Source organism: Micromonospora sp. NPDC049559, from assembly GCF_040676675.1.
In the GTDB taxonomy this organism is placed as follows: domain Bacteria; phylum Actinomycetota; class Actinomycetes; order Mycobacteriales; family Micromonosporaceae; genus JBFAPK01.
Map to the genome: position 1 here is coordinate 1 of NZ_JBFAPK010000022.1, position 55,236 is coordinate 55,236.

The following is a 55,236-nucleotide window of genomic DNA, read 5'->3' on the forward strand; positions in this document are numbered from 1 at the left end:
GTCGGGGGGGAGGTGGCCGGGCGCGTTCGGGGGGGTGTGGGGTTGTTTTTCTTTCTGCCCGGGGGCGGGGCCCCCGCCCGGGCCGTGGGGCCGGGCCGGCGCCCGGGCGCCGGCCCGGCTCAGGCCGGGAACGCGTTCAGGATCGGCACCAGCCGCTCCTCCTCGTGGTCGAGGTGGGCCTCCAGCTCCGCGACGAGCCGGTCCACCCCGGCCAGCAGCGCCTCCGGCGCCACGGCGTCGGCGGAGATCAGCTCGCTCAGCTCGTCCAGGAGACGCTTGACCCGCTCGTGCTCGGCGCGCAGCGCCGCCAGCGTCTCGTCGAGTTCGGGGTGGCGCTCGGCGAGGGCGGGGAACACCTGCCCGTCCTCAATGCCGTGGTGGTGCGCCAGCCCCTGACAGGCGGTCAGGCAGTTGATCCGCAGTTGCGCGCCGAGCCGCGGGCCCGACCGGGACAGCTCGGCGCGGATCAGGCGGAGTTCCCGGCGGAACGCGTCGTGCACCTGCCGGAGGAACTCTCCCGGCGGGACGCCGACCGCCGGGCCGCCACCGCCGGCCCGTTCGAGCGCGATCACCGGCAGCACCCGGCCGGCCCGCTCCTGGTAGGCGGCCCAGCCCGGGTCCAGCTCGACCGCGCGGGCGAAGAACGTGTCCCGCTCCTCGCCGTCGAGGATCACCGCCGTCGCCCGGTACGTGAAGATGCCGTCCTCCACCGTGACCCGCGGGTTCGCCCGCAGGTTGCGGTACCAGGTCGGGTGCCGGGGCGCGCCGCCGGCCGAGGCGATGACGATCTTCCGGAGCCCGTCGGGCAGGTAGCCGAGCGGGGTGGTGTGCGGGGTACCGGTACGGGCCCCGGTGGTGGTGAGCAGGAGCAGGCGTCCCCCCTCGAAGGGGCCGCCGACCAGTCCGCGGTTCGCGCGGAACTCCTCGATGACCTGCTGGTTGAAGTCGATGGGCATGCGTGCCATATCCAATCCGTGCTGCTACGGGTGACCGCGCGCGGACGCGCGGAGAAGGGCGAGGACCGCGCACGCGGGGCGCGGCGAGCCGCGCCGCACGCGGCGCGGCGGGTACTCCGCACGCCGACCCCGACGGCAGGTGGTGCCGGATGTGGGACGGGCAGGCAGGGGCCGGGAACACTCGATCGATCACCGGCTCCGCGTAGCACGGGAAACGGCGCCGAACGGTGCCGGACGGTGCCCGAGCCGGGCGACGCCCGACCGGACGATGCCTGACCCTGACGGTGCCCGAGCCGGGCGGTGCCTGGACGTGACGATCCCCGACCTGGCGGTGCCCGGACCTGGTGCTGCCGACGGTGTTTCCGGAGCTACGGCCGGAATCCGCGTCGCACGGCGATGCTCGGCACCGCCGGAGGCGGAAGTGGGCGCGCGGGATGCGGTGAGGTCAGGCGTCGCCTGTGAAGTGTGAGTTCACGACATCATCCCCTGCGGCCGGTGCGCCGCCCAACCGCCGGCCGTCCTCCCTGGCCGGGGCCACGCGACACGTACGTCATCCAAGCCGGCCCACGCACCGCCGTCAACCCGGCAGGATGGAGGGTGTGCGGGGCGGGCCCGTCCGGGACCGCTCAGTCGATCAGCGTACGGCCGGTGAGGTGCAGGAACACGTCCTCCAGACCGCTGCGGCGGACCAGTACGCTCGCCGGGTTCAGCGCCCGGTCCTGCACCTGCGCCACGGCCGCGTCGCCATCGCCGACGTAGAGCAGGACGCGGTCGGGCAGCACCTCGGTCCGCTCCCCGATGCCGGCGAGCTTGCCGGCGTACTCCTCCTGCGACTCGGCGGCGAAGCGCAGCTCGACCACCTCGCGGGTCGAGTACCGCTCGATCAGCGACCGGGGCGAGCCCTCGGCCACGATCCGCCCGCCGTCCATCACCACCAGCCGGTCGCAGAGCTGCTCGGCCTCGTCCATGTAGTGCGTGGTCAGCACGAGCGTGACGCCCTGCTGCTTGAGCCGGAACAGCCGCTCCCAGACGAGGTGCCGGGCCTGCGGGTCGAGTCCGGTCGTCGGCTCGTCCAGCAGGACGATCTCCGGCTCGTTCACCAGCGCGCGGGCGATCGTCAGCCGGCGCTTCATGCCGCCGGAGAGCGGCTCGACCTTGCTGTCGGCCCGGTCCGCGAGCTGCACGAAATCCAGCAGCTCGGCCGCGCGGGCCCGGGCCACCCGGCGCGGGATGCCGAAGAACCGGGCGTACGTGGTCAGGTTCTCCTGGACGGTGAGCTCCGGGTCGAGGTTGTCCAGCTGGGGGCAGACGCCGAGCCGGGACCGGATCGCCGGACCCTGCCGCCGGGGGTCCATGCCGAGGATGGTCAGCTCGCCACCGCTGGGCGGCGAGACACAGCCGATCATCCGCATGGTCGAACTCTTGCCCGCGCCGTTGGGACCGAGGAAGCCGAACGCCTCGCCCGCCGTCACGGCGACGTCGATGCCGTCGACGGCCGTGAAGTCGCCGAACCGCTTCACCAGCCCCCGCGCCTGGATGAGTGGTTGCGCTGTGCTCACCCGGCCGACCTTAGACGGACCCCCCGACATCCCCCACCGGGTTTCGCCGGCCCCGGCCTCCCCCGAAGCGGCCGGGCGGGGACGGTACCAGGGACGTCCGTCGATAGTGAGGACTATCTTTTCGATCAACGACTCGGTACGGTCCGGCTGGGGAGGACCGCGGAATCCCACCACCACGGTCGGTCCGACCACTTCGGCGATCGGCGCGCGCCGGCATGACCAGCACCCCGCCAGATCCGGAAGGAACCGCCATGGCACCCGACGCAACTCCCGTCCCCAACCCCGGTGGCCTGAGCCGCCGCGGCGTACTCGGGCTCTCCGCCTGCGCCGCCGCCAGCGCGATCTCGGTCGCCGGCCCGTTCACCGGCATGGCCCAGGCCGCCGACGGCGGCGCGGTACGCGACTCGCGCGGTACCCGGCTGCCGGTAGGCAAGATCGGCATCCAGCTGTACTCGATCCGCACCGACCCCGCGCCCTTCGCCGAGAAGCTGCCCAAGCTGGCCCAGCTCGGCTTCAAGGAGATCGAGTTCGCCGGGTACGGCACCGTCACCAGCGACGCCGACATCCTCGCGATCCGCAAGATCCTCGACGACAACGGGCTCAAGGCGGTCGGCTCGCACGTCGGCTTCGGCACGCTCTGGAGCGACCTGACCCGCCAGCTCGACATCGCCGAGATGCTGGGCATGCGCTTCATCGGTACCGCCGACGCGCCCACCGGCAGCCGGTACGCGGCCGACTGGCGGGCGGCGGCCGACCGGTACAACGCGGTCGGCGGCGCGGCCAAGGCCCGCGGGCTGAAGTTCTACCAGCACAACCACGACGGGGAGTACAACTTCCTGCTCGACCGCGGGCCGCTGGACGCGAACGGCAAGCCCACCCGCTCCAGCGGGCAGCGCGGCCTGGAGTACTTCTTCGGGCTGACCGAGCCCGAGCTGGTCTGGTTCGAGATGGACATCTACTGGGCCTACCAGGCCCAGGTGCGGTTCAAGACGTACGTCGACGAGATCGGGGCCACCCGGCGCGACGTGCTCGACCCGATCAAGACCATCGGCCGGCAGCAGGAGCGCTTCCCGCTCTTCCACGTCAAGGACGGCTACCTCAACGCCGAGGGCACCAGCCTCGTGATGACCAACTTCGGCGTACCGAACGGCTACGTCCCGTTCGAGCGCTTCTTCGCCAGCCTCAAGTCCCTCGACTACCACCACTACATCTGGGAGAACGACAACGCCGGCGACACCCCGCCCGAGGAGGGCGGCGTCTGGGGCGGCACCAAGACCAGCTACGACAACATGCGCGCGCTGCGCTTCTGACCCCGTCGATCTAGGGCAAATCGTGGTGATTGAAGATTAACTCACCATGATTTGCCCTAGATCGCGGCGGGTAGCGTGGCAACGCCGGGGCGGGCGGACTAAGCTATTAGCTAACCGAGGAGGCCGGGTCATGTCCGCAGAGGCGGTGCACTACAACATGCATGATGCGAAGACCCACCTGTCGCGCATCATCGAGCGGGTGGAACGCGGCGAGGAGATTATCATCGACCGGGCGGGCACCCCCGTGGCGAAGGTCGTGCCGCTGGTACGTCGAACCAACCGCACCGCGATCGGCTCGCTCGCCGGGCAGCTTGACCTGTCGGGTGACTGGGACTCGCCCGAGACCAACGCCGAGATCGCCGCCGAATTCGGTATCGGCGGATGAACCTGCTGCTCGACACCCACGTGGTGCTCTGGGCCATCACCGGCGACGCGACCCTCGGCGAGGATCTCCTCGATCGGCTACGGCACGACCCCGACATCTTCCTCTCGCCCGTCAGCCTCTGGGAGATCACCATCAAACAGGCCGAGGGAAAGCTCGGCGGGCCGCCCGATCTCGCCGAACGGGTACGGGACATGGGTTTCCGCGAGCTGCCCGTGACCCACGCCCACGCGATCGCCGCCGGCCGCCTACCGGCGCACCACCGTGACCCCTTCGACCGCATGCTCGTGGCACAAGCGGTCTCCGAAGGCTTGACGCTGGCCACCCGCGACGGGTCGATCGCGCTCTACGACGTGGATCTCCTCAAGGTGTGACCGGTCCGAGTAACCGCCGGCCCCGCGCCTAGGCGTGTCCCGCCGGTCAGGCGACGGGCGCGGTGGCGGCACGACGGGCCGCCGCGACCAGTTGGTCGGTCTGTGCCACCACGGCCGGGTCCGCCGCGGGGGTACCCGGGTCGTAGCGCACCGTCCAGCTCAGCCCGTCGGTACCGCTGACCCGCCGGGCCACCACCCGCACCGCGCCGCCCTCGACGCGGTGGTGCGCGGTGTACGCCACCGAGGCGGTGACCCGGGTCCGCACCTGATGCGGCACGTCACCCGGCTCCAGCAGCAGGTACGTCTCCACCGGCCGGTCCACCATCACCCGGTACCCGTCGCGCTCCTCGGCCGGCGCGGCCGGGGTGACCGCCAGCTCGCGCCCCGACCAGACCGCCTTGTGCACCTCGTGCCAGCCAAGCCGCTCCGCCCGTCCGGGCAGCCAGAGCCCCCGGTTGGTGACCGCGACCACCCCGCTCCCGGCCGCGACCGCGCCTCCGCCGCCGGCCGCGTCCTCACCGGCCGGGACCTCGGCCCAGGCGATCAGGCGCTCGTCCCGCTCGAACGGCGGTCGGCGCTCGGCCGGCAGCTTGCGCCTGCGGTTGAAGAGTCCCACCGTCACAACCCTCCCGCGGCCTGCTCGCGCAGGGCCCGTGCGTGCTGTTCCAGCGAGAGCAGCTCGCCGAAGAGCGCGAAGTACTCGTCCTTGTTGGCCACCGGGTTGATCCGCTGCACCTTCGATTTGAGATCGCGGATCCGGGCCGTGACCGACCCCCACTCCAACCGGGCGAGGGTGATCGAAACGTAGCGCGGGTCCGGGTCGCCGTCGATGCGCAGCGGCTCGACCGCCAGCTCACTGACGAGCGCCTGGCCGGCCAGATCCGTACAGGCGTCGCGGACCCGTTCGATCCAGACCGCGCCGCCGGTCGCGACCGCGGCGCCGCCGGCCGCGTCGACCGCGGCCCGCACGACCCGGTGTACCGGGTGGCGGTAGACCTCCGCGTCGAGCGCGTCGAACATCGGCCCGGCCAGCACCGGTACCTGCAACGCCAGCTTCAGCGCCTCCCGCTCCACCAGCGACTGCGGGTTGTCGATCACCGGTTCCACCGGGGCCGGGCGGGCCGGCGCCTCCTGCCCGGGCGCGCCCTTCGCGGGCGGCGCCGCGGCGGCGTTCAGCACCGCCCGCTGCACCGGCTCGATCTCCATGCCGAGGTCGCCGGCGAGCTTGCGGACGTACTCGGGGCGCTTCTCCCGGTCCTTGAGCTTGGCCACCAGCGGCGCCGCCCGGCGCATCGCCTCGACCCGGCCGTCGACGGTGTCCAGGTCGAAGCGGCTGATCACCTGGCGCAGCGCGAAGTCGACCAGCGGCTCCCGGCGGGCCACCAGGTCCCGCACGGCGACGTCGCCCTTGGCCAGCCGCAGCTCGCAGGGGTCCATGTTGTCCGGGCTCACCGCGATGAAGGTACGCCCGACGAAGCGCTGGTCGTCCTCGAAGGCCCGCAGCGCGGCCTTCTGGCCGGCGGCGTCGCCGTCGAAGGTGAAGATGATCTCACCGGCGACCGCGTCGGTGTCCATCAGCAGCCGCCGCAGCACTCCGATGTGGTCGGCGCCGAAGGCGGTGCCGCAGGTCGCCACGGCGGTCGGTACGCCCGCCAGGTGGCAGGCCATCACGTCGGTGTAGCCCTCCACGATGACCGCCCGCCCCTGCTTGGCGATCTCCCGCTTGGCCTGGTCGATGCCGTACAGCACGTGCGACTTCTTGTAGATCGGCGTCTCGGGCGTGTTCAGGTACTTCGGGCCGTCGTCGTCGTCGAAGAGCCGGCGCGCCCCGAAGCCGATCACGTCGCCGGTCAGGTCCCGGATCGGCCAGAGCAACCGGCGCCGGAACCGGTCGATCAGCGAGCCCGAGCGCGCCGGGCGGGACAGCCCGGCCGTGACCAGTTCCTGGGCGCTGAAGCCCTTCTGCCGCAGGTGCTTGGTGAGCAGGTCCCACGCGTCCGGCGCGAACCCGCAGCCGTACCGCTCGGCGGCGGCCTTGTCGAAGCCGCGCTGGGCGAGGAACTCCCGGGCCGGCCGCGCGGCGGCGGTACCGAGCTGGTCGGTGTAGAACTCGACGGCGGCGGCGTGCGCGGCGACCAGGCGCTGCCGCTGGCTCTGCTGCTGATGTCGCGCGGGCGCGGGACCGGATTCGAGGTAGCGCAGCTGGATGCCGGCCCGGTCGGCGAGCCGCTCGACCGACTCGACGAAGCTCAGGTGCTCGGCGTCCATCAGGAACTTGATCGCGTCGCCGCCTTGTCCACATCCATGGCAAAAGTACACGTTTCGGGCAGGCGCCACGGTGAAGGAGGGGGTCTTCTCGTCGTGGAACGGGCAGAGCCCCTTGAGGTTGCCGCCGCCGGCAGACTTGAGCGTCACCGTCTCGGAGATCACGTCAGCGATCGAGGTTCGCTCGCGGACCAGCGTGATGTCCTCGTCGCGGATCCGGCCAGCCATCCGTCACCCCCCTGTTCCGATACATCCTGCCCTGCCCCGGCGATCTCGCGGGCTCCGGGGAGGGCCCCAACAATGATCCACGCGCCGCCGCCCGCCCGGCCCGCGCACCACGATCCCGCGCCGTTCGCCCGGGTTCCGGCTTCCGCCCCGGGCGGCCGGTCGGAGCGCGATGATTACCGACTGTGAGCGAGGAAGGCGACCCGCGCCCGGTGCCGTTCCGGTCCGGCCGCCTCGTCGATCGGCTGCGGGTACCGCCCTCCGCGCTGCCCGGCGGGCGGGAGGAACGGCATGCGAGCTGGCTGGAGCTCTTCTTCGACCTGGCCTTCGCGCTGGCCCTGACCGTGGTGCTGGGGCGGCTCGACGACGACCCGTCGCCGCCGAACGCCGAGGTGGTCATCACCGTCGGTCTCTACGGCATCCTCTGGTGGTCGTGGGGAGGGCACGCCTTCTACGACACCCGCTTCGACCCCGACGACCTGCCGCATCGGCTCGGGGTGCTGCTCGCGATGCTGGGCGCCGGCGCGATGGCGCTCGGGGCGAGGGAGCCGGTGGAGAGCCGGCTGCTGCCCATCGGGTACCTGGCCGCGCGCGGGGTGCTGATCCTCCTCTACCTCCGGGTGCGCACCACCACCCCCGCGGCGAACCAGTTGACCCGCGTCTACCACATCGGCTTCACCGCCGGCTGGCTGCTCTGGCTCGCGTCGCTGGCGGTACCGGAACAGATGCGGCCGGTGCTCTGGATCGCCGGGTTCCTGGTCGAGTTCGCGACACCCTGGGTGGGACGCCACTGGTTGCTGCGCTTCCCGGTACATCCGTCGCACCTGCCCGAGCGGATCGGGCAGTTCACCATCATCCTGCTCGGGACCACCCTGGTCGACCTGCTCAACGCCGTACCGCGCGCCACCTCGGCCCGCATGCTCGTCTCCACCGCCCTCGCCTTCGCGGTGATCGCCTCGATCTGGTGGGTCTACACCACCTTCGTCTCGACCGGGATGGCGCTGCGCCGGCTCAGCGCCGGGCTGGCCTACGCGTACGTACACGCCGTGCACGGCGCGGCCCTGCTGTTCATCGGGTGGGCGCTCGGGCAGACCCTCCGGCAGATCGCCACCGGTTCGGCGCGGATGCCGGAGATGCTGCGACTGCTGCTGGGAGGCTCGCTCATCATCTGGATGCTCTGCGGCCTGGCGATGCAGCTGATCTACGCCCGCCGGCTGGACCGGGTCCGTTTCGCCATCGGCTGCGGCGGCGTCACCGGGCTCGCGCTCCTCGTCGGTACCATCCCCGACCCGCGGATCGTGCTGCCGCCGCTGGCTGCGCTGCTGGTCTGCTATTCGGTGCTGGTCAGCCGGCAGATCGCCCGCATCTCCGCCAGGCTCGCTCGGTAGCCGCCATACTTCGGGCAGTGGCGTCGGTAGGCGGGATGACGAGGATGGGCGGCATCGAACAGCCGGTGGACGGGCGCCGCGCGCGCCCGTACCGGGCCGAGCGCGGGGTGCGGGCCGTCCTGCGTACGGCCACCTGGGGCGCCACCGCCGCCGGGATGCTGCACGCCGCGCCGGCCGTCTCCACCCTGGCCCGGGTGCGGCGGCGCTTCCTGCCCGGCCTGACCGGCCTCGGGGCGCCCGAGCACGTGGCGCTGACCTTCGACGACGGGCCGGATCCGCGCTCCACGCCGGCCTTCCTGGCGGCCCTGGCGGCGCACCGGGTCACCGCCACGTTCTTCCTGCTCGGGCGGATGCTCGCCCGCGCGCCGGAACTGGGGCGGGAACTGGTCGCGGCCGGGCACGAGATCGCCCTGCACGGCTGGGGTCACCGCTGCCTGCTCGCCCGGGGGCCGCGCGCCACCCACGACGACCTGGTCCGCGGGTACGAGCTGGTCACCGAGGTCACCGGCGTCCCGCCGCGCTGGTACCGGCCCCCGTACGGGGTACTGACGACGCCGGCGATCCGTACCGCCCGGCAGCTCGGTCTCGCCCCGGTGCTCTGGAGCGCGTGGGGGCTCGACTGGACCGCCCGCGCCACGCCGGGTTCGGTGCTGGCTGCGGTGCGGCGGGACCTGGCCGGCGGCGGCACGGTGCTGCTGCACGACTCGGACTGCACCTCGGCGCCGGGCTCCTGGCGGGCCACGCTCGGGGCGCTGCCGGAGCTGATCGAGGGGATTCGGGCGGCCGGCCTGACGGTCGGCCCGCTGCGCGAGCACGCGGTGCGCGGCCGGGCCTGACGCGACCCCGAGCGCGGGCCGGCGACGAACGCCGCACCGCGGCGCTCGGACAATGGCGGCTCCGAGCGCGGTGCGCCGCCGAGAGCCCTCGTCGGCCCGGCGTGACGGGGCCCACATAGGCAACTTCGTCAGCAGTGGCTAACGTTAGCGATCCCTGACACACTTCGGGAGGTCCGATGGGCGCACCGATGGCATTCCTCGAGATCCTCAGCCGCGGCGAACACGAACGCGCGCGGCGGCCCTACTCCGACCTGTTCGGCCGGCGGATCGGCGCCGACCCCGACGGGAACCCGGTGGGGCTGTGGTCCTGAGCGGGCCGCCGGACCGGTTGGACGATGCCCTGCGGGCGCTGGCCGAACCGCGGCGGCGGGCGATCCTGCGCCTGGTGGCGGACCAGGAACTGCCGGCCGGACAGATCGCCGCCGCGTTCGAGGTCAGCCGCACCGCGGTGAGCCAGCACCTGACGGTGCTCAAGACCGTCGGGCTGCTCGACGAGCGGCGCGAGGGCACCCGCCGCCTCTACCGCACCCGCCCGGAAGGGCTCGCTGAGCTGCGAGAATTCCTCGACGACCTGTGGGGCTCGGCGCTCGACACGGCGCGCGGACTGGTCGAGGAGCAAGCGGGTCTCCCCGCCCGGGAGGAGGTACGAGATGCAGGCTGACCGGGACCGGACGGTGCCGCCGCGCCGGCCGCCGATCAACCAGTCCACGCTGGTCCGCAGCGGCGCCGCCCACACGTTCGAGGTGTTCGTGGCCACCATCGGCAGCTGGTGGCCGCTGCGCCCCTTCTCCGCCGGCCAGGACCGGGTGCGCGAGGTGGTGTTCGAGCGACACGTCGGCGGACGGCTCTACGAGACCTGGACCGACGGCACCACCGTCACCTGGGGCGACGTGCTGGCCTGGGAGCCGCCGCGCCGGTTCGTCATCACGTGGGAGATGACGCCGGCGACCACCGAGGTCGAGCTGCGGTTCAAGCCGCTCGGCCCCGCCCTGACCCGGGTCGAGGTCGAACACCGCGGCTGGGAGGCCCTCGCCGAGGCCGACCTGGGCGCCGACTGCGCGCTGCCCGGCGGCTACGCCAGCGGCAGCTACGCCGCCGGCTGGCGCACCATCCTGGCCGCCTTCGCCGGTCAAGAACTCTTCAAGGAGTCACCGTGACGAACGAAACGCAGCACTACGCCCTGCGGCTGATACCGCCCCGCCCGTCCTTCTCGCTCGATATGACGCAGACCGAGCGGGCAATCATGACCGAGCATGTCGACTACTGGCGCGGCCTGCTCGCGCGCGGGGTCGCCGTCGCGTTCGGACCGGTGCTCGACCCGGCCGGTCCGTACGGGCTGGGAATCGTCGCGGCGAGCGGCCCCGACGAGGTACGCGAGCTGGAGGTGGACGATCCGGCGATCGCGAGCGGGCTCTGCACGTACGAGTTCTTCCCCATGCCTGGCGCCTTCGTCCGGCCCGTCGCCGGAGGTGACGGTTCGTGAGCTGCGTCTTCATGGTGATCCACTATCCCGCACCGGGGCGGCGTGAGGCCCTGCTGCGGGCCATGGCGGAACGCGCCGAGCTGCTGGCCGCCGCGCCCGGCTGCGTCGAGGTGGGCGCCTGGCAGGAGCGGGGCGACCGGCTCGTCGGCATCTCGCGCTGGGAGTCGGAGGCGGCGTTTCGGGCGGCGGTACCGCCGGGGTTCGGCGAGCCCAGCGACGAGATCCCCGAGGGCGAGACGCGTCCCCGGGAGAAGTTCCTGCTCTTCCCGGGGTGACCGGTCGCCCGCTACCGCTACGCTCGCACCCATCGACGATCACGACGGGGAGGGTCCGTGGCCGAGGAGCCGGATGTCGGCCTGACGGTGGCGCTGGCGGAGTACGAGCACCTGCGCGAGGCGCGCCGGGGCAACAACGACGAGTCGAGCGCCCGGTTCAACTTCTTCCTGGTGCTGGCCACGGCGGCGACGGCGGTCGCGGGTGGGCTGATCACCGGGGGCGGCTCCGGCGCGGCGGCGGTCGCCGCCGTGATCGGCCTGGGCGGGCTGGTGCTGCTGCTCGGGCTGACCGTCTTCGTCCGCCTGGTCGAGTTCCGCGCCCGCAACCGGCTCTACGCGGTGGCAATCGACTCGGTCCGCACGTACCTGGCCCGGCGCGCCCCGGACGTGGCCCCGTACATGATCATGCCGACGCTCGACGCGCCCGGGGTCTACCAGGGGCGCCCGCCCGGCGGCGGCTGGGTCTACGGCACGATCAGCCTGGCCGGCACGGTCTGTCTGATCAACAGCGCGTTGATCGGGGTCGGCACCGGGGTGGCCGTACGCCACGCCGGCGCGGTGACCTGGGTGGCCCTGACGGCCGGTCTGCTCGCCCTGGCGGTGGCCGTGAGCCTGCAGGTGGGCTACCTGAACCTGCGGTCGAGGGCGGCGCGGCGGCGCATCCAGGCGGACCTGGACGCCCGGCCGCGGCCGGCGGACCCCGTCCCCGCGCCGCGGTCCGATCCGCGGCCCGGGGAAGCGGTCGACCGGTGAGGTCTCCGGCCCGGCGGTCGGGACGCCTCACGCGACGAGGCTGACCTCTTCCTCCTCGATCCGGCGGTTCCAGTCGGCCTTGATCGCGCGCCAGCCCTCGTCGTCGGTGCCGAGCCGCCAGTAACCCGAGATGGAGAGCTGCTCGCGTGCCACCCCCCGGTCGAAGCGCAGCAGGTGCCGCAGCTGCCTGACGAAGGCCGCCTCGCCGTGCACGAACGCCTGCACGGCGCCGGGCGGGAACTCCAGCGCCCGCACCGCCTCCACCAGGGCCGCGCCGACGGTACGCGGGCCGCGGTGCACCCAGACGATCTCGGCCGCCGCGGCGGTGGCGAGCGGCTGCTCCTCCTCGGGGCCCGCCACCTCGACGAAGACCTGGGCCGGCACGCCGGCGGGCAGCCGCTCCAGCGAGGCGGCGATGGCCGGCAGGGCGCTCTCGTCGCCGACCAGCAGGTGCCAGTCGGCCTCCCGGCCCGGGGCGTACGCGCCGCCGGGGCCGAGGAACATGATCTCGTCGCCGGGTCGCGCGGCGGCGGCCCAGGGGCCGGCCAGCCCCTCGTCCCCGTGGTACACGAAGTCGATCGTCAACTCGCGGCGCGCCGCGTCCCAGGCCCGGACCGTGTAGCTGCGCAGCCGGGGCCACTGCTCGCGGGGCAGCTCCCGCCGCACCGCCGCCATGTCCAGCGGTACCGGGTACTCGACCCCGGGCCGCGGGAAGATCAGCTTGACGTAGTGGTCGGTGAAGGCACCGGCGTGGAAGTCGGCCAGCCCCGCACCGCCGAGGACCACCCGGATCATGTGCGGGGTGAGCCGCTCGGTACGCAGTACGATCGCGTGGTTGACCCGCGCCTTGTCGCTCCGGTCCGTCATGGGAGGTAAGGCTACCCTAATCTGACCGGCGCGCAGCACGCGAGCCCAGTTCAGCGGCCCGGAGCCGGACCGGCGGCGCGACAGCCCGGGGTCAGATCAGCAGATAGCCCGGCGGTACGAGGTCGGTGAGCCAGACCCCGTTCTCGCTGCGGTAGAAGAGGTGCCCGTCCCGGGCCATCGCCGCCGCGTCCACCGGCACGACCACCACCTCGCCCCGGCGCCGGGCGCCCACCCGGCGCGCCGTCTCCACGTCCGTCGAGAGGTGTACGTGGTGACGCCGGCCACGGTCGAGCCCGGTGGCCCGGATGGCGGGCAGTACGGCGGCGCTCGTGCCGTGGTAGAGCCGCTCGGGCGGCGGCACCGGGGCCAGGCCGAGGTCGACCGGGACGCTGTGCCCCTGGCTCGCCCGAATCCGCTCCACCCCGTCGGGGCCCCGCGCGACGGCGAAGCGCCGCTTGTCGTTGCCCGCCACGATCTCGTCCAGCTCGGCGCGGTTCAGCCGCAGCGCGGCGAGCAGCTCGTCGACCGGTACCCAACCGGCGGGGTCGAGCGCGATGCCGGCGCCGTCGGGATCGTGCCGCAGCGCCTTCGACATCCGTTTGCTCAGCAGCACGAGGCGCCGCGGCTCCACGATCAGCTCCCCAACAGCGCGGCAAAACGGTCGCGGGCGTGCTCGGCCAGGTCGTCGAGCGCCTGCCACGCGGCCCGCGCGGCCGCCGGGTCGCGCTCGGTCAGGCCGCTGGCGAGGAACTCGTCCTCGTCGAGCCGGAGCAGGGTCCGGCCGTCCGCCGACAGCCACAGGTCGAGGTCCAGATCGTGCACCTCCAGCGTCCCGTCGTACAGCCGCGCCGGCCGGGTGACGTCGCAGTACCAGCCCTTGCGGACGCCGTCCGCGCCGCGCACCTCCTTCACGGAGTACCAGCGGCTGCGCCAGTAGTGCTCGGTGAAGAGGTCGCCCTCCTCGAAGCGGACGAATCCCATGTCGCGGGTCGGCGCCCCGGCCCACGGGGCGCGCACCACCACGTGATCGCCGTCGTCGGCGACCACCACCGCCGCGTAACGCACGTCCGGCCGGGGGTGCTTCACCAGCCGTACGCCCACCGCGTCGCCCGGGCGGGCCAGCGCGCCGCCGCTCGTCTCCGTCATCGCTTCCCCTCGGCCTCTTCCTCATCCATGCTGGCCCGCCAGCTCCAGGACGTACGGCGGGCGCGCCCGTCGAACTCGATCCGGCCGGTGCACCAGAGCAGCGCCCGGGCCGGATCGCCGGGCGGAGCGTCGGGAAAGAGCCGGGCGAGCGCGCGGGCGGCGAGCTCCTCCGGCGGCAACCAGTCGAGGGCCAGCCCGGCACCGATGTCGTACGTGTGCACCAGGATCTCGGTGACGCCCATCGCGGCGAACCCGCCCGGGTCGGTCGGCCCCCAGTGCCAGGCACGGGTGCCCGGATCGGCGCGGTCCAACGCGCCGCCGAGCAGGCCGGCGGCGGCCTCCACCACGGTGAGCACGGCGGCCGGCGACGCGTCCGGGCGGACGGTGAGGTCGAACGGCAGATACCCATCGGCGGCCCGGCCCGCCAGCTGTCCGGCGTAGGCGAGCAGGTCGTGCGCGACGTGGGCGGCCGTGGTCCAGCAGCTCCACTCCAGCGGGCCGGCCCGGACCCGCCAGTCCCGCTCGACGTGCGGCCCGAGCGTCCGGGTCATCGCCGCGACGGCCCGGTGGACGTCGGAACTGTCCATCGCGCGCACCGCGCCATGTTACGAGCGCCCCCGCCCGCCCGCACGGCAATAACCCGACCGAGCACGCCGACCGAGCACGCCGATCTTGGAGTCGTGGCGGCGACAAAGGCGGTGAATAACGGCATACCGCCGACCACAAGTCCATGATCGACGGCGGAGGGGCGGGCGGCGAGACCGGGCGGTCAGCCGGCGAGGCGGCGGTGCCAGGCGACGGCGGCCGGGTCGGTGAGGGAGGCGACCTGGTCGATCACCACCCGCAGCCGGGCGCCGTCGTCCGGGGCGGCCCGCCACAGCGGGGCGAAGACCGGGTCGAGGCCGCCGGGGGCCCGCATCGTCAGCGCGTGCACCAGTTCGGTGAGGATCTCCTGCTGCCGACCGTACCGCCGGTCCGCGCCGGCGCGGCGCATCACGTACCGCAGCGCGATGCCCTTGAGCAGCGCGCACTGGGCCCGGACCGCGCGCGGCACCACCAGGTCGGCGGCGTAGCGCCGCAGCGGCCCGGCACCCGCCCGGTGCCGGGTGGCGTCGACCGCCGCGGCGACGAACCGCCCGGTGAGCACGCTCGTGGTGCGCTTCAACGCCGCCTGCGCCGGATGGCTGCCGTCGTAGTCGGCCAGCGGCGCCAGCACCGGATCGGCCAGCAGCGCGACCAGGACCTCGGCCAGGTCGCCGGGCGACTCGGTGGAGTAGGTGGCGGCCACGTCGGCGCAGAGCGCGGCGCGCTCGTCCGCGTCGTCGAGCAGCGGGCGCAGCCGGACGTAGCCGCCGTGGATGCCGTCCTCGACGTCGTGCACCGAGTACGCCACGTCGTCGGCCCAGTCCATCACCTGCGCCTCAAGGCTGCGGACCTGGTCCGGCGCGCCGCGCCGCAGCCAGGCGAAGACCTCGGCGTCGTCGGCGTACACCCCGAACTTGCGCTGGCCCGGGCGGCGCGGCCAGGGGTACTTGCAGGTCGCGTCGAGCGAGGCCCGGGTGAGGTTCAGGCCGGCGGAGGTCCCGTCCGGCCCGAGCACCTTGGCCTCCAGCCGGACCAGTACGCGCAGCGTCTGCGCGTTGCCCTCGAAGCCGCCGCAGGGCTGGGCCAGTCGGTCCAGGGCGTCCTCGCCATTGTGCCCGAACGGCGGGTGCCCGAGGTCGTGGGCGAGTCCGGCGACGTCGACGACGTCGGGATCGCAACCGAGCCGGGCGCCCATCTCGCGGGCGATCTGGGCGACCTCCAGCGAGTGCGTCAGCCGGGTACGCAGGAAGTCGTCGGTACCGGCCGTGTGCACCTGGGTCTTCGCCGCCAGCCGGCGGAACGCCGCCGAGTGCAGCACCCGCGCCCGGTCCCGCTGGTACGGCGTACGCCCGTAGCCGGTGTCCTTCGGCGGCTCCGGTACCCGCCGCTCGGCGTCGGGGTTCGCGTCCCCGCCACCCGCCGGCGGCACCGGCTCCTCTGGCGTCACCTGAGGAAGGGTAGCGCCGCGGGGAACCGGCCCGCCGTACGGGCGTCGGGCCCGGCTACGCCCGGTTGGCGGCCGGGATCCGGCCCGGCGCGAAGGCCGCCTGGATCCAGTTCGGGTAGGCGACCGGCGGGCGGCTCACCTCGTCGAGTTCGGCGAGGTCCTGTTCGGTCAGGGTCAGCTCGGCGGCGGCGAGGTTGTCGGTGAGCTGGTCCATCCTGCGCGCGCCGACGATGACGCTGGTGACGGCGGGCCGGGTGAGCAGCCAGGCGATCGCGACCCGGGCCGGGCTCGCGTCGTGCCGGGCGGCGACGGTACGCAGCACGTCGACCACGTCGAAGCCGCGCGCCTCGTCGAACTGCACGAAGTCGAAGCCCACCTGGGACCGGCGGGACTCCACGTCGGCGACCGCCCCGCCGCGCTCGAACTTGCCGGAGAGGAAGCCGCCGGCGAGCGGGCTCCACACCGTGAGGCTCACCCCCTCGTCCTCGGCCATCGGCACGAGGTCGCGCTCCGCGTCCCGGGAGACCAGCGAGTAGTGGACCTGGTTGGCGACGAAGCGGGCCCGGTCGTACCGCGCCGAGATGCCCAGGGCCTTGCTGATCTGCCAGGCGGCGAGGTTGGCCGCGGCCACGTAGCGGACCTTGCCCTGCCGTACCGCGTCGTCGAGGGCGGCCAGCGTCTCCTCCATCGGCGTGAGCTGGTCGTAGTTGTGGATGTGATACAGGTCGATGTAGTCGGTCTTGAGCCGGCGCAGGCTGTCCTCCAGCGCCCGCATCACGTGCAGCCGACTGAGGCCCTGGTCGTTGGGGCCCGGCCCGACGGGGGCGCGGAACTTGGTGGCGAGCACGACGTCCCGCCGGCGGTGCTGGATCGCCCGGCCCACCAACTCCTCGCTCTCGCCGTCGGCGTACGCGTCGGCGGTGTCGACGAAGTTGACCCCGGCGTCGAGCGCGGTACCGACCATCCGGTCGACCTCGTCCTGCCCGAGCGCGCCCAGCTTGCCGTAGACCGCGTGTCCCTTGCCGCCGAACGTCATTGTCCCGAGCGAGATCTCGGAGACCCAGACGCCGGTACGTCCCAAAAGACGGTATTTCACCGTTGACTCCTCGTAGTCTTATTTCCCGGTTACACCGGAACCGCCGCCCATCCGGCCCGACCTTCCGGTCACTATGTCGGACACACTGTCCGGCGAAATGCTACACCCCCACGCCGTCCGCCCTCTGCCCCGACAAACCCTCCCGGACCTACGAAGACACCCGGGCCGCACCGGACGCCGGGCGTGGGAGGGGGCCGACCTAGGATCGGGAAATGCCCTCCATCACCCGCCGTCCCGCCCGCCCCGACCGGCGCGCCTCGGTCGAGGCGCAGGTCCTGGCCACGACCGGGCGCCTGCTACGGGAGGGGACGCCCTTCACCGAACTGGGCGTCCAGCGGATCGCGGCCGAGGCGGGGGTGGCCCGGTCGACCTTCTACAGCCACTTCCGCGACAAGACCGACCTGCTGCTCCGGCTCGCCGGCACCATGCAGCGGACCGCCCTCGACATCGGCGTCAGCTGGCGACCCGAGACCGGCCCGGAGGGGCTGGCGGAGGTCTTCCTCCAGGTCGTCCGCGTCTACCGCGAGTACGAGCCGGTGCTGACCGCGATCAACGAGGTCGCCGCGTACGACCGGACCGTGCGGGAGTTCTGGGTACGCGGACTCCGGCCGTTCACGGAGAACTCCAACTCACTGCTCCGCCGCGAGCAGGAGGCCGGCCGCATCCCCGCCGACCTCGACATCGACCACGCCAGCCGGGTGATCGTGGTGGGCGGCGAGCGGGCCATCGCCGACCACGTGGCGGCCAGCGGCGGCGACGAGAGCCAGGACGAGGCGTTCGCCCGCGAACTCGCGCTGATCTGGTGGCACGGCGCCTACCACCGCCCCCGCACCTGACCACCCGCCGATCTAGGGCAAATCCTCGCGATTGAATCTCCAATTACCGCGATTTGCCCTAGATCGACGAGGTGGGTGGGGCTAGTCGGCGCGCTGGCGCAGCACGCAGAACTCGTTGCCCTCCGGGTCGGCCAGCACGATCCAACCGTCCTCGTCGCTCTGTCCGACGTCGACGTGCCGGGCGCCCATGTTCACCAGCCGCTCGACCTCGGCCTCCTGGTCGGTCGGGCGCAGGTCGATGTGGAGCCGGTTCTTGACTTCCTTGGCCTCCGGCACCGGTACGAAGATCAGGCCGGGCAGTTCCTCCGGGGTACGGCGGATCTCCACCTCGTCGGGCCGCTCGTAGGTGATCTGGTAGTCGAGCGCCTCCGCCCACCAGCGGGCCAGACGCGCCGGGTCCGCGGCGTCGATGACCAGGTTCTCCCACCGGCTCGGCATCGGCGTACCTCCCTCGGATGGCGGGTGGTTAAGGTCGCGCGTCGCTCAGGTTACGCCCGGTTGCACCGTCGAGTGACCCGACGATCCGGCGCGCGCCCGCGGTTTCCACCCGCCCTCGGCAACGCGACCGAGCCTCGCATCATCTGATCAGTCGAGCGTCTCGAACCAATTGCCGACCGTTACGGCATTACAGCCGTCCATGTCCCGGTGTAGCGTGCCGAGAGCGGAAAGTCACCAGATGGGCGACGAGGACCGGTCGAACAGGATTCCCACCGGAACAGCGGTAAGGAGACACTCGTGGATTTCGACGCCGCCGTGGCGGCCGAGCTGCACCGGCTGCGCTGGCACCGGGACGACGTCTCGGGCACCGTCCTGTCCGGCCTCGACGGCATGCTGGTCGCCAGCGACCTGCCCGGCGTCGACGCGCACCACGTGGCGGCGCTCGCCGCGACCAGCTTCGGCCTCGGCCAGCGCTTCGCCGAGACGGTGGGCCGCGGCCAGTTGCGCGAACACGTGCTGCGGTCCGCCTGCGGCTTCGTAATCAGCTACCCGGCGGGGGAACACGCCCTGCTCAGCGTGGTGGCCCGGCCGGAGGCCGACCCGGAGGTGCTGGGCGCCGAGGCGCACGACCTCGCGCGGCGCCTCGGCACGATCTTCGACGACCGGTGGCGCCCGGCCGCCGAGCCGTCCGCCGGCGACCCGTACGCGCCGCTGGCCCTGCGTACGCCGATGGCCGCCCTGCCGGACGGGCTGCGGACCGGGTTCGACCTGCGCCTGCCGCCGAACTTCTGACCCGCCGCCACGGCTGCCGCACCGCCGGCCCGGTACCGCTGGGCCAATACCGAGAACGCGCTAATACAAAGAATGAGTGGCTTCGGCGCGCCGCAAGGCCACTCATTCTCTGTTATTTGTCGCTCGTCACGCGCCCGGCGTCGATCTAGGGCAAATCCTCGTTAGTTGATCTCTGATCACGACGATTTGCCCTAGATCGACGAGCCCGGCGCGAGCCCGGGCACCCGGGGCTCAGCGGCTGTCGGAGCCGGTGGCCTCGACGACGGCCCGGCCGGCCTCCAGCCGCGCCACCGGCACCCGGAACGGCGAGCAGGAGACGTAGTCGAGCCCCACCTCGTGGAAGAAGTGCACCGACTCCGGGTCGCCGCCGTGCTCGCCGCAGATGCCGAGCTTGAGGCCGGGGCGGGTGGCCCGACCCTCCTCGGTCGCGATCCGGACCAGCCGGCCCACCCCGTCCCGGTCCATCGACTCGAACGGCGATATACCGAAGATTCCCAGCTCCAGGTACCGCCAGAAGAAGGCACCCTCCACGTCGTCGCGGGAGAAGCCCCAGCCCATCTGGGTCAGGTCGTTCGTGCCGAAGGAGAAGAACTCGGCCGCCTCGGCGATCTGGCCGGCGGTCAGCGCCGCCCGGGGTACCTCGATCATGGTGCCGATCAGCACCTCGACCGCCCGCTCCCGGGTCACCTCGGCGATGATCTTCTCGGCCTCGGCGCGTACCGTCTCCAGCTCCTGCACCGCGCCGACCAGCGGCACCATGATCTCCGGCCGGGGGTTGCCCCCGCCCTTCGCGCACTCGACCGCCGCCTCGACGATCGCCCGTACCTGCATGGCGAAGAGGCCGGGGACGACCAGCCCGAGGCGTACCCCGCGCAGCCCGAGCATGGGGTTCTGCTCGTGCATCCGGCGCACCGCGGCGAGCAGCGCCTCCTCCTTGGCCACGTCCTCGCCGCGCTCCTGCGCGACGGCGACGTTCACGGCCAGCTGCTCCAGCGGCGGCAGGAACTCGTGCAGCGGCGGGTCGATGAGCCGCACCGTGACGGCCTGGCCGTCCATCTCGCGGAAGATCTCGACGAAGTCGGCGCGCTGCAACGGCAGCAGCGCCGCGAGTGCGGCCTCCCGTTCGGCGTCGTCGCGGGCCAGGATGAGCCGCTCGACCAGTTCCCGGCGGTCGCCGAGGAACATGTGCTCGGTACGGCAGAGGCCGATCCCCTGGGCGCCGAAGCGCCGCGCGCGGGCGGCGTCCTCCCCCGTGTCGGCGTTCGCGCGGACCGCCAGCCGCCGCCGCTGGTCGGCGTGGCTCATGATCCGGTGTACGGCGGAGACGAGCGGATCGCCCGAGCGCTCCGGGTCGATCGTGCCCTCGAAGTAGCGCACCACCTCCGAGGGCCAGACCGGCACCTCGCCGAGGTAGACCTTGCCGGTGGTGCCGTCGATCGAGATGACGTCGCCCTCGGCGACCACCTGTCCGGCCACGGTGAACTTCCGACCCGGCACGTCGACGTCGAGCGCGTCGGCGCCGCAGACGCAGGTCTTGCCCATGCCGCGGGCGACCACTGCGGCGTGGCTGGTCTTGCCGCCGCGCGAGGTGAGCACGCCCTGGGCGGCGATCATGCCGGGCAGGTCGTCGGGGTTGGTCTCGCGGCGGACCAGGATGACCCGCTCGCCCTGACCGGCCAGCTCGACCGCCCGTTTCCCGTCGAAGACCGCCCGGCCGACGGCGGCGCCCGGGGAGGCGGCGATGCCCCGCGCGATCGGCTCGATGTCGTGTTCGACCTTGAACCGGGGGAACATCAGCTGGGCGAGCTGGTCGCCGTTGACCCGGTGCAGCGCCTCGTCGAGGTCGATCAGGCCCTCGTCCACCAGCTGCGCGGCGATGATGAACGCCGCCGCGGCCGTACGCTTGCCCACCCGGGTCTGGAGCATCCAGAGCTTGCCGCGCTCGATGGTGAACTCGATGTCGCAGAGGTCCTGGTAGTGCTCCTCCAGTCGGGCCATGATGCCGAGCAGCTCGTCGTACGCGGGCTTGTTGATCCGCTCCAGCTCCTGCAGCGGCACGGTGTTGCGGATGCCGGCCACCACGTCCTCGCCCTGGGCGTTGGCCAGGTAGTCGCCGTAGATGCCCTGCGCACCGCTGGCCGGGTCGCGGGTGAAGGCGACGCCGGTACCGGAGTCGGGCCCGAGGTTGCCGAAGACCATCGCGACCACGTTGACGGCGGTACCGAGATCGGCCGGGATGCGCTCCTGCCGGCGGTAGAGCACCGCGCGTTCGGCGTTCCAGGACTCGAAGACCGCCTTGATGGCGAGGTCGAGCTGCTCGCGGGGGCTCTGCGGGAAGTCCCGCCCGGTGTGCTTGACGAAGATGGTCTTGTACGCGTCGACCAGCGCGCGCAGGTCGGTCGCGTCCAGGCCCAGGTCGTCGCTCGTGCCCTTGGCCCGCTTGGCGCCCTCCAGCGCGTGCTCGAACTCCTCGCCCGGCACGTTGCAGACGGTCTTGCCGAACATCTGGATGAGGCGGCGGTACGAGTCCCACGCGAAGCGCTCGGCGCCCGCGGTGCCGGCGGCCTCGGCCTGGCGGGCGAGGCCGACGACGCTCTCGTCGTTCAAACCGACGTTGAGGACGGTCTCCATCATCCCGGGCATGGAGAACTTGGCGCCGGAGCGGACCGAGACCAGCAGCGGGTCGGCCGGGTCGCCGAGGCGTCGGCCCATCTCCCGTTCCAGGGCGGCCAGGTGGGTGGCGATCTGGTCGGCCAGCTCCGGCGGTTCGGTGCCGGTGGCCAGGTACGTCTTGCAGGCCTCGGTGGTGATCGTGAATCCGGGCGGTACCGGTAGGCCGAGGTTGGTCATTTCGGCCAGGTTCGCGCCCTTGCCGCCGAGCAGGTCCTTGAGATCCTTGTTGCCCTCGGCGAAGTCGTACACGTACTTGTGTGTCGCCGTCTCCTGCGATGCCACCAGAGCCTCCTACGCGCGCCGGTCAGACACTGAACGAAGGTTAAGTCGCCCTCATGTACCCGAGTCCGGTGTTCCGTACCCGGGACACCAATGGCCACTGGTGGGCGAAGGCTAAGCGAACAGGAGGTGACCGGGGAGGCTTTGGTGACAATATGCACAGCCGTCCCGACTGACCGTGTTCGTACCAGTTGTTGGGAACGCTTCCATGTGCAGGATCACGCAGGCGGAGGTCACTCCGCCCTTGACACCTCCGAGCCGGCGACCGTACCTTTTCAAGAAATTTGCCCGAAATGATCGTCCCCCTCCGGAGGCCACCCCGTGCGACCCTCCGTTCCTCGCCCGCGCGATCCGGGTACGCCCGACCGCGCCCCGGCGCCAGCGACCGTCGCCGAACCCGCCGAGGCGACCGCGGCGCGGCTCGCCCAGCTCGTACCGGCACCGGTCGAGGCGCGCCCGGTACCCGGCGTCCGCTACCTGCTCACCGCCGACGCGACGATCCGGACCAGCGCCGACGGCGACGCGCGGGCGGTCGGCGACCGGCTCGCCGAACTGCTGCGCCCGGCCACCGGATACCCGCTGCCGGTCGAGCCGACGGCCACCGCGCCGACCGGCGAACTCGCCCTCCTGCTCGGCCCGGCCACCTCGGCAGGGCCCGATGCCGGCGACGGGGCCGGCGCGGCGGACGGACCCGTGCCCGGCGGCGAGGGCTACCGGCTCGACGTGGGCGCCGGCGGCGTCCGACTGCGGGCCCGTACCGCCGCCGGGCTCTTCTACGGCGTGCAGACCCTGCGACAGCTCCTGCCGGCCGCGATCGAGAGCCGCACCGTGCGGCCGGGTCCGTGGGCGCTGCCGGGGGCCCGCGTCGTCGACCGGCCGCGCTTCGCCTACCGGGGCGCCATGCTCGACGTGGCCCGGCACTTCTTCCCCCCGGCGACCGTACGGCGCTTCGTCGACCACCTCGCCCGGTACAAGATCAACTATCTGCACCTGCATCTCACCGACGACCAGGGCTGGCGCATCGCGATCGACTCCTGGCCCCGCCTGGCGGGCGTCGGCGGGGCGACCGAGGTCGACGGCGGCCCCGGCGGCCACTACACCAAGGCGGAGTACGCCGACCTCGTCGCGTACGCCGCCGCGCGGCACATCACGGTCGTTCCGGAGATCGACCTGCCCGGGCACACCAACGCGGCGCTCACCGCCTACGGCGAGCTGGCGCCGGACGGGGTCGCGCCGCCGCCGTACACCGGCACCGACGTCGGCTTCAGCGCCGTCGCCGTGCACCGCGAGCGGACGTACGAGTTCGTGCGCGACGTGCTCGGGGAGGTCGCCGCGCTGACCCCCGGACCGTACCTGCACATCGGCGGCGACGAGGCGTTCACACTGCCCCCGGCCGAGTACGCGGTGGTGATGGAGCGGGTCCAGCGGATCGCCGCCGCCACCGGCAAGACCGTGCTGGGCTGGCACCAGATCGCCACCGTCGACCACCCCGGCGACCGGGTCGTGCAGTACTGGGGCACGAGCACCTCGGACGCCAACGTGACGGCGGCGGTACGCCAGGGCGCCCGGGTGCTCCTCTCCCCCGGCAACCGCAGCTACCTGGACATGAAGTACGGCGAGTCGACCCCGCTCGGCAAGGACTGGGCCGGCCTGGTCGAGGTCCGCACCGCGTACGACTGGGATCCCGGCGCCTACCTGGAGGGCGTACCGGCCTCGGCGGTGCTGGGCGTCGAGGCGCCACTGTGGACGGAGACGGTGGACTCGCTCGGCGACATCGAGTTCATGACCTTCCCGCGCCTGCCCGCCATCGCCGAGCTGGGCTGGTCGCCCGCGGCGGCGCTCGGCTGGGACGGGTTCCGGCGGCGACTGGCCGCGCACGGTCCGCGCTGGACGGTCGCGGGCATCGCCTTCCACCGGTCCCGGCAGGTGCCCTGGCCCGACCGGCCGACCCCGGCACCCGCGCAGGCCGGCTCCGCCGACGTGCCGGCCGGCTCGCCGACCCGCGTGGTCGGCCCGGTCGTCCCCGACGCCGCCGCGCGCGGCTCCGGCCCGGACCCCGACGACCTACCGGCCCCGCTCGGCTGACCCGCCCGGCTTGGGCGGCGCCGAGCGACCAGCGGCAGCGGCGGCGGCAGAGCGCCGGCGGCAGCGGCGCGCAGCGACCGGGGCCGGGCCGGGCGGCGCCGGCCGGGCGGGGGGCGGTGACGCCGGCAGGTCCGGCCGAGCGGCTCAGCCGCCGGAGTCGGCGACCTCGGCGCCCTCGGGCACCCCGTCGTCGTCGCGGTCGTCCAGCCAGTGCTCCGGCAGGACGACCCGGCCCGGCGAGTTCGTCCGCCCCCGGGGCTGGCCCAGCGTGCTGGTCGGGAACGGCTCGGCCGCGTCGAGCTTGCCGAGCAGGTCGTCCAGCTCGGCCAGGCCGCTCACCATCGCCAGCGAGCGGCGCACTTCGCTGCCGACCGGGAAGCCCTTGAGGTACCAGGCGACGTGCTTGCGGAAGTCGGTGCACCCGTCCCGCTCGCCGCCGAGCCAGTCGGTGAGCAGCTCGGCGTGCCGGCGCATCGTCGCCGCCACCTCGCCGAGCGCCGGCAGCCGCCGGTCGGGTCGGCCCTCGAACGCCGCCTCGAGGTCGGCGAAAAGCCACGGCCGCCCCAGGCAGCCCCGGCCGACCACCACGCCGTCCGCCCCGGTCTGCGCCATCATCCGCAGCGCGTCGTCGGCCTCCCAGACGTCGCCGTTGCCGAGCACCGGCACGTCCAGCGCCGCCTTGAGCGTGCCGATCGCGTCCCAGTCGGCCGCGCCGGAGTAGCGCTGGGCGGCCGTACGAGCGTGCAGGGCGACCGCCGCGACGCCGGCCTCCTGGGCGGCGAGCCCGGCCTCGACGTACGTCAGATGGTCGTCGTCGATGCCCTTGCGCATCTTCACGGTGACCGGCACCCCCGCCGGGGCCGCCGCGTCGACGGCGGCCTGGACGATCCGGGCGAAGAGCCGGCGCCGCCACGGCAGGGCCGCGCCGCCGCCCTTGCGGGTGACCTTCGGCACCGGGCAGCCGAAGTTCAGGTCGATGTGGTCGGCCAGGTCCTCGTCCACGACCATCCGTACCGCCGCCGCCACGACCTGCGGGTCGATGCCGTAGAGCTGGAGACTCCGGGGCCGCTCGTCGGCGCCGAACGCGATCATCCGCATGGTCTTCGGGTTCCGCTCGACCAGCGCCCGGGTGGTGATCATCTCGCAGACGTAGACCCCGCCGCCCTGTTCCCGGCAGAGCTGCCGAAAGGCGACATTCGTGATGCCCGCCATCGGCGCGAGCACCACCGGCGGCCAGACCTGGTGCCGCCCGAGCACGAGCGGGCGGACGGCGGGCGGGCGTACGGCGGTCGTTGTCACGCCTTCGAGTGTAGGGAGGGGCCCCTGGTCACCGTCCTGCGCGGCGGGCCCCTCCCGACACCTCAGCAGCCCGGGAGGCGCTCGATCAGGTAGCTCTCGACCCGGTCGAGGGAGATCCGCTCCTGGCTCATCGTGTCCCGGTCCCGGACCGTGACCGCGTTGTCCTCGAGCGTGTCGAAGTCGACGGTCACGCAGAACGGCGTACCGATCTCGTCCTGGCGGCGGTACCGGCGGCCGATCGCCTGGGAGTCGTCGAACTCGACCACCCAGCGCTTGCGCAGGGCAGCGGCGAGGTCCTTGGCCTTCGGCGAGAGGGCGGGGTTGCGGGAGAGCGGCAGGACCGCGACCTTCACCGGCGAGAGCCGCGGGTCGAAGCGCATGACCGTACGCTTGTCGACCCCGCCCTTGGTGTTCGGCGCCTCGTCCTCGTCGTACGCCTCCAGCAGGAAGGCCAGCACCGCCCGGGTGAGGCCGGCGGCCGGCTCGATCACGTACGGCACCCAACGCTCGCCGCGCTCCTGGTCGAAGTAGGAGAGGTCGACGCCCGAGTGCTTGCTGTGCGTGGTGAGGTCGAAGTCGGTCCGGTTGGCGATCCCCTCCAGCTCGGAGAACTCGGAGCCGCCGAACATGAAGCGGTACTCGATGTCCACGGTGCGCTTCGAGTAGTGGGACAGCTTCTCCCGCGGGTGCTCGTACAGCCGCAGGTTCGACTCGCGCAGGCCCAGGTCGAGGTACCAGTTCCAGCGCTCCCGCAGCCAGTACTCGTGCCACTGCTCGTCGGAGCCCGGCTCGACGAAGAACTCCATCTCCATCTGCTCGAACTCACGGGTACGGAAGATGAAGTTGCCCGGGGTGATCTCGTTACGGAACGACTTGCCGACCTGGGCGATGCCGAACGGCGGCTTCTTGCGCGCCGCGGTGGCCACGTTGTTGTAGTTGACGAAGATGCCCTGCGCCGTCTCGGGGCGCAGGTAGTGCAGCCCCTCGTCGCTCTCCACCGGGCCGAGGTAGGTCTTCATCAGCCCGTTGAACATCCGCGGCTCGGTGAACGAGCCCTTGGCGCCGCAGTTGGGGCAGTTGATCTCGGTCAGCCCGGCCGGCGGACGGCCGTGCCGGGCCTCGTACTCCTCTTCCAGGTGGTCGGAGCGGAACCGCTTGTGGCACGACTGGCACTCGGTCAGCGGGTCCACGAACGCGTCGAGGTGCCCGGAGGCGGCCCAGACGTCCCGCGCCAGGATCACCGCGGAGTCGAGTCCGACGACGTCGTCGCGCTGCTGGACCATGGTCTTCCACCACTGCCGGCGGACGTTCTCCTTCAGCTCCACGCCCAGCGGACCGTAGTCCCAGGCCGAGCGGGTGCCTCCGTAGATCTCACTGGAGGGGAAGACGAAGCCTCGCCGTTTCGCGAGGTTCACCAGGGCGTCGATGCGGTCGGCTGGCATGGTCTCCTCCTACGCCGGCTGGTTGTCGGCGGGGACTGGTCGGTGGGGATGGCGCCGGGGAGGGCGAGGGCTTCCGCGCCGATTCCGGCTGGCAAAGATTACCCCTGTTCACCGGAGGTGGTTTCACCCGACACCGCAGACCTCCAGGGTGCCGGTCCGGCCGTCCTGCACCAGGGTGACCTCTTCGAGTTCCTGCCCGCCACCGGTGAAGGTGACGTCGACGGGGACCACGACCTCGGCGCCGACCCGGGCGTCCTGCACCCGGTACGAGGCGATCTCGGGCTCGGCCGAGATCCGCCGTTCGAACTCCGACGGCGACTCGCGGACCTGCTGGTCCTCGCAGAGCAGGCCGTACGCCTTGTTGTAGTTCTTGGTCCGGAGCGCCGAGAAGTAGTCGCCCGTCACCGCGCGCGCCTGCTCGTTGACCGCCTGACTGCCCGCGATCACCAGGCCCACCAGCGCCGCCCCGCCACCGCCGCAGCAGAGCAGGACGGCCAGCGCGCCCGCGCCGAGCCCGAGCCAGAGCCGCAGCGAGCGGCCCTCGGTGGGCGGGGCCGCGAACGGCGGCGCGACTCCGGGTCCCGGCGGCGGTGGCGGCGGTCCGCCCGCGCCGACCTGACCGCCCGCCTCGCCGTGCTGCCCCGGGAACGCGGGGTACGGGGACGGCGGCCCGGGCGGTCCGGAAATGGTCATGACGGCAAGGGTAGTGCCCGCCACTGGGAAGCCCGCTCCGGCGACCAGGTGTGTCGACGCCCCGGCGCCGCGACCCATGGAGATCCGCACAAGGAGATCCGGCAAGGAGATCCGCACAAATTCAGGGAAAGAGTCCCTATCCAGCGCGCTTTAGCCACTCTTTCCCTGAATTAGCGCCCTCGCCCCACTGAAGCGAGCCGCCCCACTGAAGCGAGGGCCAACAGCCCAGCGAGTCGCGCCGCCGCCCGCAGGCGCCACCAAGCGCAAGGAGCGAAGCGACTGAAGCGACTGGCGCCTACAGGGCGGCCCCTCAGGCGCGCGAGCCGCCCGAACGAAGCGAGGGCCAGAGACTCAAGCCCGGTCGCTGGTGTGGGCCACGATCGGGCCCTGGGGTTCGGCGGTGGCGAGCGCCTCGTACGCGGACGGCTCGTTGAGCGACTCGGCGAGCAGCGGGGTGGCGTGCACCTTGACGTCGAAGGCGCCGAGCGCCCGGCGGTAGGTGCCGACCGACTCCCACTCGGTCAGCAGCACCCAGTGCTCCGGGTCGTCCAGCGCCCGGAGCAGTTCGCCGCGCCGGTAGCCGGGGCAGGCGGCCAGGGCGGCGAGGGCGGCGTGCGCGCGCCCGGTGAAGGACTCGGCGGCGTCCTCGCCGACCACGAACCGGTTGCTGACGAGCACCACGGACCTCCTCGTAGAGTCTGTGGGATGCAGCGTACGCAGCACCCAATGCTGGTCCGGCTCGGCCGGGTCAACCCGCTCGCGGCCTTCCTCGCCACGCTGGTACTGATGCTGGTCGCCCTCTTCGCCCCGGGTGTCGTCGGCGGGGTGCTCCTGTTGGCGCTGGCCCTGGCCCTGGGGGCGCTGTTGGCGCGGACCTGGCCCGTGCAGCCGCCGGCGACCCGGCTGCTCCGTGCGCTGATCCTGACGGCGCTGGTCGCCGCCGCGCTCGTGAAGATCCTCTAGGCCCGACTTGTGGATCATGGCACGTCGCTTTGATCACATGCACGCATGCGTTTTTGACAATCATTCTCATGTTCGCGGAGAGTGGGAGCCATGATGATCCGGTCCCGCCCCGCCGCCGCGCTCGCCGCCGGCGCCCTGCTCGCCCTCGCCGGCGCGGCGGGCTGCTCCGCCACGGTCCAGGACGACCCGGGCCGGGTCGACGTCGTCGCCGCCTTCTATCCGCTCCAGTACGTCGCCGAGCGGGTCGGCGGGGACGCCGTACGGGTGGTGAACCTGGTCAAGCCCGGCGCCGAGCCGCACGACCTGGAGCTCAACCCCGGCCAGGTGGCCGAGGTCAGCGGCGCCGAGCTGGTGATCTACCTCAAGGGGTTCCAGCCCGCGGTGGACGAGGCCGTCGAGCAGAACGCCGGTGACCGGGTGTTCGACGCGGCGACCGTGCAGCCGCTGGCGGACGCGACCGGGGGCAACCACGCGGGCGAGCCCGCCGCCGACGGCGAGGAGCACGCCGCCGAGAAGTCCGGCGCGGCCAAGGACCCGCACGTCTGGCTCGACCCGACGCGGCTCGCGACGATCGCCGATCGCTTCGCCGAGCGGCTCGGCAAGGCCGACCCGCAGCGCGCCGCCGACTACACGGCGCGGGCCCGTACGCTCCGCGCCGACCTGGAGGGCCTGGACCGGGAGTACCAGCAGGGCCTGCGCGACTGCCAGCGCCGGGACCTCGTGACCAGCCACACCGCCTTCGGATATCTGGCCGACCGCTACCACCTGAGCCAGATCGGCATCTCCGGGGTGACCCCGGAGGACGAGCCCTCGCCGCAGCGCCTCGCCGAGGTCGCCAGGGCCGCGCGGGAGCACGGCGCCACCACGATCTTCTTCGAGACCCTGGTCAGCCCGAAGGTCGCCGAGACCATCGCCCGCGAGGTCGGCGCGAAGACGGCGGTACTCGACCCGATCGAGGGCCTGCAACCCGGCACCGACGGGGACTACGTTTCGGTGATGCGCACGAACCTGACCGCCCTCAAAACCGCGTTGAGCTGTACGTGACACCTTCGAACGACTCCGTGATCTCCGTCCGGCACGGGGCGGTCGCCTACGACGGCCGCCCCGTGCTCCGCGACGTCTCCCTGACCGTGACCGCCGGCGAGGTGATCGCCGTGCTCGGGGCCAACGGCTCGGGCAAGTCCACCCTGATCCGGGCCATCCTCGGCCTGGTACCGCTCGCCGGCGGCTCGGTGGAGCTCTTCGGCACCCCGCTGCGACCGCGCTCCCGGGCGCTGCGCCGGCAGTGGGCGCGGATCGGGTACGTGCCGCAGCGGCTCGGCGCCGGCAGCGGCGTACCGGCCACCGTGGCCGAGGTGGTCGGCTCCGGCCGGCTCGCCCGCCGGGGCATCCTGCGCCCGCCCGGCGCCGCCGACCGGGAGGCCGTGACGGCGGCCCTGCGCGCCGTGGGACTCGCCGACCGGGCGGCCGACCCGGTCGCCACCCTCTCCGGCGGGCAGCAGCAGCGGACCCTCATCGCCCGGGCGCTGGCCGGCCAGCCGGAGCTGCTGGTCCTCGACGAGCCGACGGCCGGCGTCGACGCGAACAGCCAGGAGGCGTTCGCCGACGCGCTACGCGGTTTCATCTCCGGCGGCGGTACCGTGCTGCTCGTCGCGCACGAACTCGGTCCGCTCGCCTCGCTGATCAGCCGCTGTGTCGTCGTGCACGAGGGGCGGATCGCGCACGAGGGCGGCGTACCGCGACCGGCCGGCCACCACGCGGAGCCCGGCCACGACCACGTCCATCCGCACGGACCGGGCGACGAGCCGGTGGGGTTGTGCAGCTGATGAGCCTCTTCCAGTACGACTTCATGATCCGCGCGCTGGTCGGCGCGCTGGTGATCGGGCTGACCGCCCCGGCGCTCGGCGTCTACCTGGTGCAGCGCCGGCTCTCTCTGATCGGCGACGGGGTCGGGCACGTGGCGCTGACCGGCGTCGGCGTCGGCCTGCTCCTGGACCGCTCCCCCGTGATCACCGCCGTGATCGTCTCGGCGCTCGGCGCGGTCGCCATCGAGCTGATCCGCGAACGCGGGCGCACCTCCGGCGACCTGGCGCTGGCGCTGCTCTTCTACGGCGGCATCGCCGGCGGCGTGATGCTGGTCGGCCTGTCGCACAACAGCAGCAACGCCAACCTCATGGCGTACCTCTTCGGGTCGCTGACCACGACGTCGCCGGCGGACCTCGTGGTGATCGTGGTGCTCGCGCTGGTGGTGCTGGTCGCCATGATCGCGCTGCGGCCGGCGCTCTTCGCGATCTGCCACGACGAGGAGTACGCCCGGGTCTCCGGCCTGCCGGTGCGCGCGCTGAACCTGCTGCTCGCGGTGACCACCGCGGTGACCGTGACGATCGCCATGCGGGCGGTCGGGCTGCTGCTGATCAGCGCCTTGATGGTGGTGCCGGTCGCCACCGCGCAGCAGCTGACCAGGGGCTTCCTCAGCACGATGGCCGCGGCGATGGGGCTCGGCCTGCTCGCCTCGGGCTCCGGGGTGTGGCTGGCCGGCACGGTCAACACCGCGCTGGGGGCCACCATCGTGGTGCTCGCGATCGCGATGTTCCTGGCCGTGGCCGTGGCCGCCGCGGCGCGCCGGGCGCTGCGGCGGCCCGCGGTACCGGCACCGGCGGCGGCCGAGGTCCATCCGCCCGAGGTGGTGCTGGAGCGATGATCACCGGGCCGGCCGGCAACTGTTAACTAGAATTGGTTACCGTTACAGAGTGACGACAACGAACGGCTACGATGCCTACCAGGGCGCCGGAGAACTGCTCCGCGCACTGTCGGCGCCGATCCGGGTCGCCATCGTCACCGAACTGGCCGCCGGCGAGCGCTGCGTGCACGAGTTGGTCGAGAAGCTCGGCGCGCCGCAACCGCTCGTCTCCCAGCACCTGCGCGTGCTCCGGGGTGCCGGCATCGTCCGTGGCTCCCGGCGCGGCCGGGAGATCGCGTACGCCCTGGTGGACGAGCACATCGCGCACATCGTCGCCGACGCGGTGAGCCACGCCGGCGAGGCCGACGGCCGGGACCGGTAGCGGCGATACCCGGTCGGCGGCCGGAGTTCGGTACCGTCGGTGGGCCGGACGGGTCGGCAGGTCGAGCGGAGCCCGCGCGCGGGCCGGAGCCGCCACGGGCACAGCGAGGAGATGAGATGGCACCTTCGGAGAGCACCGCGGTCCGCAACACCCGGCAGCGCAGCGCCGTCAGCTGCTTGCTGGGCGAGGTGGACGGCTTCCACAGCGCCCAGGACCTGCACTCGATGCTGCGGGAGCGGGGCGAACGGGTGGGGCTGACCACCGTCTACCGCACGCTCCAGGGGCTCGCCGACTCCGGTGAGGTCGACGTGATGCGGATGCCCGGCGGCGAGCACCTCTACCGCCGGTGCAGCCGGGGGCACCACCACCACCTGGTCTGCCGGGTCTGCGGCCGTACGGTCGAGGTCGAGGGACCGGCGGTCGAGTCGTGGGCCGAGCGGGTCGCCGCCCAGCACGGGTACGTCGGCGTCAGCCACACCATGGAGATCTTCGGTACCTGCCCCTCCTGCGCCGCCTGACCACCGCGCCGCCGCGAACGCCAGCCGCGCCCGCGTGGGCCTGCCGGACGGCCCCCACCGTGCGACGCTGGGCGGCGTGAAGATTTACGCGGACCGTTCCCCCACCGCCGCCCGCCAGTTCCTCACCGACCTGCTCGTCGTCGCCTGGGTCTACTTCTCGATCCGGGGCGCGATATGGCTGCACGACCTGGTCCAGAAGCTCGCCGTACCCGGGCGCAAGCTGGAGGGTGCCGGCGCCGGGCTCGCCGACAACCTCGCCGACGCCGGGAGCAAGGTGGGCCGGGTACCGCTCGTCGGCCGGGACCTGACCGGCCCGTTCGAGCAGGCCGCCGCGGCGGCCCGTTCGGTCGCCGACGCCGGTCACGACCAGCAGCAGCTGGTCGGCCAGCTCGCCCTGGCGCTCTCGCTGGCCGCGCTGGCGTTCCCGATCGGCCTGGTGCTCTTCGGCTGGCTGCCGCTGCGGGTGCGCTGGATCCGGCGGGCGAGCGCCGCGGCGGCACTGCGCTCGGCGCCGGCCGGCCGGGACCTGCTGGCCCTGCGGGCGCTGGCCACCCAGCCGCTGCGCAAGCTGACCCTGCTCGGGCCGGACGTGGCCGAGGCGTGGCGCCGGGGCGACGAGCGGACCACGGAGGCCCTCGCCGCGCTGGAACTGCGCGGACTCGGGCTGCTCCCGCGCAGGTGACGGCCCCGTCGACCGGTAAGGTCGACGGGTGCCATTCGTTCTCGGGATCGTCGGTCTGCTCCTGTTGGCCTACGCGGCGGGCCTGCTCTGGATGGTCCGCCGGGGTCGGAAGATCCCGCCGGCGGCCTATCTCGGGGTGGTCGGACTCAACGGGGTCCTGATCGCCGCGCTGCTGGCGTGGGCCGTCGCGAGGTGACCCGCCCGCCGGTCGGGCCGGCCCCGGCTCAGGGCGACGGGATGCGCCGGCGCACGTCCTCGACGGTCGACGGACCGGGCTCCCAGGCGGCGACCCAGGCCGCGTCTGATTCCGGGGTCACCACCCCCTCCTCGAGGAAGGCGTAGCGGCCCGCGAGGACGCGCCGGGCCGCCGCGGCCTCGACCGAGTCCGTGTTCTCCCACAGCTCGCGGAAGAGCGTCTCCGCCCGCAGCCGGGCCTGCCGGCTGAAGAGGTCGGCCAGCTCCACTCCCTCCGGCCGGGACTCGCGCTCGGCCCGGGCCCGTACGCAGACCGCGGAGATCGCGAAGAGCTCCGCGCCGATGTCGACGATCCGGCCCAGGAAGCCCTGCCTGCGCTCCAGGCGCCCCTGCCAGCGGGACATCCCGTAGAAGGTGGAGCGGGCCAGCTTGCGGCTGGCGCGCTCGACGTACCGCAGGTGGCCGGCGAGCGGGCCGAACTCGGCGTACCCGGTGGGGGTCTGACCGCGACCGACGGCCAGGGTCGGCAGCCACTTCGCGTAGAAGGCGCCGGCGCGCGCCCCGGCCCGCGCCTTGCGGGCCAGGCCGGCCTCCGGGTCGATGATGTCACCGGCGACGGAGAGGTGCGCGTCGACCGCCTCCCGCGCGATCAGCAGGTGCATGATCTCGGTGGAGCCCTCAAAGATGCGGTTGATCCGCAGGTCGCGGAGGATCTGTTCGACGGCGACCGGCCGTTCGCCCCGGGCCGCCAGCGACTCCGCGGTCTCGTAGCCGCGCCCGCCGCGGATCTGGACCAGCTCGTCCGCGATCCGCCAGGCCATCTCGCTCGCGTACAGCTTGATCAGCGCCGCCTCGATCCGGATGTCGTTGCGCTCGTCGTCGGCGAGCAGGCAGCAGAGGTCGAGCATCGCCTCCATGCCGTACGTGGTCGCGGCGACGAAGGCGATCTTCTTCGCCACCGCCTCGTGCTCGCCGACCGGCCGCCCCCACTGGACCCGGTCGGCGGCCCACTCGCGGGCCACGTTCAGCGACCACTTCCCGGCGCCGACGCACATCGCCGGCAACGAGAGCCGACCGGTGTTCAGGGTGGTCAGGGCGATCCGCAGGCCGCGGCCCTCGCCGCCGATGACGTTCTCCTTCGGTACGAAGACGTCGTGGAACCGGGTCAGGCTGTTCTCCAGGCCGCGCAGGCCGAGGAAGGCGTTGCGCCGCTCGACGGTGATGCCCGGCGAGTCGGCCTCGACCACGAACGCCGTGATGCCCCCGCGCCGCCCCTCGCCGGCCGGCACCCGGGCCATCACCACCAGCAGGTTCGCCACGCTGCCGTTGGTGGCCCAGAGCTTCACCCCGTTGAGGCGGTAGCCGGTGCCGTCCTCGGTGGGCTCGGCCGTGGTGGCCAGCCGCGCCGGGTCGGAGCCGACGTCCGGCTCGGTGAGCAGGAAGGCGGAGACCTCCCCCGCGGCGAGCCGGGGCAGGAACGCGCGCTTCTGCTCCTCGGTGCCGAAGAGCTTCAGTGGCTGCGGTACGCCGATCGACTGGTGCGCCGAGAGCAGGGCGCTGATCGCGGGGCTGACCGAGCCGACGAGCATCAGCGCCCGGCAGTAGTGGAGGTTGGTCAGGCCGAGGCCGCCGTACTTCTTGTCGATCTTCATGCCGAAGGCGCCGAGCCGGGCCAGCCCGTGGAAGACCTCGTCCGGAATGGACGCCTCCCGCTCGATGCGCTCCCCGTCCACCTCCCGGCGGACGTACGCGTCGAGCCGGCCGAGGAACTCCTCGGCCTCGGCCGTCCGGTCCGGATCGGGGCGCGGCCAGGGGTCGATCAGGTCGAGCCGGAATCGGCCGAGGAAGAGTTCCTTGCCGAAGCTCGGCTTGCCCCATTCGGATTCCCGGGCCGCCTCGGCGACCTGGCGGGCCTCGCGCTCGGAGACCTGGCCGGCCTCCCTGGGTAGCGGGCCGACGCCGTCCGGCTCGCCCGCGGCGGGGCGACTGTCCTGGGTGGTGGTCATGGCAAACCCCCTTGACCTGGGTACGGCTACGCGGAGGTGACCGTCACCGGCCACCGTACCCCGGCTTGTTACCCAGCAGTAGTGTCAGCTATCCGCGACGGCCACAGGGGCGCCGGACGGGTACCCGCCCGCTACCATCCGGCGCGTGGTCACGTCGTCGATCGGCTGCTACTCGTGCACGCAGAACGAGCGGTTCGACACGCTACCCGTACGCGAGCGGGTGGGCGCGGACGAGCACTGGCGGGTGGCGCACGCCTTCGACACCGCCCTGCCCGGCTGGCTGGTGCTGGTCCCGCGCCGGCATGTGACGGCGGTCGCCGACCTCACCGACGCCGAGGCGGCCACCCTCGGCCCGTGGCAGGTACGGCTCTCCCGGGCTCTGCGCGAGGTCACCGGCTGCGTCAAGACGTACGTGGCCCAGTTCGCCGAGGCCGAGGGCTTCGCCCACGTCCATTTCCACGTGATCCCGAGGATGGCCGACCTGCCAGCCGGGCGGCGCGGTCCGCGCATCTTCGACCTGCTGGGCTCCGGCGAGCCGGCGCCGGACGACCGGATCGCGACGGTGGCGGCGGCGCTTTCGGCCCGCCTCGCGGAGACCCGGTAGCCGGGTCGCCCGGCTACCGGAGACCCGGTGGCGGTAGTTCGGGCGCCTGGCTCATCCCCAGACCCGGCGCCTCGCGGCCGTGCGGGCGCCCGGCCTCGTCGTACCCCGGCGCCCGTGGCGGGTCATTCGCCCGGCGCGACCGGGGTGTCCTCGTCCTCGTCGTCGTCGTCGGTCCAGCGCCGGGCCCGGGCGAGCGGCAGTCCGGCCCAGTAGGTCAGGAACCAGAGCCCGGTCAGTCCGCTCAGGACAGCGGCCACCGCGCGCGGCAGGATGAAGTCGGTGACCAGCAGCACCGAGCTGACCATCGAGATCAGCATGAAGGCGAGGCCGCCGCTGGCGACGCTGTGCGAGTACTTGACCAACTCGGGCTTGCGCCCCTGACGGAACAGGGCGCGGTGGAACGCCACCGGCGAAATGATCAGAGCCGTGGCCGCGGCGGCGCTCAGCAGCGCCACCACGTAGACGTCCTTCTGGAACTCGGTGACCTTCGGGAAGCCGTTGCTGAAGGGAAGGGTGAGCAGGAAGGCGAAGAGGATCTGGACCCCCGTCTGCGCCACCCGCAACTCCTGCAACAGGTCGCTGAAGTTGCGCTGCCACCGCTGCTTCTCCGTCTCCCGGGACACTCCGGGCCACCTCCGGTCCGCCGTCGTTTCCGGCGATGTTTGCCCCCCGCCCACTCCCGCGAAACGCGAAATCCACTCGGCCGGACCCGGGAAAATGGGCTTGAGTCTCCAGCCGCTGGAAGGTCGACGCTGATCTCGTGAACGACCGCAGACCCCTGTTCACCATCGGACAGCTCGCCGCGCGCACCGGCCTGCCGGTACGCACCATTCGGTTCTGGTCCGACAGCGGCCTCGTGCCGCCGGCGGGACGCTCCGCCGGCGGGTACCGCCTCTACGACACCGAGGCGGTCGCCCGCCTGGACCTGCTGCGGACCCTGCGCGAGCTGGGTCTGGATCTCGGCGCCGTGCGGGAGATCCTCACCCGGCAGAGCACGGTCGGCGATGTCGCCCGGGCGCACGTACGGGCACTGGACGCCCGGATCCGCGCTCTGCAGGTCCAGCGGGCGGTACTGCGGTCGGTCGCGCAACGGAACAGCACGACCGAGGAGTTGAGACTCATGCACGATTTGGCCCGCCTCTCCGCCGAGGAGCGGCAGCGGATGATCGACGATTTCGTGGACCGCGCGTTCGAGGGGATCGACCCGCAGGCACCGGGGGCCCGGATCGCCCAGGGGATGCGGCAGCTGCCGGCCGAGCTGCCGGCGGATCCGGCGCCCGAGCAGGTGGACGCCTGGCTGGAACTCGCCGAGCTGGTCGGCGACCCGAGCTTCGCCGACCGGGTACGCCAGATGGCGCTGGCCGGCGCCGCCGCGCCGGCGGACGCCGGCCAGGGGGGATACGAGCCGTCGGCCGTGCTCGAACACGCCGGACCGGCGGTGGCGGACGGGGTCGACCCCCGCTCGCCCGAGGGACGGGCGGTGCTGGACCGGATCGTGGACCCGGGCCTGCCGGCTGCCGAGCGGGACCGCCTCGCCGACCAGGTGGAGACGTTCACCGACCGCCGGGTGGAGCGGTACTGGCAGCTCGTCGGGGTGCTCAACGGCCGCCCACCGTTCCCGTCCCAGGTTCCCGTCTTCGAGTGGTTCGTCGCCGCGCTGCGCGCCCACGCGTAGCGGACCCGGTTCCCGGGGCTCGCCCGTAGCGAGCCGGGCCCGGGCCGTGTCCCGGGCGGCGACCGTGGGTCGCGGGGCGGTCGCACGCCGTCCCGCGACCTTCGCCCTGTCGGCCCACGGAAGCCCCCGTGATGCCGGTGCCGTGGGTGTCGGCCCTGGCTGCCGACGAGGGCGGCGAACGAAACGGTCCGGCGGTCCGGTAAGATATGGACCGCTGGTCCATTTGTGTACGGGGGTGTGGCGGTGGCCGAACGGGCGGATGCTGTCCGTAACCGTGCCGCGGTACTGAGCGCCGCGGAAGCGCTGTTCCAGCGCGAGGATCTGGACCACGTCAGCCTCGCCCGCATCGCCGAGGCGGCCGGCGTCGGCAAGGCCACGGTCGTGCGCCGCTTCGGCGACCTGCTGGGCCTGGTCGGCGCGCTCATCGCGCCGCGCGTCACCGCCCTCCAGGACCGCGTGCGATCCGGAGAACCCCCGCTCGGGCCCGGCGGAGACCCCGTCGTACGCCTGCACGTCTATCTCGACGCGCTGTTCGACTTCGTCCTGGAGAACCGCAGGCTCATCCGCGCGCTGGAGCAGTACGGGCCGTACGCCTACTACGCCAATCCCGCCAGCCAGTTCTGGATCGACGAACTCGCCGACCGGATCCACGCGGCACGGCCGACGGTCGACGCCGGGTACCTCGCCCACGCCGTCTTCACCGCGCTCCGCGCCGATGTCGTCGACTACCTCCGCGAGCACCGGCACATGGACACCGACCGGATCCGCGCGGGCGTACACGCCCTCGCCGACCCGCCGGACCCCACGCCCGGGCCACCCCTACCCGGGCGATCCTGACGAGGAAAGAGAACAGACATGGCAGAGACGATGAACCTCGCCCTCGGCGCGATGCGCTTCGGCAGCCAGGTGCCCGAGCGGACCGCGTTCGAGCTGCTCGACCGGTACGTCGACGCGGGCGGCACGCTGATCGACACGGCGAACTGCTACGCGTTCTGGGCCGACCCGGACGGTGCCGGCGGCCACAGCGAACGGGTGATCGGCGAATGGCTGGCCCGGCGTCCCGGTCTCCGTGACCGGGTGCGGCTCAGCACGAAGCTGGGCGCCCAGCCGGTCGGCCCGGGCACCTGGCCGGACAACCGGGAAGGGCTCTCGGCCCAGGCGATCAAGACGGCGGTCGAGGGCAGTCTCCAGCGTCTGCGTACCGATCGGCTCGACCTGCTCTGGACGCACATGGAGGACCGGTCGGTGCCGCTGGAGGAGACCGGGCAGGCGCTGGCGGAGCTCGTCACGTCCGGAGCCGTCGACAGGCTCGGCGCGTCCAACCACGCCCTCTGGCGGGTGGAGCGCGCTCGCGGCGTCGCCAGGACGAACGGATGGCCGGGCTACACCGCGTTGCAGCTGCGGCACTCGTACGTCAGCCCGCGCCCGGGCGCGCCCGTTCCCGACCAGAGCCACCGCTTCGGCTGGGTGACGGACGACGTGCTCGACTACGTCAGCTCGGATGGCGAACTCGTCCTCTGGGCGTACACCCCGCTGCTCAACGGCGCCTACACCCGCGACGACCGGCCGCTGCCCGAGGCGTACGACCATCCGGGCACGGCCCGGCGGCTGGCCATGCTCGCCGAGGTCGCCGACGAACTGGGCGTCACCCGCAACCAGGTCGTGCTCGCCTGGCTGACCGGGGGCGTCCCCGCGGTGACGCCGATCGTCGGAGTCAGCGGCGTCGCCCAGCTAGAGGAGGCCCTGGCGGGTGCCGCCCTGGTGCTCCCGGAGGCGCTACGCGCGCGGCTGGACGCGGCCGCGTGAACCCGGTCCGACGGCTCGGCAACGACGGTCCCGCGGATTGGAGTGGATGATGAAGGCAGTGGTCTTCTTCGAGTACGGCGACACCGACGTACTGCGGCTGGCGGAGCTGCCGGCGCCGGAGCCCGGCCCCGGCGAGGTCCGGATCGAGGTACGGGCGGCCGGTGTCAATCCGATCGACTGGAAGATCCGCAGCGGCGCCCTGGCCGAGGTGATGCCGGTACCGCTGCCGGCGGTGCCCGGAGTGGACGTGGCCGGCGTGGTCGACCGCGTCGGGCCGGACGTGGTCGACGTCGAGCCCGGTGACGAGGTGTTCGGCAAGGCGACCTCGGGCAGCTACGCCCAGCTGGCCCTCGCCAGGCGCGACGCCATCGCCCGTAAGCCCGCCCCGCTCTCCTGGGAGCTGGCGGCGGCCCTGCCGGTGGCCGCCACCACGGCCCACCACGCCCTCGCCCACCTGCGCCTGTCGCCGGGCGACACGATCGTGGTCGACGGTGCGGCAGGCGGCGTCGGGACGGTGGCCGTGCAGCTCGCCACGCGGCGCGGGGCAACCGTGATCGGCACCGCCAGCCCGCGCAACCACGACTACCTGCGGTCCATCGGCGCCGTACCCGTCACCTACGGGGACGGCCTCGCCGAGCGGGTACGGCGGGTCGCGCCCGACGGTGTGGCCGCCGCGCTGGACGCCTCGGGGCGCGGTTCGCTACCCGCCCTGGTCGAGCTGACCGGCGACCGGGACCAGGTCGTCACCATCGCCGACCCCAGCGCCGCGGACCTCGGCGTGCGCTACCTCTACGACGAACCACGCGAGATGCCGCGCATTCTCGCCGAAGCGGCCGCGATGGTCGTCGCCGGCAACCTCACCATGCCCGTCGCCGGCACGTACCCCATGGCCGACGCCGCCGACGCGCACCGCGACAGCCAGGCCGGACACGTACGCGGGAAGATCGTCCTCGCCGCGATGTAGCCGGCGGCGGCCGTCGCCGGCCGGCTCGGGCGAGCGCCGGCGGGTGTCCCGGCGTTCCGGCGTTCCAGGCGATCGCCGGCGGGAGTCACGTCGTTCCCGGGCGACCGCGCTGCCTTGTCACGCGTCGAGGCGGGCTGCCCGGACGGTGAGGTGCCGCCGCTCGGGCAGGCTCGTCGCCCGGCGGGCCGCGGCCCGGTAGTCCGCCGCGGCCTCGGCCCGCCGGTCGGCCAGCTCCAGCAGGTGGGCCCGGGTGGCGAGCAGCCGGTGGTGACGGGCCATCCGGTTGTCGGACTCCAGCGTGGCGAGCAGCTCCAGCCCGGCGGCCGGCCCGCGCACCATCGCCACGGCGACCGCCCGGTTGAGGGTCACCATCGGGTTGGGCGCGATCCGCTCCAGCAGGTCGTACAGGCCGAGGATCTGCGGCCAGTCCGTGGCCGTCACGTCCTCCGCCTCGTCGTGGACCGCGGCGATCGCCGCCTGCAACTGGTACGGCCCGACGCGCCCCTGGCGCAGCGCGCCGCCCACCAGTTCGACCCCCTCGGCGATGCGCTCCCGGTCCCAGCGGCTCCGGTCCTGCTCGGCCAGCGGCACGAGGCTCCCGTCCGGCCGGGTGCGCGCCGCCCGTCGGGCGTCGGTCAGCAGCATGAGGGCGAGCAGCCCGGCCACCTCCGGGTCGTCCGGCAGCAGGCGTCGCAGCCAGCGGGTGAGCCGGATCGCCTCGTCGGAGAGGGCGGGCGCGGTGAGGTCCGGGCCGCCGCTGGCGGTGTAGCCCTCGTTGAAGATCAGGTACAGCACGTGCAGGACGACGCCTACCCGCTCGGCCCGCTTCGGCCCCGTCGGCGCCTCGAACGACATCCCGGCGGCCCGGATGCTCTGCTTGGCCCGGCTGATCCGCTGGGCCATCGTCGCCTCGGGCACCAGGAACGCCGCGGCGATCTGCGCGGTGCTCAGGCCGCCGACCGCGCGCAGCGTCAGCGCGATCTGGCTGGGCGCGGAGAGCGCCGGATGGCAGCAGAGGAAGAGCAGCGCCAGCGAGTCGTCCCGGTCGGTACCCGGATCGGCGTCGGCCGGGCCGCCGAGCAGCTCCGCCTGGGGTGTCGCCGCCGCCAACTGCTGCTCGCGGCGGCGGCGGGACAGCTCGCTGCGTATCTGGTCGAGCAACCGGCGGACGGCGACGGTGATCAACCAGCCTCGGGGGTTCTCCGGAATCCCCTCCGCCCGCCAGCGCAGGGCCGCCGCCAGCAGCGCCTCCTGGGTGGCGTCCTCGCACTGGTCGAACTGCCCGTACCGGCGCACGAGCACGGCGAGGACCTGCGGCGCGAGTTCGCGCAGCAGGTCCTCCGCCCGGTGGTCCTGACTCACTGCTCCGTCGGGGATTCGTGCAGGATGGGCCAGAGCTCGACCGGGTCCGAGTCGGCGAAGGGCATGTCCGCCGCGATCGCCAGGGCCCGCTCCTCGTTCTCGCAGTCCAGCAGGTAGAAGCTGGCCATGTACTCCTTCGTCTCCAGGTACGGCCCGTCGGTCACGGCCGGAGCGCCCTCGCCGGTACGCCGTACCAGCTTGGCGGCGACGGCGTCGGCCAGCCCGTACGCGCCGAGCAGCTCGCCGCTGTCGCGGTACTTCCGGTTGAACGCCTCCTGCCGGGCGACCGCCTCGGGCCACGCGTCGGCCGGGAACGAGTCCCACTTCTCCTGGTTGCCGTAGATCATCAGCAGGTACTTCACATCGTCCTCCCTCGCCTGCCGCGCGCCCCCGCCGGCGCGCCGTCACCCTCGGGTCGGAGCGCCCGGCGCGTCCTCGACATCCGCCGGCGGAATTTTTCCAGGAAATCTCGCCGGCAGATTTTCGCCGGCCGCCTGTCGAGACCGCCGGTCGGGCTCCGACCACATGGCGAGCAGAGCCACGAAGCCGAGGAGGAGTCCGATGACCCAGAGCACCGCCACCACGCTCGCGATCCGGCCGGCCGGATCGCTCCACCGCCTGCCGGTATGGCTGGTCAGCGCGCTGGCCGGCCTGGCCGCCGCCGTCACGACCGAACTGTACGGGCTGGTCGCCCGCTCCGTCGGCATCCCGATGTACGCGGGCAACGTCGGCGCCGACCACGCGGAGCCGATCACCGTTGGCATGTTCGCGATGGGAACGGTGATCTCCACGTTCTGGGGCACCGTGCTGGCGGTGGCGCTCGCCCGCTGGGCGCTCCGCCCCGCCCGGACGTACCTGCGCGCCACCCTCGCGCTCACGCTGCTCTCGCTGGTCGGGCCGCTCGCCGCCGGCGACACCGCCTGGTCGACCCGGCTGATGCTCGCCCTGGCGCACCTGGTGGCCGCGGCGCTCGTGATCCCGGCCGTGACCCGGCGGCTGGAGTCCGCCCCGGGTCGCGCCGGCCGAGGCTGAATCCGACGCGAACCGGTCGTGGTCCGGCGCGGCGAGGTCAGGAGCCGCGCCGGATCCGCCCCGTGTAGCGGGCCTCCAGTTCGTTGTTGTGGGCGTCGCCGGCCGGGATGTTCGCCGACAGGTAGACCGGCGGCGTCTCCCCCGCCGCCACCAGCCGGGCCACCACCTCCACCACGATCTGCTGGGCCAGCAGCGCGGCCGTGATCGACGAGACCGCGCCGACCGCGCCTCCGCCGGGCAGCGGCAGGGCGGCGTCCCCGTACGGCGCGCCGTTGTCCAGCACCACGTCGGCGATGTCCGAGAGCTTGCGCCCGGACGGGTGGCGCGAGTCGACCCGGGACGAGTGCTCCCGCGAGGTGATCGCGATCAGCCCGTGTCCCCGCTCCTTCACGAGCAGCGCGAACTCGACCATGGCCCCGTTGACGCCGGAGTTCGAGGCCAGCACGAAGACGTCCTGCGGCCGTACCGGTACGAGTTCGAAGAGCCGGTGCGCCACGGTGGGGTCGCGTTCCAGCATCGGGCCGAGCAGGCTGGCCGGTTCCCCGCCGTGCAGCACCAGGTCCCGCAGCGCGACGCGGTTGGTCGGTACCAGGCCGCCGGCCCGCCCGGCGATCTCCATCGCCAGCGCCTCCGAATGCCCGGTACCGAAGGCATGGATCACGCCGTCCGACCGCAGCGCGGTCGTGATCAGGTCGGCCGCCCGGCCCACCTCGTCCCGCGCGCCGGCGGCGACCCGCCGCATCGTCTCGACCGCGACCGCGAGGTAGCCCTCGGCGCTCAACGTCATGTCTCCTCCGGATGTCATGCGCTCTCCCCCGAACCTCGTCGTCCGCTCCCGCCGTCGGTCTCCGCCCGGCCGGACTCACCCGCCGTCGCGGCGGCGGCGCCCGGACCGCGGCCGGCGGCGCCGCGGTTGCGGACCATCCAGTCCACCGCGAAGTCGACCACGGCGGGCTGGTCCATCAGCCGGCACACCGCGCCGCCGACCGGTCCGGTGACCACCCCGCCCTTGCTCTCGAAGTCGGCGCCCAGCCGGTCGAAGTCGCTCGCGTCCAGCACCACGTCCCGCCACCAGACCCAGCGGCTACCGCCGTCGGCGCGCCGGACCGCGGCGCCGGCCCGCTCCAGCGGCGGCTCCGGCACCCGGTACTCGGCCAGGTGCAGGGAGGTGTTCGAGTCGTGCCCGACACCGAGCAGCAGGACCTGCGCGTCGCGCGCGTAGAGGCGGGCCAGCGGGGACTCATCCCCGAGCATGCCGGTCAGCGGGTGGTCGGCCACGATCTCCTCGGCCGAGCGCCCCAGCGCCGCGAAGGAGACCTGCGGGTGGTCGCTGCGCAGCGCCCCCGGCCAGGTCCGGACCGTCTCCGCCACCGCGCCCATCCACCGGCTCGGCGTGACCGCCGGGTCGAAGCCCGGCATCTGCTCCCGGATCGTCTCCCACCAGTGCCGCGGTACGGGCGGGTTGGTCCAGGTCTCCGGGTCCGAGTTGCCCGGGGTGTGGGTCGGCACCACCAGCGTGCCGTCCGCCCCGAGCACGTCCCGCAGGGCCAGCACCACCGCCTGCGGCCCGCCGCAGACCCAGCCCATCGGACGCATCGCCGAGTGCACCAGCAGCGTCCCGCCGGCCCGTACGCCGAGCCGGCGCAGCTGCTCGGCGAGGGTCGCGCGGGTGTGCGGGCCGGCCTGGTCGACCTCGTTCACGGCCGCCCGATCCGCTCCAGCACGGCGGCGGCGAGCGCGTCGGGGGCCTCGTCCGGGATCCAGTGCGTCACGCCGGAGAGCACCACGAAGCGGTAGTCGCCGGTCACGTGCGCGGCGGACGCCTCGGCGGCGGTACGACCGACGGCCGCGTCGCCGTCGCTCCAGACGAAGGTGGTGGGCACCTCGACCGGTCCCACCGCCAGCCCCGCCGGGGTCAGCGCCCGGTACCAGTTCAGGGCGGCGGTGAGCGCGCCCGGGGCGAGCATCGGCTCGACGTACCGCTCGGCCCGGTCGGCCCCGACGCCCGCGAAAATCCGGCGCAGCCCGGCGGCGTCGTTTCCGAGCAGCACCTCCTCGGCCGTGCCGGGCTGCCGGAACATGCCGACGTACGCCGAGCGCTCACGCTGGTCGGGGTCGTTCGCCATGGCGTGCGCGAACGCCACCGGATGCGGCACGGAGACGGCGGTCAGGGTGCGGACCCGGTCGGGGTGCTCGGCGGCCAACCGCCAGGCCACTATCGCGCCCCAGTCGTGCCCGACGACGTGCGCCGCCTCGACGCCGAGCGCGTCGAGCACCGCGACGGCGTCGGCGACCAGCTCGGGGACCGCGTAGTCCGCCACCGCGGGCGGCCGGGCACCGGGCGAGTAGCCGCGCTGGTCGAGGCCGTAGCTGCGCAGCCCGGCGGCGTGCAGCGCCGGCAGGACCAGGTCCCACTCGCCGCTGTGCTGCGGGAATCCGTGCAGCAGCAGCACGGGTTCGCCGTCCGCGGCGCCACCGGCGTGTACGTCGAAGGTCAGTCCACGGGCATCGACGCGCGTCCGTGCCTCGTGTGCCGGACGCGCGCCGTCGTTGTTCGGAGGCATGGCACAGCAGCCTACCCAGCCGGCCCGGCCGTCACTCGTACTGCTGTTTCGGCGGATCGATCTGGCGCCAGGACTCGACCTCGACGTACGGGATCTCCTCGCCGTTGACAGGGTCCTTCGCGCTGCGGTCGGTGTAGCGGCCCACCACCTCGACCCAGCTGTCGGCCGCGAGCCCGGCCGGCGCCTCCCCGGTCATGCCGAGCTTGATCGGACGGCCGTCGGCGGCGCAGCAGGAGAGGATGATCCGGGCCAGGATCGGCTCCCCGTTCGGCTCGGTGGCGATGAAGCCGGTGAGCCGCACCCGCCGGTCGCCGAGCGAGGCGCCCTTGTCGAAGATCGCCCGGGACGCGTAGTCCAGCAGGCTGATCCGGACCGGATCGCCGGCCGGCAGCGGCGGATAGTCGGAGACCTGCTGGGCGGTCAGGGCGGTGCCGGCCTGCCCGGCCGCGTACGACCCGAGGGCCGGCGGGGAGACCAGCAGGAGACCGAGCACCGGCAGGATCAGCAGCCAGCCCACCCGCGGCTCGTGGTGCCCGCCGGGCCCGTGGTCGTGCGCGTGGCCGTGGCCGGCCGCCTCCGCGCCGCCCGGCGCGACACCGCCCGGGGCGGCATCCCCCGACGCGCCGCCCGGGGCGACGTCCCCCGGCGCGGCCCCGCCCGGCGCGGCATCCCCGGGCGCGGCGGCGCGGCGGGACGGCCAGAGGTCGTGCACGAGCGTCATCACCGCGGCGGCCACCAGCAGCGCGCCCGCGACGATCAGGAACGGGCGCAGGCCCTCCTTCACGTAGCGCAGGTACAGGTCGGTGACGCTCGCCTTCAGTACCGAGCCGCCGAGCAGCAACAACACGACGGCCTGCGCCTGCTTGTGCACTAGAGGACCACCGCTCCCACCCCGACGGCCGCCAGCACGGCGACCGCGAACGTCGCCGGCGCGAAGCGGAACGCGAACCGGCGGCCGAAGACCCCGGCCTGCATGGAGATCAGCTTGAGGTCGACCATCGGGCCGACCACGAGGAAGGCCAGCCGGGCGGTCAACGAGAACTGCGACAGCGAGGCGGCCACGAAGGCGTCCGCCTCGGAGCAGATCGACAGCAGCACGGCCAGCACCGCGAGCGCGATCACCGAGAGCACGGCGTTGCCGGCGAGCGTCTGCAACCACCGCTCCGGCACCAGGACGTTGATGCTGGCCGCCGCCATCGCGCCGAGCACCAGGAATCCGCCGGCGTGCATCACGTCGTGCCGTACCGCCGCCCAGAACGCCCGCCCCTTGGAGAGGTCGTCGAGGTCCGGGCGGTGCGGCAGCCGGATCCAGTCCGCCCGGCCGAGGCGCAGCCAGAGCCAGCCCATCACCATCGCCACCACCAGGCTGGCCGCCCCGCGGGCCACCACCATCTCGGGGTCGCGCGGGAAGGCGACCGCGGTGGCGGTGAGCACGATCGGGTTGATCGCCGGCGCGGCGAGCAGGAAGGCCAGCGCGGCGGCCGGGGTGACGCCCCGGCGGATGAGCGAACCGGCGATCGGGACCGAGCCGCACTCGCAGCCGGGCAGCACCACGCCGGCGCAGCTCGCCACCGGTACGGCCAGCGCGGGGTGGCGCGGCAGCGCCCGGGCCCAGAAGGACCGGGGCACGAAGACCGCGATCACGGCCGAGAGCGCCACCCCGAAGACCAGGAACGGCATCGCCTGCACCAGCACGGAGACGAAGACCGTCGTCCAGGTCTGCAACCGCGGGTCCGAGATCGCGTTGGCCACCGGTCCCCGGAAGATGACCAGCAGGATCAGCAGCCCGGCGAGGACCTCGACCGAGCGCCCGTCGCGCCGGCGCGGACCGGTGGCGGTGCGGTCCGGCGGGGCGGCGACACCCGCCGGCTCGTTCTCCGGCCGCTCGTTCTCGGGCGGTGCGACACCCGCCGGCGAGGTGGTGTCGGGGGCGGCCGTGACGGTGGCGCGCTCCGGGACGGTCACGGTCTCTCGTCCCCTCCCGGGCCCGGCGGCCCGTCCGGTTCGGTGCCCGGGCGACCCGGGCCCGGTAGCTCGGCGACCCGGCCCGCGCGACCCGGTCGGGTCCGCGCCGTGGGCCGCATCGACGAGCACTGTAACCCGGCGGCCGGTGTCGGCGGACACATCGGGTGTCCGCGCGGCTGCGTGGCGCCCCTGGACGGTGCTAGCGTCTGCGGAACAACTTCACATCCGACAGGGGAGCGCGCAGCGCTGAGAGTGCGGTACACCTCCGCAGACCCTCGAACCTGATCTGGGTAATGCCAGCGCAGGGAGTTCGGTCGAAACTCCAGCCGCGCCGCCGTACGGCCAACGACCGGCGGCGGCGTACGTCACAGCTCCTGGTTCGGTCCGTAGGACTGGGAGGCAGCACATGGCGACATCCACCAACCCCCGGTGGCGCACCATCGACATCATCATCGCGTCGGTCATCGCGGTCGCGTCCGGCGTGGTCTTCTGGGCCTGGAACTACGTCTGGAGCGCCACCGAGGGGGCGTTCGCGTTCTTTCCGCCGGCCCAGACCGTGCTCTACGGGCTCTGGCTGCTTCCGGCCGTGCTCGGCGGGCTGATCATCCGCAAGCCGGGCGCCGCGCTCTACACCGAGACGGTGGCCGCGGTGGTCTCGGCGCTGCTCGGCGCCCAGTGGGGCGCGCTGGTCATCCCGCAGGGCCTGGTGCAGGGGCTCGGGGCGGAGCTGGCCTTCGCGGCGCTGCGCTACCGCTCGTACCGGCTGCCCGTGTCGATCCTGGCCGGGGCGCTCACCGGGATCAGCGCGGCGCTCTTCGACTTCTTCGTCTGGAACAGCGAGTACGCCCTCGGCTCGTACCGGATCCCGTACGCCCTGATCACCGTCGCCAGCTCGGCCGTGATCGCCGGGGTCGGGGCCTGGGCGCTGACCCGGGCGCTGGCGGGGACGGGCGCGCTGGACCGCTTCCCCGCCGGGCGCGAACGCGCCGCGATCTGATCCCCGGAGCGCGGACGTGGGCACGGTAGAGCTGCGCGGCTTCGGCTGGCGGCACGCCGGGCGGCGGGCGTGGGCGGTACGCGGCATCGACCTGCGCATCGAGTCTGGCGAGCGGGTGCTGCTGCTCGGCCCCTCCGGCGCCGGCAAGAGCACGCTGCTCGCCGCCCTCGCGGGCCTGCTCGCCGAGGACTCCGGCGAGCAGGAGGGGACCGTCGAGATCGACGGCCTCGACCCGCGCGGGAAGGCCCGGGAGCGGGTCGGGATCGTCTTCCAGGACCCGGAGAGCCAGCTCGTGATGGCCCGCGCCGGCGACGACGTCGCGTTCGGCCTGGAGAACCGGGGTGTACCAGCCGAGGACATCTGGTCCCGGGTCGACGAGGCGCTGCGCCGGGTGGGCTTCCCGTACGGCCGGGACCGCCCGACGGCCGCGCTCTCCGGCGGGGAACAGCAGCGGCTCGCCCTCGCCGGGGCGCTCGCCCTGCGCCCCAGCCTGTTGCTGCTGGACGAGCCGACCGCGAACCTGGATCCGGCCGGCGCGGCGCTGGTCCGCACGGCGGTACGCGACGCCGTGACCGGCGACACCACGCTGGTCCTGGTCGAGCACCGGGTGGCCGAGGCGCTGCCCCTGGTGGACCGGGTGGTGCTCCTGGAGGCCGGCGGCGGGATCCGGGCCGACGGGCCACCGGCCGCCGTCTTCGCCGCGCACGGCGACGCCCTGGCCGCGGCCGGCGTCTGGGTTCCCGGCCACACCGTCCCGCCGCGGCGCGCCCGGACGGCGCCGGGCGAGCCGCTGGTCACCGCCGAACGGCTCGGCCTGGCACCGCGGCTGGCCCCGACCGACCTGCGGGTACGCGCCGGCGAGGCGCTCGCCGTGCGCGGGCCCAACGGGGCCGGCAAGTCCACGCTGGCGCTGCTGCTCGGCGGGCTGCTGCGCCCCGGCACCGGCCGGGTGGTGGCCGGCGCCGGGCTGCTCGGCCCGGACGCGCCGCGCGGTCCGGCGGACCTGGGCGCTCCGCACCGCTGGCGGGCGCCCGTGCTGGCGCGCCGGATCGGCTCGGTCTTCCAGGACCCGGAGCACCAGTTCGTCACGGCCACGGTCTTCGACGAGCTGGCCCTCGGCCCGCGCCGTACCGGCCGGCCGGAGCCGGTCGTCCGCTCCACGGTGGACGAGCTGCTGGGCCGGCTGCGGCTGGAGCGGCTCGCCGCGGCCAACCCGTACACGCTCTCCGGTGGGGAGGCGCGGCGGCTGAGCGTCGCGACCGCCCTGGCCACGGCGCCCCGCCTGCTGGTGCTGGACGAGCCGACGTTCGGCCAGGACCGGCGTACCTGGGTCGAGCTGGTGGAGCTGCTCGCCGGGCTGCGCGACGACGGGCACGGCGTCGTCGCCGTCACCCACGACCCGGACTTCGTCGCCGCCCTCGCCGACCGGAGCACCACCCTGGCCCCGGTGGGCGCGCCGTGACCGTGGGCGGCGCCGCCCCGCTCGGGCGGCGCAATCCGGTGGCGAAGCTCTGCGCGGCGCTGGTCTTCTCCGCCGCGATGGTCGCCACGCTGGACCCGGTCGCGCCCGCGGTGGCGATCGTGATCGAACTGGCGGTGCTCCCCCTGTTCGGGGTCCGGTACCGGACGCTGGCCCGGCGCGCCTGGCCGCTGCTGGCCAGCGCCCTCGGCGTCGTGCTCACGGTCGTGCTCTTCGCCGCCGACCGGGGCGGCGCCACGCTGCTGCACGCGGGTCCGCTGCACGTGACGACCGGGGTGCTGACCACCGCGCTCGGCCTGGCGTTGCGCATGCTCGCGGTCGCGCTGCCCGGGGTGCTGGTCTTCGCCACCACCGATCCGACCGATCTCGCCGACGCCCTGGTCCAGAACGTCAAGGCGTCGCCGCGCTTCGCGATCGGCGCGCTGGCCGCGTTCCGGCTGGTGCCGCTGCTGACCCAGGAGTGGCAGATGCTGAGCATGGCGCGCCGGGCCCGGGGCGTGGACGCGGGCCGCAACCCGGTGGCCCGGCTACGGCTGTTCGCCTCGACCGCGTTCGCGCTGCTGGTGGGGGCGATCCGGCGGGGCAGCCGGCTGGCCACCGCGATGGACGCGCGCGGCTTCGACGCCGGCCTGCCCCGTACGGTGGCCCGCCGGCAGCGCTTCGGCACCGCCGACGCGGCGCTCGTGGTCGGCGCCGCGGCCCTGGCCGGCGCGGCGCTGACGGTCAGCATCCTGCTGGGCACGTTCCGCCCGCTGCTCGGCTGAGCAGCCGGCGCGCCGGGCGGGGCGGGTCACTTCGGCTGGGCGGTGATGCTGGTCGCGGTGACGGTACCGGCCGAGTTGGGGCCCTCGACGGTGACCGGATCACCGGCCTTGAGGTCCTTGAGCGAGCCGTCCCTGGCGACTCGGACGGCGGTGTCGCCGCCGGTCCGCACCGTCAGCACCTCCCCGTCGGCGGTCTGCACGTAGACGGTGGTGCCGTCCACGAGCTTCACGGTGCCGGTGGTGGCCGCCGTACCGGTGCCGTCGCCGCCCTGGCCGGTGTCGGCGCCGTTGTCCGCGGTGCCGCCGGGCGCCCCGCTGGCCCGGCCCGCGCCGGCCGGGAAGCCACCCTGGGCGCCGCCCCGCGCGCCGGCGAACCCGCCGAAGCCGGCGCCGCCCCGCTGGCCGCCGGCCGCCGCCGGCCGGGTCGGCTCGCCGTACGACCTCTGCACCTGCACGCCGACGATGAAGCCGGCGAGCAGCAGCACCGCCGCGCCGAGGCAGACGGTCCAGCGGTTCCACCAGCGCCGGCCCGCCGCCGCGGCGAGTTCCCCGGCCAGTCCGTCGTCGTCGGCCGGCCGCCGTACTGCTTCCGTCATCAGTTTCCCCGGATCACTCGTAGCGAAGTGCGTCGATCGGTCGCAGCCCCGCGGCGCGGCTGGCCGGTACGCTGCCGAAGAAGAGCCCGATCGCCACCGAGACGCCCAGCGCCAGCACGATCGAGCTCGGTACGACGACCGGCCGGACGCCGACGATGGTGAAGTGGCTGCCGACCAGCGCCGCGGCCACGCCCAGCCCGCCGCCGACCAGGCTGAGCATGGTCGCCTCGGCGAGGAACTGGGTCAGGATCACCCCCCGGGGCGCGCCGAGCGCCTTGCGGATGCCGATCTCGCGGGTCCGCTCGGTGACCGTGACCAGCATGATGTTGGTGATCCCGATGCCGCCGACCAGCAGGCTGATCCCGGCGACCGCGCCGAGCAGCACCGTGAAGGTGTCCGCCGTCTGGGTCTGGGTCTCCAGCAGCTGCGCCGCGTTCTGGATCCGGTACGGCGTCGCGTTGGCCCCCCGCGCGCCACCGGAACCGGCACCGGAGCCGGCACCGGTCGAGGCGACCCGCAGCCGCTGGTCGAGGATGGTGGAGACCTCGGCCTGCGCGTCGGCGACCTTCGCCGGGCTGGTCGCCTCGACCACGACCGAGTTCACCGGGCCGTACCCGGTGAGGGTCTGCCGGACCGCGGTCAGCGGGGCGATCGCGACGTCGTTGGCGTCGGCGAAGCCGGAGGCGGAGCTCTTGTTCTGCAACACCCCGACCACGGTGAAGAGGGCGCCGTCGACGGTCACCTGGGCGCCCACCGGGTCGGTGCCGGGGAAGAGCTCGTCGGCGACCGTACGCCCGATCACCACCACCCGCCGGCCCTGGTCCAGGTCGTCCTGGCTGAACGCCGCACCGCCGCCGACCGGGCTGTTCGATGCGGCGAAGTACGTCGGGTAGGTCCCCACGAACTGCTGCACGGCGTGGTCGGAGCCCTGGTACGTGATCGTGGTGGACGAGGCGTTGACCACCGGCGAGACGCTCTTCACGTCCGGCGCCAGGACGGGGTCCTGCAGCGCCAGCGCGGTGTCGAGCGTGATGCCGGTACCGGCCGCCCGGCCGGTGCCCTGCACGGTCAGGGTGCTGGTGCCCAGGGCCGCGATCCGGTCGGTGATCTGCTTGGCCGAGCCGTTGCCGACCGCCACCAGCAGGATCACCGCGCCGACGCCGATGAGGACGCCGAGCATGGTCAGCCCCGAGCGGAGCTTGTTGGCGGTCACGCCGCGCACGGCGAACCGCAGGATCTCCAGGAAGCTCACGGGATCCGCTCCAGTGGGACGGTGGGCCGGTCGCCGAGCCGGTCACCAGGCCCGGAATCGCCAGGAGCGCCACCGGGCCCGCCGGGGCCCGCCGGGCCGTCCTGGCGTACGTCCGAGGCGATCTGCCCGTCGAAGAGCTTGATCAGCCGCTTCGCCCGGGCGCCCACCTCGGGCTCGTGCGTGATCAGCACGATGGTGCGCCCGGCCGCGTGCAGTTCGTCGAGGATCGCCAGGACGTCCTCGGTGGAGCGGCTGTCCAGGTTGCCGGTCGGCTCGTCGGCCAGCACCAGCGCGGGCTCGGTCACCAGGGCGCGGGCCACGGCGACCCGCTGCTGCTGGCCGCCGGAGAGCTGGTTCGGCTCGTGGCCGGCCCGGTCGGCCAGGCCGACCAGCTCCAGTGCGGCGAGCGCCCGGCGACGCCGCTCGGCCGGCCGCACCCCGGCGTACGCGAGCGGCAGCTCCACGTTGGCCACCGCGCTGGTACGCGGGATCAGGTTGAACGCCTGGAAGACGAAGCCGATCCGGCGGTTGCGTACGAGCGCCAACTGCCGGTCGTTGAGCCGGCTCACGTCCACCCCGTCGAGCAGGTACCGGCCGCCGCTCGGCACGTCGAGGCAGCCGAGGATGTTCATCAGGGTGGACTTGCCGGAGCCCGACGAGCCCATGATGGCGAGGTAGTCGCCGCGCTCGACGGCGACCGTGACGCCGCGCAGCGCGTGTACCGCCGCCTCGCCCTCGCCGTACACCTTGGTGAGGTCGCGGACGTCGAGGACCGGGCCGGGCCCGGTCGGCTCGCTCACCGCCCACCCCGCGCGCCGCCGCCGGCCGGGAAGCCGCCGCCGGCCGGGAAACCACCGCCGCCGGGGAAGCCGCCGGCACCGCCGAACCGGCCCCCGGTGCCGCCGCCGGTCGTGCCGGCGTCCAGCCTCAGCACGACCCGCTCGCCGGCCGTCAGCCCGGAGGTGATCTCCACCGCCTGGTCGCCGGTGAGCCCGACCTGCACCGGCCGGACCACCTGCCGGCCGTTCTCCACCACCGTCACGGTGTGCCGGTTGCCGACCGTGGTCAGCGCGGCCGGGTTCACGTAGAGCACGTTGTCGGCCTCGCCGACGGTCACCGAGACGTTGACGGTCTGCCCGGCCCGTACCCCGTCCGGCAGGCTGTCCAGGCTGACCGTCACGCCGTACGTGACCACGCTGTTCGCGCTGGTGGCGGTCGGGTCGACCGAGGCGAGCCGCCCGGTGGCCCGGGCGCCGGGCAGCGCGTTCCAGGTCACCGTGGCCGGTTGGCCGGTCTTCAGTCTGGTCGCGTCGGTCTCGGCCACCGCGGCGGAGACCTCCAGCTTGGACAGGTCGGCCAGCTGGACGAAGCCGCCCGAGCCGGAACCGGACGAGCCGGAACCGCCACCGGCCGCGCCCGTCGCGCCGCCGCCGGTCGAACCGGAGCCGCCGTTCGCCCCGGAACCGGTCGAGCCGGAGCCCCCGGTCGAGCCGGAGCCGGACGAGCCGCTCCCCGAGGAACCGCCGCCCCCGCCCGAGGAACCGCCGACGCTGCCATTCACCGCGACCACGGTGCCGGCCATCGGCGCCTTGAGGGTGGTCCCGTCGACCGCGTCCTGCGCCTGCCGCACCACCAGTTCGGCGCTGTCGACCTGCGCCTGCGCGTCGCCCGTGTCGGAACCGGCCGACCTGGCCCGCGCCAGCGCCGCCTCGGCCGCGTCGAGATCGTCCCGGGCCGCGGTGAGCTGCCGGTTCGCGGCCGTCGGGTCCACCTTGGCCAGTACCGCGCCCTTGGCGACCGGGTCGCCGACCTTGACCCGGATCTCGGTGACCGTACCGGCGGTGGCGAACGAGGCGCTCGCGGTGCTGGCGCTGCGTACCGACCCCGAGGCGGAGACGGTCGCGGTCACCCGGCCCTGCGCCACCGCGACGGTACGGGTCGCGGTGCCCGCCGCCGAACTCGACTCGGGCTTGACGAAGCTCGTGTAGGCCCACACCGCACCACCGGCCACCGCCACGCCGAGCGCGGCGTTGACGAGAATCCACGGGCGGCGTGCGCGGACCAGACGTCGCACAGGCATGCGGGCCAGCCTGGCCGGCGCGGCTCGAAGCGAACCCGGGGTTACCTCGGAGCCGGCTGGGAACGCGCGGCCCCGGAGATCGGGCCGGGCCGGGTCACACCGCCCCGGAGATCGGGCCGGTCACGCCGCCGGGCGGGTCACGCCACCGGCCCGGGGTCGGCCGGGATCTCACCGTTCGCCGCCGGGAGCAGCACCCGGAAGGTCGCGCCCCGCCCCGCCGCGGTGACCAGCTCGATCCTGCCCCCGTGCCCCTGCACGATCGCGGCGGCGATGGAGAGGCCGAGGCCCGCGCCGACCCCGGGGCCGCGGGTACGGCTCGGGTCGGCCCGGTACAGCCGCTCGAAGACGCGCTCGGCGTGCTCGCCCGGGATGCCCGGCCCGTTGTCGGCCACCTCCAGCACCGCCAGCTCCCCGGCCCCAGGGGCGGCGCGCCCGCCCGACTCCCCGGCACCCGGGTCGGTCGGCGCACCGCCGGCCGGCCGGGCCGGCGCACCGGACGCGTCGAGCCGGCCCACCCGTACCGTGATCTCGGTACCGGGCGGGGTGTGCTGCAACGCGTTGCCGACCAGGTTGGTCGCCACCTGCCGCAGCCGGTGCTCGTCGCCGAGGACGGTGACGGCCTCGAACCCGCCCTCGTCCGGCCCGAGCGCCGCCAGCCGGACCGGCCGGTCGGGCACCCGGGCGTGCGCGTCGCGGATCGTGTCGGCGGCGATGGCGAGCAGGTCCACGGGCTGGCGCCGCATCGGTCGTTGCAGGTCCAGCCGGGCGAGCAGCAGCAGGTCCTCGACGAGGACGCTCATCCGGTCGGCCTCGCCTTCGATGCGCCCCATCGCCTCGTCGAGCAGCGGGCCGGGCGGCGTGCCGCCGCGGCGGTACAGCTCGGCGAAGCCGCGGATCGACGTCAGCGGGGTGCGCAGTTCGTGCGACGCGTCCGCCAGGAACTGCCGCAGCCGCTGTTCGGAGGCGGTCCGCGCGGTCATCTCGGCACCGATGCGGTCGAGCATGGTGTTCAGCGCGATGCCGAGCCGGCCGGGTTCGGTGTGCGGATCGGTCCGCTCGACGCGGCGGGAGAGGTCGCCCGCGGTGATCTCGGCGGAGATCGCCTCCATCCGGGTGAGCGGACGCAGCCCGATCCGCACCACCAGCGCGGCCGTGAGGCCGAGCCCGAGCACGACCAGCAGCATC

General features: G+C 73.6%; 61 protein-coding genes and 1 riboswitch (1 of these 62 only partly in view). Of the genes, 31 read left to right on the forward strand and 30 right to left on the reverse strand.

What is annotated here, in order from left to right; translation table 11 throughout:
- Nucleotides 1-119: 119 nt before the first annotated feature.
- Together AB0J86_RS22490 and AB0J86_RS22495 are read right to left on the reverse strand one after the other, a co-directional pair.
- On the reverse strand, nt 120-965 hold the full coding sequence (locus tag AB0J86_RS22490) for a nitroreductase/quinone reductase family protein (protein ID WP_363859544.1): 846 nt from the start codon (nt 963-965) through the stop codon (nt 120-122).
- A gap of 617 nt (nt 966-1,582) precedes the next feature.
- Nucleotides 1,583-2,515: an ABC transporter ATP-binding protein gene (locus AB0J86_RS22495; protein ID WP_363859545.1), complete on the reverse strand. Its 933-nt coding sequence runs from the start codon at nt 2,513-2,515 to the stop codon at nt 1,583-1,585.
- A 251-nt stretch (nt 2,516-2,766) separates the two neighbouring features.
- On the opposite strand from AB0J86_RS22495, the gene AB0J86_RS22500 reads away from it, so the two are divergent.
- The 3 genes from AB0J86_RS22500 (at nt 2,767) to AB0J86_RS22510 (ending at nt 4,581) form a co-directional block, all read left to right on the forward strand.
- Nucleotides 2,767-3,825: a sugar phosphate isomerase/epimerase gene (locus AB0J86_RS22500; protein ID WP_363859546.1), complete on the forward strand. Its 1,059-nt coding sequence runs from the start codon at nt 2,767-2,769 to the stop codon at nt 3,823-3,825.
- Between the two features lie 130 nt (nt 3,826-3,955).
- Complete coding sequence (locus tag AB0J86_RS22505) at nt 3,956-4,210, forward strand: type II toxin-antitoxin system prevent-host-death family antitoxin (RefSeq protein ID WP_363859547.1); 255 nt, start codon at nt 3,956-3,958, stop codon at nt 4,208-4,210.
- Complete coding sequence (locus AB0J86_RS22510; RefSeq protein ID WP_363859548.1) at nt 4,207-4,581, forward strand: type II toxin-antitoxin system VapC family toxin; 375 nt, start codon at nt 4,207-4,209, stop codon at nt 4,579-4,581. Before AB0J86_RS22505 ends, AB0J86_RS22510 begins: the two co-directional genes overlap by 4 nt.
- Nucleotides 4,582-4,627: 46 nt before the next feature.
- Here AB0J86_RS22510 and AB0J86_RS22515 read toward each other — a convergent pair whose 3' ends face one another.
- Together AB0J86_RS22515 and dnaG are read right to left on the reverse strand one after the other, a co-directional pair.
- Entirely contained in the window at nt 4,628-5,197 is a 570-nt protein-coding gene (locus AB0J86_RS22515) for a hypothetical protein (protein WP_363859549.1), read from the reverse strand.
- 2 nt (nt 5,198-5,199) lie between these two features.
- Nucleotides 5,200-7,074: a DNA primase gene (gene dnaG, locus AB0J86_RS22520; RefSeq protein ID WP_363859550.1), complete on the reverse strand. Its 1,875-nt coding sequence runs from the start codon at nt 7,072-7,074 to the stop codon at nt 5,200-5,202.
- A gap of 182 nt (nt 7,075-7,256) precedes the next feature.
- On the opposite strand from dnaG, the gene AB0J86_RS22525 reads away from it, so the two are divergent.
- The 8 genes from AB0J86_RS22525 (at nt 7,257) to AB0J86_RS22560 (ending at nt 11,806) form a co-directional block, all read left to right on the forward strand.
- On the forward strand, nt 7,257-8,459 hold the full coding sequence (locus AB0J86_RS22525) for a low temperature requirement protein A (protein WP_363859551.1): 1,203 nt from the start codon (nt 7,257-7,259) through the stop codon (nt 8,457-8,459).
- A 44-nt stretch (nt 8,460-8,503) separates the two neighbouring features.
- On the forward strand, nt 8,504-9,295 hold the full coding sequence (locus AB0J86_RS22530; RefSeq protein WP_363859552.1) for a polysaccharide deacetylase family protein: 792 nt from the start codon (nt 8,504-8,506) through the stop codon (nt 9,293-9,295).
- A gap of 176 nt (nt 9,296-9,471) precedes the next feature.
- Nucleotides 9,472-9,606: a hypothetical protein gene (locus AB0J86_RS22535; RefSeq protein ID WP_363859553.1), complete on the forward strand. Its 135-nt coding sequence runs from the start codon at nt 9,472-9,474 to the stop codon at nt 9,604-9,606.
- Nucleotides 9,597-9,956, forward strand: coding sequence for a metalloregulator ArsR/SmtB family transcription factor (locus AB0J86_RS22540; RefSeq protein ID WP_363859554.1), 360 nt, complete (start codon nt 9,597-9,599; stop codon nt 9,954-9,956). The genes AB0J86_RS22535 and AB0J86_RS22540 overlap by 10 nt, the downstream gene beginning before the upstream one ends.
- Nucleotides 9,946-10,452: an SRPBCC domain-containing protein gene (locus AB0J86_RS22545; RefSeq protein ID WP_363859555.1), complete on the forward strand. Its 507-nt coding sequence runs from the start codon at nt 9,946-9,948 to the stop codon at nt 10,450-10,452. The genes AB0J86_RS22540 and AB0J86_RS22545 overlap by 11 nt, the downstream gene beginning before the upstream one ends.
- The gene (locus AB0J86_RS22550) at nt 10,449-10,778 is read left to right on the forward strand and encodes a YciI family protein (protein ID WP_363859556.1); all 330 of its coding nucleotides are present in this window, start codon (nt 10,449-10,451) and stop codon (nt 10,776-10,778) included. Before AB0J86_RS22545 ends, AB0J86_RS22550 begins: the two co-directional genes overlap by 4 nt.
- On the forward strand, nt 10,775-11,053 hold the full coding sequence (locus AB0J86_RS22555) for an antibiotic biosynthesis monooxygenase (RefSeq protein ID WP_363859557.1): 279 nt from the start codon (nt 10,775-10,777) through the stop codon (nt 11,051-11,053). The genes AB0J86_RS22550 and AB0J86_RS22555 overlap by 4 nt, the downstream gene beginning before the upstream one ends.
- 57 nt (nt 11,054-11,110) lie before the next feature.
- A complete protein-coding gene (locus AB0J86_RS22560; RefSeq protein WP_363859558.1) occupies nt 11,111-11,806 on the forward strand; it encodes a hypothetical protein in 696 nt (231 codons plus the stop codon).
- Nucleotides 11,807-11,833: 27 nt separating this feature from the next.
- On the opposite strand, the gene AB0J86_RS22565 is transcribed toward AB0J86_RS22560, so the two are convergent.
- From AB0J86_RS22565 to AB0J86_RS22590, 6 genes are all read right to left on the reverse strand, one after another.
- A complete protein-coding gene (locus AB0J86_RS22565; RefSeq protein ID WP_363859559.1) occupies nt 11,834-12,673 on the reverse strand; it encodes a siderophore-interacting protein in 840 nt (279 codons plus the stop codon).
- 91 nt (nt 12,674-12,764) lie between these two features.
- A complete protein-coding gene (locus AB0J86_RS22570) occupies nt 12,765-13,304 on the reverse strand; it encodes an RNA 2'-phosphotransferase (RefSeq protein WP_363859560.1) in 540 nt (179 codons plus the stop codon).
- Nucleotides 13,305-13,306: 2 nt separating this feature from the next.
- Complete coding sequence (locus AB0J86_RS22575; protein WP_363859561.1) at nt 13,307-13,819, reverse strand: DUF402 domain-containing protein; 513 nt, start codon at nt 13,817-13,819, stop codon at nt 13,307-13,309.
- Complete coding sequence (locus AB0J86_RS22580) at nt 13,816-14,406, reverse strand: maleylpyruvate isomerase N-terminal domain-containing protein (protein WP_363859675.1); 591 nt, start codon at nt 14,404-14,406, stop codon at nt 13,816-13,818. The genes AB0J86_RS22575 and AB0J86_RS22580 overlap by 4 nt, the downstream gene beginning before the upstream one ends.
- 182 nt (nt 14,407-14,588) lie before the next feature.
- Entirely contained in the window at nt 14,589-15,833 is a 1,245-nt protein-coding gene (locus tag AB0J86_RS22585; RefSeq protein WP_363859676.1) for a deoxyguanosinetriphosphate triphosphohydrolase, read from the reverse strand.
- Nucleotides 15,834-15,906: 73 nt separating this feature from the next.
- Entirely contained in the window at nt 15,907-16,947 is a 1,041-nt protein-coding gene (locus AB0J86_RS22590) for an aldo/keto reductase (protein ID WP_363859562.1), read from the reverse strand.
- A gap of 212 nt (nt 16,948-17,159) precedes the next feature.
- On the opposite strand from AB0J86_RS22590, the gene AB0J86_RS22595 reads away from it, so the two are divergent.
- Nucleotides 17,160-17,783, forward strand: coding sequence for a TetR/AcrR family transcriptional regulator (locus tag AB0J86_RS22595; protein ID WP_363859563.1), 624 nt, complete (start codon nt 17,160-17,162; stop codon nt 17,781-17,783).
- Nucleotides 17,784-17,864: 81 nt separating this feature from the next.
- Here AB0J86_RS22595 and AB0J86_RS22600 read toward each other — a convergent pair whose 3' ends face one another.
- Nucleotides 17,865-18,221, reverse strand: coding sequence for a VOC family protein (locus AB0J86_RS22600; RefSeq protein ID WP_363859564.1), 357 nt, complete (start codon nt 18,219-18,221; stop codon nt 17,865-17,867).
- A 297-nt stretch (nt 18,222-18,518) separates the two neighbouring features.
- On the opposite strand from AB0J86_RS22600, the gene AB0J86_RS22605 reads away from it, so the two are divergent.
- Entirely contained in the window at nt 18,519-19,013 is a 495-nt protein-coding gene (locus AB0J86_RS22605; protein ID WP_363859565.1) for a roadblock/LC7 domain-containing protein, read from the forward strand.
- A gap of 231 nt (nt 19,014-19,244) precedes the next feature.
- Here the strand turns inward: AB0J86_RS22605 and ppdK are convergent, their stop codons facing one another.
- Complete coding sequence (gene ppdK, locus AB0J86_RS22610; RefSeq protein ID WP_363859566.1) at nt 19,245-21,968, reverse strand: pyruvate, phosphate dikinase; 2,724 nt, start codon at nt 21,966-21,968, stop codon at nt 19,245-19,247.
- Between the two features lie 318 nt (nt 21,969-22,286).
- Here ppdK and AB0J86_RS22615 point away from each other — a divergent pair, with 318 nt between their 5' ends.
- Nucleotides 22,287-24,050 carry a beta-N-acetylhexosaminidase gene (locus AB0J86_RS22615; RefSeq protein ID WP_363859567.1) on the forward strand — a complete coding sequence of 588 codons (1,764 nt, stop codon included), beginning with the start codon at nt 22,287-22,289 and terminating at the stop codon, nt 24,048-24,050.
- Nucleotides 24,051-24,194: 144 nt separating this feature from the next.
- Here AB0J86_RS22615 and dusB read toward each other — a convergent pair whose 3' ends face one another.
- The 4 genes from dusB to AB0J86_RS22635 form a co-directional block, all read right to left on the reverse strand.
- Entirely contained in the window at nt 24,195-25,349 is a 1,155-nt protein-coding gene (gene dusB / locus AB0J86_RS22620) for a tRNA dihydrouridine synthase DusB (RefSeq protein WP_363859568.1), read from the reverse strand.
- 62 nt (nt 25,350-25,411) lie between these two features.
- Complete coding sequence (locus AB0J86_RS22625) at nt 25,412-26,791, reverse strand: glycine--tRNA ligase (protein WP_363859569.1); 1,380 nt, start codon at nt 26,789-26,791, stop codon at nt 25,412-25,414.
- 123 nt (nt 26,792-26,914) lie between these two features.
- Complete coding sequence (locus AB0J86_RS22630) at nt 26,915-27,484, reverse strand: hypothetical protein (RefSeq protein ID WP_363859570.1); 570 nt, start codon at nt 27,482-27,484, stop codon at nt 26,915-26,917.
- 351 nt (nt 27,485-27,835) lie between these two features.
- Nucleotides 27,836-28,162: an antibiotic biosynthesis monooxygenase gene (locus tag AB0J86_RS22635; protein ID WP_363859571.1), complete on the reverse strand. Its 327-nt coding sequence runs from the start codon at nt 28,160-28,162 to the stop codon at nt 27,836-27,838.
- Nucleotides 28,163-28,189: 27 nt separating this feature from the next.
- On the opposite strand from AB0J86_RS22635, the gene AB0J86_RS22640 reads away from it, so the two are divergent.
- The 8 genes from AB0J86_RS22640 to AB0J86_RS22675 all read left to right on the forward strand — a co-directional run bounded on the left by AB0J86_RS22640 (nt 28,190) and on the right by AB0J86_RS22675 (nt 32,905).
- A complete protein-coding gene (locus AB0J86_RS22640; RefSeq protein ID WP_363859572.1) occupies nt 28,190-28,447 on the forward strand; it encodes a hypothetical protein in 258 nt (85 codons plus the stop codon).
- 90 nt (nt 28,448-28,537) lie between these two features.
- The gene (locus AB0J86_RS22645) at nt 28,538-29,491 is read left to right on the forward strand and encodes a metal ABC transporter substrate-binding protein (RefSeq protein WP_363859573.1); all 954 of its coding nucleotides are present in this window, start codon (nt 28,538-28,540) and stop codon (nt 29,489-29,491) included.
- Nucleotides 29,488-30,273: an ATP-binding cassette domain-containing protein gene (locus AB0J86_RS22650; RefSeq protein WP_363859574.1), complete on the forward strand. Its 786-nt coding sequence runs from the start codon at nt 29,488-29,490 to the stop codon at nt 30,271-30,273. The genes AB0J86_RS22645 and AB0J86_RS22650 overlap by 4 nt, the downstream gene beginning before the upstream one ends.
- On the forward strand, nt 30,273-31,148 hold the full coding sequence (locus AB0J86_RS22655; RefSeq protein WP_363859575.1) for a metal ABC transporter permease: 876 nt from the start codon (nt 30,273-30,275) through the stop codon (nt 31,146-31,148). Before AB0J86_RS22650 ends, AB0J86_RS22655 begins: the two co-directional genes overlap by 1 nt.
- Nucleotides 31,149-31,197: 49 nt before the next feature.
- Nucleotides 31,198-31,509, forward strand: coding sequence for a metalloregulator ArsR/SmtB family transcription factor (locus AB0J86_RS22660; protein ID WP_363859576.1), 312 nt, complete (start codon nt 31,198-31,200; stop codon nt 31,507-31,509).
- 116 nt (nt 31,510-31,625) lie between these two features.
- Nucleotides 31,626-32,027, forward strand: a complete 402-nt coding sequence (locus tag AB0J86_RS22665) for a transcriptional repressor (protein WP_363859577.1) — start codon at nt 31,626-31,628, stop codon at nt 32,025-32,027.
- A gap of 76 nt (nt 32,028-32,103) precedes the next feature.
- Nucleotides 32,104-32,709, forward strand: a complete 606-nt coding sequence (locus AB0J86_RS22670) for a hypothetical protein (RefSeq protein ID WP_363859578.1) — start codon at nt 32,104-32,106, stop codon at nt 32,707-32,709.
- A 28-nt stretch (nt 32,710-32,737) separates the two neighbouring features.
- Nucleotides 32,738-32,905, forward strand: coding sequence for a hypothetical protein (locus tag AB0J86_RS22675; protein WP_363859579.1), 168 nt, complete (start codon nt 32,738-32,740; stop codon nt 32,903-32,905).
- 28 nt (nt 32,906-32,933) lie between these two features.
- On the opposite strand, the gene AB0J86_RS22680 is transcribed toward AB0J86_RS22675, so the two are convergent.
- Nucleotides 32,934-34,910: an acyl-CoA dehydrogenase family protein gene (locus AB0J86_RS22680; protein WP_363859580.1), complete on the reverse strand. Its 1,977-nt coding sequence runs from the start codon at nt 34,908-34,910 to the stop codon at nt 32,934-32,936.
- Nucleotides 34,911-35,055: 145 nt separating this feature from the next.
- On the opposite strand from AB0J86_RS22680, the gene AB0J86_RS22685 reads away from it, so the two are divergent.
- Nucleotides 35,056-35,514 (forward strand): HIT family protein, encoded by a 459-nt coding sequence (locus AB0J86_RS22685; protein WP_363859581.1) that lies wholly within the window; start codon nt 35,056-35,058, stop codon nt 35,512-35,514.
- 122 nt (nt 35,515-35,636) lie between these two features.
- On the opposite strand, the gene AB0J86_RS22690 is transcribed toward AB0J86_RS22685, so the two are convergent.
- The gene (locus AB0J86_RS22690; RefSeq protein WP_363859582.1) at nt 35,637-36,137 is read right to left on the reverse strand and encodes a DUF6328 family protein; all 501 of its coding nucleotides are present in this window, start codon (nt 36,135-36,137) and stop codon (nt 35,637-35,639) included.
- A 137-nt stretch (nt 36,138-36,274) separates the two neighbouring features.
- Between AB0J86_RS22690 and AB0J86_RS22695 the strand changes: the two genes are divergently transcribed.
- The 4 genes from AB0J86_RS22695 to AB0J86_RS22710 all read left to right on the forward strand — a co-directional run bounded on the left by AB0J86_RS22695 (nt 36,275) and on the right by AB0J86_RS22710 (nt 39,959).
- A complete protein-coding gene (locus AB0J86_RS22695) occupies nt 36,275-37,189 on the forward strand; it encodes a MerR family transcriptional regulator (protein WP_363859583.1) in 915 nt (304 codons plus the stop codon).
- 243 nt (nt 37,190-37,432) lie between these two features.
- Nucleotides 37,433-38,026 carry a helix-turn-helix domain-containing protein gene (locus AB0J86_RS22700; RefSeq protein ID WP_363859584.1) on the forward strand — a complete coding sequence of 198 codons (594 nt, stop codon included), beginning with the start codon at nt 37,433-37,435 and terminating at the stop codon, nt 38,024-38,026.
- Between the two features lie 18 nt (nt 38,027-38,044).
- Nucleotides 38,045-38,995, forward strand: a complete 951-nt coding sequence (locus AB0J86_RS22705) for an aldo/keto reductase (RefSeq protein ID WP_363859585.1) — start codon at nt 38,045-38,047, stop codon at nt 38,993-38,995.
- A gap of 49 nt (nt 38,996-39,044) precedes the next feature.
- Nucleotides 39,045-39,959 (forward strand): NADP-dependent oxidoreductase, encoded by a 915-nt coding sequence (locus tag AB0J86_RS22710; RefSeq protein WP_363859677.1) that lies wholly within the window; start codon nt 39,045-39,047, stop codon nt 39,957-39,959.
- Between the two features lie 117 nt (nt 39,960-40,076).
- On the opposite strand, the gene AB0J86_RS22715 is transcribed toward AB0J86_RS22710, so the two are convergent.
- Both AB0J86_RS22715 and AB0J86_RS22720 read right to left on the reverse strand, forming a co-directional pair.
- Nucleotides 40,077-41,321, reverse strand: coding sequence for a DUF6596 domain-containing protein (locus AB0J86_RS22715; RefSeq protein ID WP_363859586.1), 1,245 nt, complete (start codon nt 41,319-41,321; stop codon nt 40,077-40,079).
- Entirely contained in the window at nt 41,318-41,683 is a 366-nt protein-coding gene (locus AB0J86_RS22720; RefSeq protein WP_363859587.1) for a YciI family protein, read from the reverse strand. The genes AB0J86_RS22715 and AB0J86_RS22720 overlap by 4 nt, the downstream gene beginning before the upstream one ends.
- Nucleotides 41,684-41,882: 199 nt before the next feature.
- On the opposite strand from AB0J86_RS22720, the gene AB0J86_RS22725 reads away from it, so the two are divergent.
- Nucleotides 41,883-42,353: a DUF6069 family protein gene (locus AB0J86_RS22725; RefSeq protein WP_363859588.1), complete on the forward strand. Its 471-nt coding sequence runs from the start codon at nt 41,883-41,885 to the stop codon at nt 42,351-42,353.
- A gap of 37 nt (nt 42,354-42,390) precedes the next feature.
- Here the strand turns inward: AB0J86_RS22725 and AB0J86_RS22730 are convergent, their stop codons facing one another.
- The 5 genes from AB0J86_RS22730 to AB0J86_RS22750 are packed head-to-tail and all read right to left on the reverse strand — an operon-like array spanning nt 42,391 to nt 46,882.
- Entirely contained in the window at nt 42,391-43,140 is a 750-nt protein-coding gene (locus tag AB0J86_RS22730) for an SIS domain-containing protein (protein WP_363859678.1), read from the reverse strand.
- Between the two features lie 14 nt (nt 43,141-43,154).
- Nucleotides 43,155-44,054 carry an AAC(3) family N-acetyltransferase gene (locus tag AB0J86_RS22735; protein ID WP_363859589.1) on the reverse strand — a complete coding sequence of 300 codons (900 nt, stop codon included), beginning with the start codon at nt 44,052-44,054 and terminating at the stop codon, nt 43,155-43,157.
- The gene (locus tag AB0J86_RS22740; RefSeq protein ID WP_363859590.1) at nt 44,051-44,917 is read right to left on the reverse strand and encodes an alpha/beta hydrolase; all 867 of its coding nucleotides are present in this window, start codon (nt 44,915-44,917) and stop codon (nt 44,051-44,053) included. Before AB0J86_RS22740 ends, AB0J86_RS22735 begins: the two co-directional genes overlap by 4 nt.
- A 31-nt stretch (nt 44,918-44,948) precedes the next feature.
- Nucleotides 44,949-45,788, reverse strand: a complete 840-nt coding sequence (locus tag AB0J86_RS22745; RefSeq protein WP_363859591.1) for a TIGR03943 family protein — start codon at nt 45,786-45,788, stop codon at nt 44,949-44,951.
- On the reverse strand, nt 45,788-46,882 hold the full coding sequence (locus AB0J86_RS22750) for a permease (protein WP_363859592.1): 1,095 nt from the start codon (nt 46,880-46,882) through the stop codon (nt 45,788-45,790). The genes AB0J86_RS22745 and AB0J86_RS22750 overlap by 1 nt, the downstream gene beginning before the upstream one ends.
- Nucleotides 46,883-47,102: 220 nt before the next feature.
- A riboswitch (TPP riboswitch) is annotated at nt 47,103-47,208 on the forward strand.
- Nucleotides 47,209-47,288: 80 nt separating this feature from the next.
- Between AB0J86_RS22750 and AB0J86_RS22755 the strand changes: the two genes are divergently transcribed.
- From AB0J86_RS22755 to AB0J86_RS22765, 3 genes are read left to right on the forward strand one after another with little or no spacing between them, the layout of a single operon-like run.
- The gene (locus AB0J86_RS22755) at nt 47,289-47,879 is read left to right on the forward strand and encodes an ECF transporter S component (protein WP_363859593.1); all 591 of its coding nucleotides are present in this window, start codon (nt 47,289-47,291) and stop codon (nt 47,877-47,879) included.
- 16 nt (nt 47,880-47,895) lie between these two features.
- Entirely contained in the window at nt 47,896-49,341 is a 1,446-nt protein-coding gene (locus AB0J86_RS22760; protein WP_363859594.1) for an ABC transporter ATP-binding protein, read from the forward strand.
- On the forward strand, nt 49,338-50,123 hold the full coding sequence (locus AB0J86_RS22765; protein ID WP_363859595.1) for an energy-coupling factor transporter transmembrane component T: 786 nt from the start codon (nt 49,338-49,340) through the stop codon (nt 50,121-50,123). Before AB0J86_RS22760 ends, AB0J86_RS22765 begins: the two co-directional genes overlap by 4 nt.
- Before the next feature lie 26 nt (nt 50,124-50,149).
- Here the strand turns inward: AB0J86_RS22765 and AB0J86_RS22770 are convergent, their stop codons facing one another.
- The 5 genes from AB0J86_RS22770 to AB0J86_RS22790 form a co-directional block, all read right to left on the reverse strand.
- Nucleotides 50,150-50,719, reverse strand: coding sequence for a hypothetical protein (locus AB0J86_RS22770; RefSeq protein WP_363859596.1), 570 nt, complete (start codon nt 50,717-50,719; stop codon nt 50,150-50,152).
- Nucleotides 50,720-50,732: 13 nt separating this feature from the next.
- The gene (locus tag AB0J86_RS22775; protein WP_363859597.1) at nt 50,733-51,971 is read right to left on the reverse strand and encodes an ABC transporter permease; all 1,239 of its coding nucleotides are present in this window, start codon (nt 51,969-51,971) and stop codon (nt 50,733-50,735) included.
- Entirely contained in the window at nt 51,968-52,771 is an 804-nt protein-coding gene (locus tag AB0J86_RS22780) for an ABC transporter ATP-binding protein (RefSeq protein ID WP_363859598.1), read from the reverse strand. The genes AB0J86_RS22775 and AB0J86_RS22780 overlap by 4 nt, the downstream gene beginning before the upstream one ends.
- The gene (locus tag AB0J86_RS22785; protein ID WP_363859599.1) at nt 52,768-54,051 is read right to left on the reverse strand and encodes an efflux RND transporter periplasmic adaptor subunit; all 1,284 of its coding nucleotides are present in this window, start codon (nt 54,049-54,051) and stop codon (nt 52,768-52,770) included. Before AB0J86_RS22785 ends, AB0J86_RS22780 begins: the two co-directional genes overlap by 4 nt.
- Nucleotides 54,052-54,188: 137 nt before the next feature.
- Nucleotides 54,189-55,236 carry the 3' portion of a HAMP domain-containing sensor histidine kinase gene (locus AB0J86_RS22790; RefSeq protein ID WP_363859679.1) on the reverse strand. 527 nt of this gene lie beyond the right edge of the window, so only the last 1,048 of its 1,575 coding nucleotides appear in the window; its start codon lies off the right edge, out of view; the stop codon is at nt 54,189-54,191.

Coding starts and splice junctions, on each gene's coding strand:
- AB0J86_RS22490 (WP_363859544.1), bottom strand. CDS start 965: ATGGCACGCATGCCCATCGACTTCAACCAGCAGGTCATCGAGGAGTTC.
- AB0J86_RS22500 (WP_363859546.1), top strand. CDS start 2,767: ATGGCACCCGACGCAACTCCCGTCCCCAACCCCGGTGGCCTGAGCCGC.
- AB0J86_RS22505 (WP_363859547.1), top strand. CDS start 3,956: ATGTCCGCAGAGGCGGTGCACTACAACATGCATGATGCGAAGACCCAC.
- AB0J86_RS22510 (WP_363859548.1), top strand. CDS start 4,207: ATGAACCTGCTGCTCGACACCCACGTGGTGCTCTGGGCCATCACCGGC.
- dnaG (WP_363859550.1), bottom strand. CDS start 7,074: ATGGCTGGCCGGATCCGCGACGAGGACATCACGCTGGTCCGCGAGCGA.
- AB0J86_RS22530 (WP_363859552.1), top strand. CDS start 8,504: ATGGGCGGCATCGAACAGCCGGTGGACGGGCGCCGCGCGCGCCCGTAC.
- AB0J86_RS22535 (WP_363859553.1), top strand. CDS start 9,472: ATGGGCGCACCGATGGCATTCCTCGAGATCCTCAGCCGCGGCGAACAC.
- AB0J86_RS22545 (WP_363859555.1), top strand. CDS start 9,946: ATGCAGGCTGACCGGGACCGGACGGTGCCGCCGCGCCGGCCGCCGATC.
- AB0J86_RS22565 (WP_363859559.1), bottom strand. CDS start 12,673: ATGACGGACCGGAGCGACAAGGCGCGGGTCAACCACGCGATCGTACTG.
- AB0J86_RS22575 (WP_363859561.1), bottom strand. CDS start 13,819: ATGACGGAGACGAGCGGCGGCGCGCTGGCCCGCCCGGGCGACGCGGTG.
- AB0J86_RS22580 (WP_363859675.1), bottom strand. CDS start 14,406: ATGGACAGTTCCGACGTCCACCGGGCCGTCGCGGCGATGACCCGGACG.
- AB0J86_RS22595 (WP_363859563.1), top strand. CDS start 17,160: ATGCCCTCCATCACCCGCCGTCCCGCCCGCCCCGACCGGCGCGCCTCG.
- AB0J86_RS22600 (WP_363859564.1), bottom strand. CDS start 18,221: ATGCCGAGCCGGTGGGAGAACCTGGTCATCGACGCCGCGGACCCGGCG.
- AB0J86_RS22625 (WP_363859569.1), bottom strand. CDS start 26,791: ATGCCAGCCGACCGCATCGACGCCCTGGTGAACCTCGCGAAACGGCGA.
- AB0J86_RS22630 (WP_363859570.1), bottom strand. CDS start 27,484: ATGACCATTTCCGGACCGCCCGGGCCGCCGTCCCCGTACCCCGCGTTC.
- AB0J86_RS22640 (WP_363859572.1), top strand. CDS start 28,190: ATGCAGCGTACGCAGCACCCAATGCTGGTCCGGCTCGGCCGGGTCAAC.
- AB0J86_RS22645 (WP_363859573.1), top strand. CDS start 28,538: ATGATGATCCGGTCCCGCCCCGCCGCCGCGCTCGCCGCCGGCGCCCTG.
- AB0J86_RS22655 (WP_363859575.1), top strand. CDS start 30,273: ATGAGCCTCTTCCAGTACGACTTCATGATCCGCGCGCTGGTCGGCGCG.
- AB0J86_RS22665 (WP_363859577.1), top strand. CDS start 31,626: ATGGCACCTTCGGAGAGCACCGCGGTCCGCAACACCCGGCAGCGCAGC.
- AB0J86_RS22680 (WP_363859580.1), bottom strand. CDS start 34,910: ATGACCACCACCCAGGACAGTCGCCCCGCCGCGGGCGAGCCGGACGGC.
- AB0J86_RS22705 (WP_363859585.1), top strand. CDS start 38,045: ATGGCAGAGACGATGAACCTCGCCCTCGGCGCGATGCGCTTCGGCAGC.
- AB0J86_RS22710 (WP_363859677.1), top strand. CDS start 39,045: ATGAAGGCAGTGGTCTTCTTCGAGTACGGCGACACCGACGTACTGCGG.
- AB0J86_RS22725 (WP_363859588.1), top strand. CDS start 41,883: ATGACCCAGAGCACCGCCACCACGCTCGCGATCCGGCCGGCCGGATCG.
- AB0J86_RS22730 (WP_363859678.1), bottom strand. CDS start 43,140: ATGACGTTGAGCGCCGAGGGCTACCTCGCGGTCGCGGTCGAGACGATG.
- AB0J86_RS22740 (WP_363859590.1), bottom strand. CDS start 44,917: ATGCCTCCGAACAACGACGGCGCGCGTCCGGCACACGAGGCACGGACG.
- AB0J86_RS22755 (WP_363859593.1), top strand. CDS start 47,289: ATGGCGACATCCACCAACCCCCGGTGGCGCACCATCGACATCATCATC.
- AB0J86_RS22770 (WP_363859596.1), bottom strand. CDS start 50,719: ATGACGGAAGCAGTACGGCGGCCGGCCGACGACGACGGACTGGCCGGG.
- AB0J86_RS22785 (WP_363859599.1), bottom strand. CDS start 54,051: ATGCCTGTGCGACGTCTGGTCCGCGCACGCCGCCCGTGGATTCTCGTC.